General features: G+C 33.9%; 73 protein-coding genes, 1 tRNA gene and 1 riboswitch (1 of these 75 only partly in view). Of the genes, 5 read left to right on the forward strand and 69 right to left on the reverse strand.

Annotated features, from left to right (window positions below; genetic code table 11):
* Positions 1–205: 205 nt before the first annotated feature.
* Positions 206–4,660 carry a diguanylate cyclase gene (locus Q3V94_RS01445; RefSeq protein ID WP_303524746.1) on the reverse strand — a complete coding sequence of 1,485 codons (4,455 nt, stop codon included), beginning with the start codon at positions 4,658–4,660 and terminating at the stop codon, positions 206–208.
* A gap of 199 nt (positions 4,661–4,859) precedes the next feature.
* On the opposite strand from Q3V94_RS01445, the gene Q3V94_RS01450 reads away from it, so the two are divergent.
* The 5 genes from Q3V94_RS01450 to amrS all read left to right on the forward strand — a co-directional run bounded on the left by Q3V94_RS01450 (position 4,860) and on the right by amrS (position 9,880).
* A complete protein-coding gene (locus tag Q3V94_RS01450; RefSeq protein ID WP_008908539.1) occupies positions 4,860–5,087 on the forward strand; it encodes a hypothetical protein in 228 nt (75 codons plus the stop codon).
* Between the two features lie 2 nt (positions 5,088–5,089).
* Positions 5,090–6,661 carry a Na/Pi cotransporter family protein gene (locus tag Q3V94_RS01455; protein ID WP_008908540.1) on the forward strand — a complete coding sequence of 524 codons (1,572 nt, stop codon included), beginning with the start codon at positions 5,090–5,092 and terminating at the stop codon, positions 6,659–6,661.
* A 96-nt stretch (positions 6,662–6,757) separates the two neighbouring features.
* Positions 6,758–7,441 carry an N-acetylmuramoyl-L-alanine amidase CwlD gene (cwlD, locus tag Q3V94_RS01460; protein WP_303524751.1) on the forward strand — a complete coding sequence of 228 codons (684 nt, stop codon included), beginning with the start codon at positions 6,758–6,760 and terminating at the stop codon, positions 7,439–7,441.
* A gap of 49 nt (positions 7,442–7,490) precedes the next feature.
* Positions 7,491–8,888, forward strand: coding sequence for an AmmeMemoRadiSam system protein A (amrA, locus tag Q3V94_RS01465; RefSeq protein WP_303524752.1), 1,398 nt, complete (start codon positions 7,491–7,493; stop codon positions 8,886–8,888).
* A 5-nt stretch (positions 8,889–8,893) separates the two neighbouring features.
* Positions 8,894–9,880 (forward strand): AmmeMemoRadiSam system radical SAM enzyme, encoded by a 987-nt coding sequence (amrS, locus tag Q3V94_RS01470; RefSeq protein WP_303524753.1) that lies wholly within the window; start codon positions 8,894–8,896, stop codon positions 9,878–9,880.
* Positions 9,881–9,895: 15 nt separating this feature from the next.
* Here amrS and Q3V94_RS01475 read toward each other — a convergent pair whose 3' ends face one another.
* From Q3V94_RS01475 to cysS, 68 genes are all read right to left on the reverse strand, one after another.
* Positions 9,896–12,559, reverse strand: coding sequence for an EAL domain-containing protein (locus Q3V94_RS01475; RefSeq protein ID WP_303524754.1), 2,664 nt, complete (start codon positions 12,557–12,559; stop codon positions 9,896–9,898).
* Between the two features lie 226 nt (positions 12,560–12,785).
* Entirely contained in the window at positions 12,786–13,178 is a 393-nt protein-coding gene (rpsI, locus tag Q3V94_RS01480; protein WP_008908545.1) for a 30S ribosomal protein S9, read from the reverse strand.
* A 24-nt stretch (positions 13,179–13,202) separates the two neighbouring features.
* Positions 13,203–13,637 (reverse strand): 50S ribosomal protein L13, encoded by a 435-nt coding sequence (gene rplM, locus Q3V94_RS01485; RefSeq protein WP_274767136.1) that lies wholly within the window; start codon positions 13,635–13,637, stop codon positions 13,203–13,205.
* A 110-nt stretch (positions 13,638–13,747) separates the two neighbouring features.
* A complete protein-coding gene (gene truA / locus Q3V94_RS01490; protein ID WP_303524755.1) occupies positions 13,748–14,482 on the reverse strand; it encodes a tRNA pseudouridine(38-40) synthase TruA in 735 nt (244 codons plus the stop codon).
* Complete coding sequence (locus Q3V94_RS01495) at positions 14,479–15,282, reverse strand: energy-coupling factor transporter transmembrane protein EcfT (RefSeq protein ID WP_303524756.1); 804 nt, start codon at positions 15,280–15,282, stop codon at positions 14,479–14,481. The genes truA and Q3V94_RS01495 overlap by 4 nt, the downstream gene beginning before the upstream one ends.
* Positions 15,279–16,139, reverse strand: coding sequence for an energy-coupling factor transporter ATPase (locus Q3V94_RS01500; protein WP_303524758.1), 861 nt, complete (start codon positions 16,137–16,139; stop codon positions 15,279–15,281). The genes Q3V94_RS01495 and Q3V94_RS01500 overlap by 4 nt, the downstream gene beginning before the upstream one ends.
* Positions 16,124–16,966 (reverse strand): energy-coupling factor transporter ATPase, encoded by an 843-nt coding sequence (locus tag Q3V94_RS01505; RefSeq protein WP_303524760.1) that lies wholly within the window; start codon positions 16,964–16,966, stop codon positions 16,124–16,126. Before Q3V94_RS01505 ends, Q3V94_RS01500 begins: the two co-directional genes overlap by 16 nt.
* Before the next feature lie 72 nt (positions 16,967–17,038).
* Positions 17,039–17,383 (reverse strand): 50S ribosomal protein L17, encoded by a 345-nt coding sequence (gene rplQ / locus Q3V94_RS01510; RefSeq protein ID WP_040306110.1) that lies wholly within the window; start codon positions 17,381–17,383, stop codon positions 17,039–17,041.
* A 24-nt stretch (positions 17,384–17,407) separates the two neighbouring features.
* A complete protein-coding gene (locus tag Q3V94_RS01515) occupies positions 17,408–18,355 on the reverse strand; it encodes a DNA-directed RNA polymerase subunit alpha (protein ID WP_008908552.1) in 948 nt (315 codons plus the stop codon).
* 58 nt (positions 18,356–18,413) lie between these two features.
* Complete coding sequence (gene rpsD, locus Q3V94_RS01520) at positions 18,414–19,034, reverse strand: 30S ribosomal protein S4 (RefSeq protein WP_008908553.1); 621 nt, start codon at positions 19,032–19,034, stop codon at positions 18,414–18,416.
* Positions 19,035–19,052: 18 nt separating this feature from the next.
* A complete protein-coding gene (gene rpsK / locus Q3V94_RS01525) occupies positions 19,053–19,451 on the reverse strand; it encodes a 30S ribosomal protein S11 (RefSeq protein ID WP_008908554.1) in 399 nt (132 codons plus the stop codon).
* Positions 19,452–19,468: 17 nt separating this feature from the next.
* Positions 19,469–19,846 carry a 30S ribosomal protein S13 gene (rpsM, locus tag Q3V94_RS01530; RefSeq protein ID WP_008908555.1) on the reverse strand — a complete coding sequence of 126 codons (378 nt, stop codon included), beginning with the start codon at positions 19,844–19,846 and terminating at the stop codon, positions 19,469–19,471.
* Positions 19,847–19,927: 81 nt separating this feature from the next.
* Complete coding sequence (rpmJ, locus tag Q3V94_RS01535) at positions 19,928–20,041, reverse strand: 50S ribosomal protein L36 (protein WP_008908556.1); 114 nt, start codon at positions 20,039–20,041, stop codon at positions 19,928–19,930.
* A gap of 12 nt (positions 20,042–20,053) precedes the next feature.
* Complete coding sequence (infA, locus tag Q3V94_RS01540; RefSeq protein WP_057977873.1) at positions 20,054–20,272, reverse strand: translation initiation factor IF-1; 219 nt, start codon at positions 20,270–20,272, stop codon at positions 20,054–20,056.
* A gap of 17 nt (positions 20,273–20,289) precedes the next feature.
* On the reverse strand, positions 20,290–20,559 hold the full coding sequence (locus tag Q3V94_RS01545) for a KOW domain-containing RNA-binding protein (RefSeq protein WP_008908558.1): 270 nt from the start codon (positions 20,557–20,559) through the stop codon (positions 20,290–20,292).
* A 16-nt stretch (positions 20,560–20,575) separates the two neighbouring features.
* Entirely contained in the window at positions 20,576–21,322 is a 747-nt protein-coding gene (gene map / locus Q3V94_RS01550; RefSeq protein WP_303524764.1) for a type I methionyl aminopeptidase, read from the reverse strand.
* Positions 21,319–21,972: an adenylate kinase gene (locus Q3V94_RS01555; RefSeq protein WP_303524766.1), complete on the reverse strand. Its 654-nt coding sequence runs from the start codon at positions 21,970–21,972 to the stop codon at positions 21,319–21,321. The genes map and Q3V94_RS01555 overlap by 4 nt, the downstream gene beginning before the upstream one ends.
* 24 nt (positions 21,973–21,996) lie before the next feature.
* A complete protein-coding gene (gene secY / locus Q3V94_RS01560; protein ID WP_274767135.1) occupies positions 21,997–23,271 on the reverse strand; it encodes a preprotein translocase subunit SecY in 1,275 nt (424 codons plus the stop codon).
* 1 nt (position 23,272) lies between these two features.
* On the reverse strand, positions 23,273–23,713 hold the full coding sequence (rplO, locus tag Q3V94_RS01565; protein ID WP_008908562.1) for a 50S ribosomal protein L15: 441 nt from the start codon (positions 23,711–23,713) through the stop codon (positions 23,273–23,275).
* Positions 23,714–23,732: 19 nt separating this feature from the next.
* Complete coding sequence (rpmD, locus tag Q3V94_RS01570) at positions 23,733–23,912, reverse strand: 50S ribosomal protein L30 (RefSeq protein ID WP_008908563.1); 180 nt, start codon at positions 23,910–23,912, stop codon at positions 23,733–23,735.
* Positions 23,913–23,924: 12 nt separating this feature from the next.
* The gene (rpsE, locus tag Q3V94_RS01575) at positions 23,925–24,425 is read right to left on the reverse strand and encodes a 30S ribosomal protein S5 (RefSeq protein ID WP_008908564.1); all 501 of its coding nucleotides are present in this window, start codon (positions 24,423–24,425) and stop codon (positions 23,925–23,927) included.
* 19 nt (positions 24,426–24,444) lie between these two features.
* Positions 24,445–24,813, reverse strand: coding sequence for a 50S ribosomal protein L18 (gene rplR / locus Q3V94_RS01580; RefSeq protein ID WP_274767134.1), 369 nt, complete (start codon positions 24,811–24,813; stop codon positions 24,445–24,447).
* Positions 24,814–24,832: 19 nt separating this feature from the next.
* Complete coding sequence (gene rplF / locus Q3V94_RS01585) at positions 24,833–25,375, reverse strand: 50S ribosomal protein L6 (RefSeq protein ID WP_008908566.1); 543 nt, start codon at positions 25,373–25,375, stop codon at positions 24,833–24,835.
* A gap of 24 nt (positions 25,376–25,399) precedes the next feature.
* The gene (gene rpsH / locus Q3V94_RS01590) at positions 25,400–25,798 is read right to left on the reverse strand and encodes a 30S ribosomal protein S8 (RefSeq protein WP_008908567.1); all 399 of its coding nucleotides are present in this window, start codon (positions 25,796–25,798) and stop codon (positions 25,400–25,402) included.
* Positions 25,799–25,826: 28 nt separating this feature from the next.
* Positions 25,827–26,012, reverse strand: coding sequence for a type Z 30S ribosomal protein S14 (locus Q3V94_RS01595; protein WP_008908568.1), 186 nt, complete (start codon positions 26,010–26,012; stop codon positions 25,827–25,829).
* Between the two features lie 16 nt (positions 26,013–26,028).
* Positions 26,029–26,571 carry a 50S ribosomal protein L5 gene (gene rplE / locus Q3V94_RS01600; RefSeq protein WP_008908569.1) on the reverse strand — a complete coding sequence of 181 codons (543 nt, stop codon included), beginning with the start codon at positions 26,569–26,571 and terminating at the stop codon, positions 26,029–26,031.
* A 22-nt stretch (positions 26,572–26,593) separates the two neighbouring features.
* Positions 26,594–26,911, reverse strand: coding sequence for a 50S ribosomal protein L24 (gene rplX / locus Q3V94_RS01605; RefSeq protein ID WP_008908570.1), 318 nt, complete (start codon positions 26,909–26,911; stop codon positions 26,594–26,596).
* Between the two features lie 15 nt (positions 26,912–26,926).
* Positions 26,927–27,295, reverse strand: a complete 369-nt coding sequence (gene rplN / locus Q3V94_RS01610; RefSeq protein WP_008908571.1) for a 50S ribosomal protein L14 — start codon at positions 27,293–27,295, stop codon at positions 26,927–26,929.
* A gap of 24 nt (positions 27,296–27,319) precedes the next feature.
* Complete coding sequence (gene rpsQ / locus Q3V94_RS01615) at positions 27,320–27,574, reverse strand: 30S ribosomal protein S17 (RefSeq protein ID WP_008908572.1); 255 nt, start codon at positions 27,572–27,574, stop codon at positions 27,320–27,322.
* A gap of 18 nt (positions 27,575–27,592) precedes the next feature.
* Positions 27,593–27,805, reverse strand: coding sequence for a 50S ribosomal protein L29 (gene rpmC / locus Q3V94_RS01620; protein ID WP_008908573.1), 213 nt, complete (start codon positions 27,803–27,805; stop codon positions 27,593–27,595).
* Positions 27,795–28,235: a 50S ribosomal protein L16 gene (gene rplP, locus Q3V94_RS01625; protein WP_008908574.1), complete on the reverse strand. Its 441-nt coding sequence runs from the start codon at positions 28,233–28,235 to the stop codon at positions 27,795–27,797. Before rplP ends, rpmC begins: the two co-directional genes overlap by 11 nt.
* 25 nt (positions 28,236–28,260) lie before the next feature.
* Positions 28,261–28,935 carry a 30S ribosomal protein S3 gene (rpsC, locus tag Q3V94_RS01630; RefSeq protein ID WP_008908575.1) on the reverse strand — a complete coding sequence of 225 codons (675 nt, stop codon included), beginning with the start codon at positions 28,933–28,935 and terminating at the stop codon, positions 28,261–28,263.
* Positions 28,936–28,954: 19 nt separating this feature from the next.
* Entirely contained in the window at positions 28,955–29,299 is a 345-nt protein-coding gene (rplV, locus tag Q3V94_RS01635) for a 50S ribosomal protein L22 (protein WP_008908576.1), read from the reverse strand.
* A gap of 18 nt (positions 29,300–29,317) precedes the next feature.
* Positions 29,318–29,602 carry a 30S ribosomal protein S19 gene (rpsS, locus tag Q3V94_RS01640; protein WP_008908577.1) on the reverse strand — a complete coding sequence of 95 codons (285 nt, stop codon included), beginning with the start codon at positions 29,600–29,602 and terminating at the stop codon, positions 29,318–29,320.
* A gap of 74 nt (positions 29,603–29,676) precedes the next feature.
* Complete coding sequence (gene rplB, locus Q3V94_RS01645) at positions 29,677–30,504, reverse strand: 50S ribosomal protein L2 (RefSeq protein ID WP_008908578.1); 828 nt, start codon at positions 30,502–30,504, stop codon at positions 29,677–29,679.
* 63 nt (positions 30,505–30,567) lie between these two features.
* Positions 30,568–30,867, reverse strand: coding sequence for a 50S ribosomal protein L23 (gene rplW / locus Q3V94_RS01650; protein ID WP_008908579.1), 300 nt, complete (start codon positions 30,865–30,867; stop codon positions 30,568–30,570).
* The gene (gene rplD / locus Q3V94_RS01655; RefSeq protein ID WP_008908580.1) at positions 30,867–31,487 is read right to left on the reverse strand and encodes a 50S ribosomal protein L4; all 621 of its coding nucleotides are present in this window, start codon (positions 31,485–31,487) and stop codon (positions 30,867–30,869) included. Before rplD ends, rplW begins: the two co-directional genes overlap by 1 nt.
* A 23-nt stretch (positions 31,488–31,510) precedes the next feature.
* On the reverse strand, positions 31,511–32,152 hold the full coding sequence (gene rplC / locus Q3V94_RS01660; RefSeq protein ID WP_303524771.1) for a 50S ribosomal protein L3: 642 nt from the start codon (positions 32,150–32,152) through the stop codon (positions 31,511–31,513).
* A gap of 48 nt (positions 32,153–32,200) precedes the next feature.
* Positions 32,201–32,509 carry a 30S ribosomal protein S10 gene (gene rpsJ, locus Q3V94_RS01665; RefSeq protein ID WP_008908582.1) on the reverse strand — a complete coding sequence of 103 codons (309 nt, stop codon included), beginning with the start codon at positions 32,507–32,509 and terminating at the stop codon, positions 32,201–32,203.
* Positions 32,510–32,852: 343 nt separating this feature from the next.
* Positions 32,853–34,055 (reverse strand): elongation factor Tu, encoded by a 1,203-nt coding sequence (gene tuf, locus Q3V94_RS01670; protein WP_274767125.1) that lies wholly within the window; start codon positions 34,053–34,055, stop codon positions 32,853–32,855.
* 83 nt (positions 34,056–34,138) lie between these two features.
* A tRNA-Thr gene (locus Q3V94_RS01675) sits at positions 34,139–34,214 on the reverse strand.
* 82 nt (positions 34,215–34,296) lie between these two features.
* Entirely contained in the window at positions 34,297–34,941 is a 645-nt protein-coding gene (sigH, locus tag Q3V94_RS01680) for an RNA polymerase sporulation sigma factor SigH (protein WP_008909778.1), read from the reverse strand.
* Between the two features lie 71 nt (positions 34,942–35,012).
* A complete protein-coding gene (locus Q3V94_RS01685; protein ID WP_008909779.1) occupies positions 35,013–35,531 on the reverse strand; it encodes an NYN domain-containing protein in 519 nt (172 codons plus the stop codon).
* On the reverse strand, positions 35,524–36,327 hold the full coding sequence (rlmB, locus tag Q3V94_RS01690) for a 23S rRNA (guanosine(2251)-2'-O)-methyltransferase RlmB (protein ID WP_303524773.1): 804 nt from the start codon (positions 36,325–36,327) through the stop codon (positions 35,524–35,526). The genes Q3V94_RS01685 and rlmB overlap by 8 nt, the downstream gene beginning before the upstream one ends.
* A 27-nt stretch (positions 36,328–36,354) precedes the next feature.
* A complete protein-coding gene (locus tag Q3V94_RS01695; protein WP_008909781.1) occupies positions 36,355–36,813 on the reverse strand; it encodes a methylated-DNA--[protein]-cysteine S-methyltransferase in 459 nt (152 codons plus the stop codon).
* A gap of 10 nt (positions 36,814–36,823) precedes the next feature.
* Positions 36,824–37,594, reverse strand: a complete 771-nt coding sequence (thyX, locus tag Q3V94_RS01700) for an FAD-dependent thymidylate synthase (protein WP_303524775.1) — start codon at positions 37,592–37,594, stop codon at positions 36,824–36,826.
* Positions 37,595–37,604: 10 nt separating this feature from the next.
* Positions 37,605–38,024: a Mini-ribonuclease 3 gene (locus tag Q3V94_RS01705; protein ID WP_008909783.1), complete on the reverse strand. Its 420-nt coding sequence runs from the start codon at positions 38,022–38,024 to the stop codon at positions 37,605–37,607.
* A 385-nt stretch (positions 38,025–38,409) separates the two neighbouring features.
* The gene (locus Q3V94_RS01710) at positions 38,410–39,525 is read right to left on the reverse strand and encodes a DUF1648 domain-containing protein (protein WP_303524777.1); all 1,116 of its coding nucleotides are present in this window, start codon (positions 39,523–39,525) and stop codon (positions 38,410–38,412) included.
* Positions 39,518–39,901: a GntR family transcriptional regulator gene (locus Q3V94_RS01715; RefSeq protein WP_008909785.1), complete on the reverse strand. Its 384-nt coding sequence runs from the start codon at positions 39,899–39,901 to the stop codon at positions 39,518–39,520. Before Q3V94_RS01715 ends, Q3V94_RS01710 begins: the two co-directional genes overlap by 8 nt.
* A 12-nt stretch (positions 39,902–39,913) precedes the next feature.
* Positions 39,914–40,705: a YhfC family intramembrane metalloprotease gene (locus Q3V94_RS01720; RefSeq protein WP_303524779.1), complete on the reverse strand. Its 792-nt coding sequence runs from the start codon at positions 40,703–40,705 to the stop codon at positions 39,914–39,916.
* A gap of 87 nt (positions 40,706–40,792) precedes the next feature.
* Positions 40,793–41,113, reverse strand: a complete 321-nt coding sequence (locus tag Q3V94_RS01725; RefSeq protein ID WP_008909787.1) for a putative heavy metal-binding protein — start codon at positions 41,111–41,113, stop codon at positions 40,793–40,795.
* A gap of 42 nt (positions 41,114–41,155) precedes the next feature.
* Entirely contained in the window at positions 41,156–41,836 is a 681-nt protein-coding gene (locus Q3V94_RS01730) for a HesA/MoeB/ThiF family protein (RefSeq protein WP_303524780.1), read from the reverse strand.
* A gap of 14 nt (positions 41,837–41,850) precedes the next feature.
* The gene (locus tag Q3V94_RS01735; protein ID WP_274767109.1) at positions 41,851–42,072 is read right to left on the reverse strand and encodes a MoaD/ThiS family protein; all 222 of its coding nucleotides are present in this window, start codon (positions 42,070–42,072) and stop codon (positions 41,851–41,853) included.
* A 12-nt stretch (positions 42,073–42,084) separates the two neighbouring features.
* Complete coding sequence (locus Q3V94_RS01740) at positions 42,085–43,122, reverse strand: tungsten cofactor oxidoreductase radical SAM maturase (RefSeq protein ID WP_303524783.1); 1,038 nt, start codon at positions 43,120–43,122, stop codon at positions 42,085–42,087.
* Positions 43,123–43,187: 65 nt separating this feature from the next.
* A complete protein-coding gene (locus tag Q3V94_RS01745; protein WP_303524803.1) occupies positions 43,188–44,990 on the reverse strand; it encodes an aldehyde ferredoxin oxidoreductase family protein in 1,803 nt (600 codons plus the stop codon).
* Positions 44,991–45,187: 197 nt separating this feature from the next.
* Positions 45,188–45,631, reverse strand: coding sequence for an MOSC domain-containing protein (locus tag Q3V94_RS01750; RefSeq protein WP_303524784.1), 444 nt, complete (start codon positions 45,629–45,631; stop codon positions 45,188–45,190).
* A 2-nt stretch (positions 45,632–45,633) separates the two neighbouring features.
* Positions 45,634–46,110: a cyclic pyranopterin monophosphate synthase MoaC gene (gene moaC, locus Q3V94_RS01755; RefSeq protein ID WP_008907770.1), complete on the reverse strand. Its 477-nt coding sequence runs from the start codon at positions 46,108–46,110 to the stop codon at positions 45,634–45,636.
* Between the two features lie 3 nt (positions 46,111–46,113).
* Complete coding sequence (gene moaA, locus Q3V94_RS01760; RefSeq protein ID WP_303524786.1) at positions 46,114–47,067, reverse strand: GTP 3',8-cyclase MoaA; 954 nt, start codon at positions 47,065–47,067, stop codon at positions 46,114–46,116.
* 10 nt (positions 47,068–47,077) lie between these two features.
* A complete protein-coding gene (locus tag Q3V94_RS01765; protein WP_303524788.1) occupies positions 47,078–48,982 on the reverse strand; it encodes a molybdopterin biosynthesis protein in 1,905 nt (634 codons plus the stop codon).
* Between the two features lie 9 nt (positions 48,983–48,991).
* Positions 48,992–50,215 carry a gephyrin-like molybdotransferase Glp gene (gene glp / locus Q3V94_RS01770; RefSeq protein WP_303524789.1) on the reverse strand — a complete coding sequence of 408 codons (1,224 nt, stop codon included), beginning with the start codon at positions 50,213–50,215 and terminating at the stop codon, positions 48,992–48,994.
* Between the two features lies 1 nt (position 50,216).
* A complete protein-coding gene (locus Q3V94_RS01775) occupies positions 50,217–50,714 on the reverse strand; it encodes a molybdenum cofactor biosynthesis protein B (RefSeq protein ID WP_008907774.1) in 498 nt (165 codons plus the stop codon).
* Entirely contained in the window at positions 50,707–51,414 is a 708-nt protein-coding gene (locus Q3V94_RS01780) for an ATP-binding cassette domain-containing protein (protein ID WP_303524792.1), read from the reverse strand. The genes Q3V94_RS01775 and Q3V94_RS01780 overlap by 8 nt, the downstream gene beginning before the upstream one ends.
* Complete coding sequence (locus Q3V94_RS01785; protein ID WP_008907776.1) at positions 51,398–52,048, reverse strand: ABC transporter permease; 651 nt, start codon at positions 52,046–52,048, stop codon at positions 51,398–51,400. Before Q3V94_RS01785 ends, Q3V94_RS01780 begins: the two co-directional genes overlap by 17 nt.
* 4 nt (positions 52,049–52,052) lie before the next feature.
* On the reverse strand, positions 52,053–52,862 hold the full coding sequence (locus Q3V94_RS01790; protein WP_303524794.1) for a substrate-binding domain-containing protein: 810 nt from the start codon (positions 52,860–52,862) through the stop codon (positions 52,053–52,055).
* 35 nt (positions 52,863–52,897) lie between these two features.
* Positions 52,898–53,014, reverse strand: a riboswitch (molybdenum cofactor riboswitch).
* A gap of 129 nt (positions 53,015–53,143) precedes the next feature.
* Positions 53,144–53,524, reverse strand: coding sequence for a YkvA family protein (locus tag Q3V94_RS01795; protein WP_303524796.1), 381 nt, complete (start codon positions 53,522–53,524; stop codon positions 53,144–53,146).
* Between the two features lie 28 nt (positions 53,525–53,552).
* Positions 53,553–54,473 (reverse strand): pseudouridine-5'-phosphate glycosidase, encoded by a 921-nt coding sequence (locus tag Q3V94_RS01800; RefSeq protein ID WP_303524804.1) that lies wholly within the window; start codon positions 54,471–54,473, stop codon positions 53,553–53,555.
* The gene (locus Q3V94_RS01805) at positions 54,467–55,558 is read right to left on the reverse strand and encodes a PfkB family carbohydrate kinase (protein WP_303524797.1); all 1,092 of its coding nucleotides are present in this window, start codon (positions 55,556–55,558) and stop codon (positions 54,467–54,469) included. The genes Q3V94_RS01800 and Q3V94_RS01805 overlap by 7 nt, the downstream gene beginning before the upstream one ends.
* Before the next feature lie 175 nt (positions 55,559–55,733).
* A protein-coding gene (gene cysS / locus Q3V94_RS01810; protein WP_303524805.1) for a cysteine--tRNA ligase crosses the window boundary here: on the reverse strand, positions 55,734–56,028 show its 3' end. The gene runs 1,103 nt beyond the window's last position; 295 of the gene's 1,398 nt are visible here — the last part of the coding sequence; its start codon lies off the right edge, out of view; it ends in the stop codon at positions 55,734–55,736.

Raw genomic sequence — 56,028 nt, forward strand, 5'->3', positions numbered from 1 at the left:
TTTTGTAATCCACCCCCAGATATCTTGCAATTTGAGACTTTTTCAAGCCATTTCCCTTTAGGTTTTTGATTTCAGAAAACAATCTCCATCCCTTCTTTTTACCATTTATGATTCCCACAATATCTCCCCCTGTTATCTTAAACTAATTAAATTTTAACAGGAGAAGATAGTTGCTGTATATATTACTGGTAAATTTTCGGGATTTTTAACTTCCGAAATCTCTCCATTTTATTTTACCACTTACACCGTATTTATCATTTATCTTTTTAAAGTTATCTATATCTATCATTACAACTGAAAAAAATCCACTATTCAATTCTGCATTTTCTATATTTTCATCTAATAGATCGTCTAACATCTTTCTTGTATAGGCAGATGTTAACTTGTCTATTATAGCCGTATTAATAATATTAATATTTTCAATATACCCTATTAGTAAGTTTACTAAAGGCTTACATTCTTCTATAGCCTCCTCCGAAAAATTATTAATAATCTTATCAGTTTCTAAAATTACATATCCATAGTTTCTTTTTATGTCATATGTAGAAATTCTAAACTTATCTTTTCTTTTATTTTTTATTAAAGGGATACAAATCCAGTTAACAACATTGCCGTATTCATCTGATTTTTTTACAATAATGGATTTTTCTAATCTTTTAGCTTTATCGATAATTAAACTATAATTATTGATGTCAACTTTTTCTTTGCTTACAAGTATTTCCGGATTTTTAGAATCAGTAATTAATAGATAATTTGTTGCTAGGGTAATATAGGACATATATTTCATTATTAATAAAATATCACTGTTTGAATCTAGTGTAATTTTATTTAATAAATCATTAATATTGCTAATATTTAAGTTTAATTCCTCTTTAAAACTAGATTTTATTTTTTGTATTGTATTTCCTTTTAAATTATTAATTTGGGAACTAATTAAATGGTCTGCATATTCAGTTAATTTGTTAAGTTCTAAACTCTCCTCTTCATTTATATCGATTTCTAAAATTTTGCTCATTTTAGTTAATGTATTATGGAAATTTGAAATCGATATAAATTTAATTTTATATTCCTCTGGCAAATCCTTCAAAAGACTTAGCATTAAGGTAAGTGAAGCTGCATAGAAATTAACTGCCTTGTAAACATTATTATTATAGTAATAATCTCCTAAAATTCTGTTTGCCATCATGCTTAATTCTATCAATTTATTTTCTTTTAATTTTGGTAGTATTTCTTCTAATGCAAGAATTTTATTTTTATTTAGTAAAATATCTAGATACTCTATTCTAAGTTTCAAACCAACTGGTAACTCATTAAGTTCAAAATCGTTAATCAAATCAAATATTTTTTTCGCAAAGTTAATTTTATTTAGCTTGACAAATTTAAAAGCTAAATGATAGTAGATATATATTTTTTCGACGCTGTTTTTATATTTTTTTATTATATTAGATAACGAATCCATAACATCGTCTAGTCTTTCTAAGTCTTTTGAAATATTTAAAATTAATAGAAAAGCCTCTGCATCCCATTTAATTTTTATATCATTGTTTTGATGTATCCTTAATACTTCCTTTAAATATTCATGTGCTTTATCAATGTCCCCAAATTTATAAAATAGTTGTGCACTAAAATAATAATATAAGCCATCATAAATATTCTGATTAGTATTATTTTTAAGCTCATCCTTAGCCTTTAAATGATAGAAATAAGCCTTAGAATAATTTCCCAGTCTTAAATAAATACCTATTAAAAAGCAATAAATATAAAAAGTATATGCTTTATATCCCAATTCATCAATAATATCCAAGGCAGTGCTGAAGCATTCTAAGGCTTCTGTTGTATTAAATTTTATATAATTTATCTCTCCAATATTAATAAGTGAAAGGGCTTTTAGAAAGGCAACCCCCTCTTTCTCTGCTAAGTTTTTCATTTCTTCAAGATAATTCAAGGCATTGTCATAATCCTGATAAAAATCTGAATATATAATACTTAAATTGTTTAATACCCGTATCATTTCTTGTTTGCTTTCATTTAACTCGAAATAATATAGAGCCTTTTTATAATAATCAATGGCCATTTCCGGCTCAGATGATAAATAGCAACAATCCCCTAAAAGTTTAATAAATTTTCCCTTTATTTCAGGGCAATTATCATCACACATTTCAAGAGCTTGCTTACATATGTTTCTAACATCCTCTAACTTATCATTATTTCTATAATAAACTGCCGTGTTAAATTGATATTCAAGATAGCCTCTTTTATAATCATGAATCTGTAATAAATTTTTTATTTCCTCTAAAGATTTTATGATTTTGTTTTTATCATTTTTATTTATATATATTTCCACCAACTTATTCATTGAATCTATAGCACTATTATAGTCCTTTAAATTTAAGGCCCAAAGCTTTGCTTGTTTGAAAAGTTCAATTGCCTTCTTTACATTTCCAACTTCTAAGTAAATATATCCGAGACTCATTAATATATCTACTTTTCTATAATCTGCTTCCCTTTCCTTAAAATATTTTAATGCCCTTTCATAATACGAAATAGCATCACTTTTATTATTTAGCCTTTTCATCAATATAGCATTATAGATACAATATTCGATTATTTTTTCTACTTCATTTGCCCTTTCATAGTGATATAATATTTCTTCTTTGAGACTATATGGATTCAAATAAATTCTATTGCTCTTTTCTAAAAATTTTCCTGCCTTAAGATGCAAATCTACCTTTACCTTCTCATCAATTCTATTGTAAATTAAACGTTTAAGCATTTGATTTTGTAAATCGTAAAGAATTCCTTCATCGCTTATTTTGCTTATAATAATTCCTTTATTCTCTAAACTCCTTAGAATATTACCCAATTTATTTTTATCTTTATTTAAAAATTCACCTAGAACATCTGTAGTAACTCCATTTTGAAATATCGAAAGAACCTCAAGGACGATTATATCTTCTTCATCTAGTTCATTAATTTGATTAAAAATAGCTTGTTCTACTGAATTAGGTAGTATCATCCTGTCATAATCATCATCAAATTTACTGCTCCAAATTCCTGTTGAACTATTAATAAATAAATCTCCCCTTAGATAAAGATCCTTAATTATTTCAACAATAAATAGTGGATTACCATAAGTTATTTCAAATATTTTGTTTGAAAACAATCTTGGAGTATACCCCATAGATAAAAGATTTTTTATCATCTCCGAAGCATACTCTTTCGACAATCCCTTTAATTTTATTTCTATGGTATTTTGTTCTTTTCTTATGTCGTTTATTAATGCCCTTATATCATTACTAATTAATCCATCGCTTTTAAAAGAAATTATAAACATTGCTTGTTCTGCAATTTTAGAGGTTAAAATATCCTTTGCCATTAAATATGAAAATTTATCAAGGGAATTAAAATCATCGATTATAATAACAATTCTTTCATCTTTATATTTGTTTTTTATGTATCTATATATCGTGTTTATCATTCTAATTCTATTTTTTTCATTATATAACTCTTCACTTATTATACTATTTTTAAACTCTTCAAAGGTATTTAACAATTCCTCCCTATATTCATCCTGTAAATTTTCACTACCCTCTGAAAATATTTTTCTTGCAATTTCCAGGAAAACTTTTCTGCTGTTAGATTCAGCTTCATTATAATAGCTAAAACAGTTGATATTTTTTAATCTAAATAAAAACTCTAATTCCTTTAATAATCTTGTTTTTCCAATTCCTGTTTCACCAGATATTAAAACACATCCTTTATTTTTTCTAAAAGAATCGAATATCTTTTTGATTTCTTTATCTCTTCCTGAAAGCTTTATATTAAAATTAATTTTCTCCAAATCTTCCACTTCAAATGGAATATAATTCTTATTCAAGAGACTATTTAAATCATTTATAACCTTTGTTATACTGTCATATCTTTCTGCAGGATCTTCTTTTATCATCTTTTTAATAATATCATTAATTCCTAAATATTCTTTTGGCAAAACATCCTTTAACTTAGAAAATCCATCATCTATCTTAACAAATTTTATACCTCCCAGTAAAATTACCAAAAATAATACCCCTAATGAATATATATCAGACTTTACTGTATGTTCTTCACCCTCTATAACTTCAGGTGCCTTGAAAATTATTTGACTTCTATTAGTTTTTACAAATTCACCTATTCTTGCTGTTACTATGTCATTCAATTTAACAGTAAGCTTATTTTCTACCTTAACAAAATTAATATTAGATAAATTAATGGAATTATAGAGACACCCCTTAAGATGCAGAAAGTTTATTGTTTTTGCAATTTCTATAAAAAGATTCAATTTTTCATCAATGTCTAATCCTTCTAATACATTTAAAGGCTGGACATCTTCAACAAACTCAGTAGTATAGAAATATTGATAATTTTTATCCAATCTACCGTTTTTATTTTCTATAATATCAAAACTATATAATCTTTTTAAGTTACTGTGAACAATTGAAGTTAACATAATAAAATTATTTGCTAAGAAATCATAAAATTCCCAATCAACATAATCAAAATTAATAATATTTAAGTCTAAAACTCCTTGAGATCTTTTGATATCAATAGCTTGATAGGAAGCTAGTCCATCATTTTGATAAATCTTCTTTATAAGTCTATATCTGTTATTTATTATTCTCATCGCCTCATCCCAACCCTTTTTTCCATTGATAAGTAAGTAATATTATAATTTAACAAAAAATTAAAACAATAGTTTTTGTGATGTAAATCACAAAATTTACCTTTATTTATAATGAAATTTATCTTATTTAAATTATAATATTTTTCTACAGGATAATTTATGATATAATATTAAACAAAATAACATGACGAGGTGGAGTATGCGTAGATTTGGATATCCTTATTTCGGCAAAAGATACTTATATGATATAAAAAATAAAACTCTTCATGACCTTTTAAATGAAAAGGAAGAATGTCATATCGATTTAATACATGAAGATGATATTGACATGTATAGTTCATTAAATGAAGCTGCATTACTTATGGATCATCCTTTTTATTATGAGTGCCCTTTCTGCATGAAAAAGGCTGAAAGCAAAGAGGGATAATTATGGAAGATGGATTTGGAATAATTGCTTTTTTTGCTGCGCTATCATTGTTATCATATTCAATTTATTGGATTAATTCGGTCTTTGAAAAAATAATTGAAAATTATCTGGAAAATTCTAAAAAAGGATTTAAAAAAAGGGTGTATACTGATATTTTATTTGGGACATTTTATACCTTCCTTACTCTAGGATTAAATTACTCTATTAACATAACTTCTAGCCTTTTAAACGTAGAAGCATTATCAGTATTAAATAGCTTTATAATCTTTTTAGGTTCCCTTTTAGGAACAATTATAATAGTTTATGTATTTAGCTTTAGATTGATGTTTCATTTATGGGCTTACTTGATAGTCTTAGGAACAGGTATTTTCTTCCTTACTAAAACGAAAAAATTCAAGGACATCGGAAGAACAATAGTATCCTATGGATTTGTTTTTCTTTCCTCCCATTTTATTTATTCTACTTTAATTAAGAGCGAAGCAATGTTTTTTTTGAGTAAAAATATTATTATTTTATCTTTAGTAGTTTTTATTTTAACTATAATTTTTCAAAACAATATTTTTATATTCCCAATGATTTTTGCAATTTTATCATCTAACAATTTAAGCAAATATTATATAGTAGACCTATTGCTTCTTTCCAACATAGCATTGATATTAAAAGCAATAATTAATAATTACAGGAAAAATTCAATAGCTAAAAAGTCCTTGTCAATATTACTAATATATAATGGACTTATATTTATAATTTTTTTAATTTTACAGAAATTAATACATAAACAACTAAATTTAAATTTTTATCAAATATATGCGTTGTATGTAGGAATAATTGTGACTTTAACTCTTTTAATGGTTTTAATAATTAATCCTTACAAAAAATTTGATTTGATTAAGAATAATTATATAAGCAAAAAAAAGTTTTTGCTCCTACATGAAATTAACCTTCATAATCCTTCAATTGCAGTTATACAGATAATAAAAGAAATAATAAATATGGGTTACGATGCATTAAATAACGTAAGGAGAAGTTTAGATTTAATATTAAATTACGATCCAATGATTTCCCAAAATCTACTTATAATAGAAAATGACATAAATCATTATGAAAAGGAAATTACAGAATCCCTTGTAAAGCTATCTAATACAGAAATAAACGAACATCAGTCTAAAATTATTGCTGCCCTTTATCACATTATAAATGATATAGAAAGAATCGGCGACCATGCCGAAAACCTATACGAACTTGCTGAGCATAAGTATAAAAATTCCCTAATTTTTTCAGATGAGGCCATCGTTGAAATAAAATTTATGTATCAATATGTAATAGAGGCTGTTGACTTAGCTTTATCTTCCCTTAAAGATGGTGACCTTCAAAAGGCTATGAAAACAATTGAGCTTGAAAGTAAAATAGATAAACTAGACAAGCAGCTAAGAAATGGTCACATAGATAGATTAAATACTGGTATATGTTATCCTGAAAGCGGCGCAATATTTTTAGATATCATTTCTAATCTTGAAAGAATCGGTGATCATGCAAACAATATTGCTCAGTTAGTCATTGAAATTAATCAGTAAGGCTGTCTAATTTGGACAGCCTTATTTTATATAGAAGAATATTAAATATGATATCTACATAATATATTATTGATTTGAATTTAGGCAGGTGAAAGCATGAAAAAAGCAATCGCTTCAATTATTATATTAACTCTGTGTTTTACTTCGATAGTTTATGTTCAAGTAAAACTTAATAAAGAAGTATTAAATATGGCAAAGGATATAGTAATTGTTGTAGATGCCGGACATGGAGGTATAGACGGTGGTGCTATTGGTAAGAATGGAACGATTGAAAAAAACATAAATCTTGAAATTGCTAAAAAATTAAAGGGCTATATTGAAAGTCATGGTGATACATGCATTATGATAAGGGAAGTTGATGAGGGGTTATATTCCTACGAAACAAGAAAAGGCAGAAAAGCCGAAGATCTTAAGAATAGGAAACAGATAATTAAGGAAAACAAAGCCGACATATTTATAAGCATCCATTTAAACTACTTCCCTGATTCAAGATATTATGGTGCACAAACCTTTTACCCATCTAATGATTTTGAAAGCGAAAAATTAGCAAAGTCTATCCAAGCGCAGTTAATAAAAGTGTTAGATAGAAATAATAATCGTGTCGCTAAACCCAGCGATACCTATTATATTTTAAAGGATAACGGTATCCCATCTGTAATAGTTGAATGCGGCTTTTTATCAAATCCTGAGGAAGAATATCTATTAAATCAGGATGAATATCAAAATAAAATTGCCTGGGCTATCTATTGCGGCGTTTTAGATTATTTTGAAAAAAGGTAGCTTATGGTAAAATATTATTAAAACTTATTTTACTAAAGAGGTGTTTGTTATGCCTATAGTAGGACAATTTCTTATGCCTCACCCTCCCATAATAATCCCTGAAGTTGGTAGGGGAGAAGAAAAAATTGCAAAGAAAACAATCGATGCCTGCACAAAAATTGCAAAGGAAATTGCAAGTATTAAGCCTGATACAATTATTATCATAACTCCCCATGGACCTGTTTTTAGTGATGCTGTTGCTATTTGTAATTCCTCATTTATTGATGGTAGTTTAAAAAATTTTAATGCACCATCTTTATCTTTTAAATTTAAAATAAATAAAGAATTAGCAAATAAAATCATTGAATTGGCGGATGAAGCTGAAATTCCAATTGCGCCATTAGGTGAAAATTCTCATGTTGAATATAATATTAGATTAAGCTTAGATCATGGTGCCATCGTTCCTCTTTATTTTATAACAAAAGAATATAAAGATTTTTCCATTATTCACATAACCTATGGCATGATAAATCCAATGAAGTTATATGAATTGGGGATTAAAATAGCCGATGCTTTCAAAAATTCAAAGGAAAGAGCTGTTGTAATTGCCAGTGGAGACCTTTCCCATAAGGCAAGCAGTAAAAGCCCCTATGGATTTGATGAATATGGTCCAAAATTTGATAGCCAATTATTAGATTATCTAAAGGAAGGCAAAGCTGTTGAAATATTTAAAATGGATAAATCCTTAATCAAACGGGCTGCAGAATGTGGGTTAAGATCCCTTTACATCCTTCTTGGAACTTTAGATGAATATAATTTTACATCTGAAATATTATCATATGAAGCTCCTTTCGGAATAGGCTATGCAAATGTAAAATTTATAATAGATAAAAAAGTAGAAAGTAAATTAGAAACTATAAATCTTGCGGTAAAGAATAGTTTAAAAGAAAAAAGAGCAAATGAAAACCCATATGTAAAACTAGCAAGGGAAAGCTTAGAATATTATATAAAAAATAAAAAATATCTTAAAATTCCAAATTACGTTACAGATGAGATGTTAAATGAAAAGAGAGGTGTATTTGTTTCTATATATAAAAACGGAGAACTTAGAGGTTGCATAGGGACAATATATCCATTAACAAACTCCATTGCAGAGGAAATCATAAGAAATTCCCTCGAATCAGGAACTAATGATCCAAGATTTTATCCAGTTGAAGAGGATGAACTTGACGAACTTGAATATTCGGTTGATGTGTTAATGCCGCCCGAGCCTGCTACAAAAGATGATCTTGATCCTAAATGCTATGGCGTTATCGTAAGAAGGGGCACAAGGGCTGGACTTTTGCTTCCTAATTTAGAAGGAGTAGATACAGTTGAAAAGCAGTTGCAAATAGCTTTAAAAAAAGCAGGGATATCACCAGATGAAAATTATTCCATAGAACGCTTTGAAGTTAAAAGATACAGGTGATGTAAATGAAGGAAGCTCAATTTTATAATAAAATAGAAGATCTAGTTTATTGCAATCTATGTCCCCATGGTTGTAAACTCAGCGAAGGTCAAACCGGACTTTGTAGAGTGCGAAAGGTAATAGACGGGAAGCTTTACTCCTTAAATTATGGGAAAATTTCTGCCATAAACCTTGATCCTATCGAAAAAAAACCCCTTTATCACTATAAACCCGGAAGTTTAATTTTATCCGTAGGTTCTGTTGGATGTAATTTTTCCTGTGGATTCTGTCAAAACTATACAATATCCCAAACTGCTGAAACTTTTTTTACAACTTTTATATCGCCTGAGGAATTAATTAGTATTGCTTTAAAATATAAAGAAAAAGGAAACATCGGTATAGCCTTCACATACAATGAACCTTTAATTTTTTATGAATATATATACGATACAATTACATTACTTAAAGATGAATTGGACATAATTTTAGTTTCAAATGGATATGTTAATGAAGCTCCATTAAAGGATATTATTAAACATGTTAAAGCTATAAACTTTGACTTAAAAGCCTACAATGAAGATTTCTATAAAAGAATATGTCACGGGAGCTTAGAACCTGTTTTAAATTCAATAAAAATTGCCTACAATTATACTCATGTTGAAATAACAACCCTAATAATTCCTGGGTTTAATGATTCAGAAGAAGAAATCGATAAGCTCTCCCTATGGATTTCAAAGCTTAGCCCTAATATTCCCCTTCACTTAACTCGATACTTTCCTAATTATAAATTCCAAATTGAAGCTACTCCAATTGAAACACTTGTAAGGCTTCAAAGAATTGCTAAAAAACATCTAAATTTTGTTTATCTAGGAAACGTATTATTACCTTCTAATACTGTATGTCCTAATTGCAATAAAATTCTAATTAAAAGGAATGGCTTTGAAGTTCAATCCTTTATGACGTCAAACCAATGTCCTTTTTGCTCCTTTGAAATTGAATACATAAAAATATAACCTGCAAAATGCAGGTTATATTTTTATCTTATTTAAACTATTAAAATTTCTTATAAACTCCTCTAGATCAATTGGTTTACTAAAGAAATAGCCTTGGAATTCATTACATCCTAAATTTCTTAATAATTTAAGCTGTTCCTTATTTTCAACTCCTTCTGCAACAGTTTTAACCCCTAAAGACTTTGCCATAGAAGTTATAGCTAATATAACACCATTAAAACCATCTTGGCCAGCTTTGGAAATAAATGACCTATCAATCTTTATATAGTCAATTGGAAGTTGACTTAAATAATTGATGGAAGAATATCCCGTGCCAAAGTCATCTAAAGCAATCTTTATCCCTAGCTTTTTTAATTCTTTAAATATATGTGTTGAAATGTTAAAGTCCTTGATCAATACGTTTTCTGTAATTTCAAATATCCAATTTTCTAAAATATTTTTTTCATCAAGTAAATATTTTATATTATTTAAGAAATCCTTATTCTCCAATTGCTTTGCAGAAATATTAATGCATAAATCTATATATATATCTTTTTCTATAAGCTTTTGTCTAATTCTGTAGGCCTCCTTCATAATCCAGTTACCTACATCAACTATCATTCCATTTTTCTCTGCTACTTTAATAAATTCATCTGGTGGATATACAATTCTATTATTTCTAATCCATCTTAATAACAATTCACCTTTATTTATAACAAATTCCCCATTATTACTTTCCCTAAATATAGGCTGAATATATAAACAAAGCTCATTGTTTACCAATGCTCTTCTTAATCCAGTTTCTATTTCTCTAAATTTTATATTTTTTTCCTCAATCTCTTGTGAGAAAAACAAAAATCCTCCCTTTTCTTTTTCTTTTACTTCATATAAAGTAGCATCTGCCTTTCTAAGAAGCCCTTCAAACGTTATGTCATCCTTAGGATACATTACTATTCCTATGCTTGCACTAGTTTTTATATCAAAATTATTTATGAATAAAGGTTTAGAAATTTCATTTATAATTTTGTTTGCATAATCCCTAACTTTATATTCATTATCTATATTAAAAGTTAAAACAATAAATTCATCCTCTCCCAATCTAAAAACAATATCGCCTTTATCAATACAAGAGTTTATTCTATCTGCTACGTTTATCAATACTTTATCTCCAATATCATGTCCCAATGTATCATTTATAACTTTAAACCCATCAAGATCAATAAATAAAAGTGCAAATGATTTACAAATCGTTTCATCAATTATTTCTTTTAATTTTTTCATAAAAAAGTTCCTATTAGGTAGGTTAGTTAATAGATCATAATAAGCAAGTTTTTCAAGCTCTTCTTCTTTTTCTTTTAACTGTGAAATATCAGATAGTATAAGTATATAAACTTTATCTCCATTAAATTGTAAAAAAGTAGCTGATAACCAGACAGGAAGGCTAACATCATTTTTATTATAGATCCTTGCTTCTCCCCTCCAATATCCCTTTTGTTGAACAATATCAAATATATTATGAAAATTTATATTATCAAATTTAAAATTTAAAATATCTATTTTGTTTTGAATTAGATCTTCTTCCTTAAACCCAAACATATTTTTAATAGCTTTATTTACTTTTAAAATTCTTTTATCAAAGTCTAAAATAATAACCCCCTCTAAAGTTTCAGATAATATTTTGTCAGATAATAATATTTCTTTATTTTTAATTTCCAATTCTTTTGTTCTTTCCTTTACCCTTATTTCAAGCCTTCTATTTATATCTTCTAAATTATTCTGTTTTGATATGATTTCAGATTTTAATATATCAATGCTTTTAGCTAAATCTGATATTTCATCCTTTCGTCCATAAAGATCAATATTAAGTTTATTTTCCATTTTGTAGGTAAAGTCTTTAATGTTGTTCATTATCTGTTCTAATGGATTATTTATTAATTTGCTAAATTTAAAATCCAATATAAAAACTATCAATATACCAAAAAGTAAAATAGTAAGTGCAATAACAATTCCCATATATTCTATTTTGTTTTCCATATCTTTTGGAACATAAATTTTAAATAAGAATAATAAATTTCCAGTTAGATCTTTTATCGGATAGTAGGCTACATAGGTATCCTTATTTTCTATTGTTAAAATAACTTCTTTTTGGTTTATTTTCACCTTATTTTTTGACTTTATTTGCCTCTCTATTTTGTCTAGCTCGTTTTTATTTAAATCCAATAAATTTATAAACTCATACTTACATTGTGTGTTTAATTTTATTTCATCCAACCTTTTACCAAAAATTATAATCCCTTTCCTAACTCCTGTTCCATCACTTTTATGGATTCCTTCTCCTGCAAAACAATAAATATCTTTATCAAATTCTAAAAAACCTACAAAATTACTTTTGTGTAAACCTGTTGAAATAAATTTATCTAATAATCTTTCATCAAAATAATCCTTTATTTCTTCATTTTTTCTTGTAATTCCATAAATCAAATTTCCATTATTATCGAGTATCGCAGCTAACGACACACCAATATTTTTTAGAGAAAGATAATTTAAATTTTCCTCTATATAATCCTTATGCTTATAAATAACAAAATCATAAGACTCGTCCCAAATAGCATAATCCCTTGTAGTTACATGCAATGACTCCAGTTCTTTTTCTAAAAGGGCTATTTCCCTTTGAATTTCATTACTAATTATGCTTTCCATAAACATTTTAAATTTTGGTCTTATATAAAAACTCTGAAAGAATATTATTAATAAAAAATATGCCAAAATATTTAATACTATTGTTTTCAATATTTTATATTTTAATCTCACAATATCACTTCCAACTGGATAGTTTAGGTTACTATATATTATGATTAAATGTCGATTTTCGACACATTCAGTTGAAAATGATAAAAAATAAAACCCTCCAAATGGAGGGTTTGTATTATCTCTTTGAGAATTGTGGTGCTCTTCTTGCCTTCTTTAAGCCGTATTTCTTTCTTTCTACCATTCTTGGGTCTCTTGTTAAGAAACCAGCCTTCTTTAATACAGGCTTTAAATCTGCGTCAGCTTGAACTAACGCTCTTGCAATACCATGTCTTATAGCACCTGCTTGGCCTGTAAATCCACCGCCATGAACGTTAACAAGAACATCGTATTTATTTAATGTTCCTGTTAAAACGAGTGGTTGCTTAACGATAACCTTTAAAGTTTCTAATCCAAAATAATCATCTAATGATCTTTTATTTATGATTATATTTCCTTCACCAGGAACTAATCTAACCCTTGCAACAGATGTCTTTCTTCTACCTGTTCCATAGTATTGAACTCTTTCCATCAGCGTATCCTCCCTTCAGGCTCATTAATACTTAAGTTCAAGAACTTCTGGCTTTTGTGCTTCGTGGTTGTGAGCTGCGCCTCTATAAACCTTTAACTTCTTGAACATTTGTCTTCCTAATCTTCCCTTTGGAAGCATTCTTCTAACCGCTTCTTCTATAGCAAGCTCTGGTTTTGTTTCAAGAAGCTTTCTGTAGGATATTTCCTTTAGTCCACCTGGATATAATGAGTGATGTCTGTAGAACTTTTGATCAAGTTTCTTTCCTGTTAAAGCAACCTTTTCAGCGTTTATAACTATAACATAGTCACCGCAATCAACGTTTGGAGTATAAATTGGCTTATGCTTTCCTCTTAAAATTGTAGCAATTTGGCTTGCAAGTCTTCCAAGAGTCTTATCTGTAGCATCAACTACATACCATTTTCTTTGAACTTCTTCCTTCTTTGCCATGTAAGTTTTCATCGTTTTCCCTCCCTAACTTTAATCCTAATTTATCTAAAAGGATCCGGGGCTAGTGGTCCTTTTTTGCGCATAATCACACTATTTTATTTTAATACAACTATCCTGGCGTGTCAATAGTATACTTTTTCTAAACATAAACCTTGTGCCGGTGCTGTAGGGCCAGCCTTTTTTCTATCTCTGCTATCAAGTATAAAAGGAATATCGTCAGGCTTAATTCTACCTTTCCCAACTTCTATTAAAGTTCCAGCAATAATCCTTACCATATTATATAAAAATCCGTTGGCTTCTATAAACATTTTTATAATATCTTCATCTTTAATCAATTCAAGCCTTTTAATAGTCCTTACATTTCCCTTGACTGAACTACCTGTGCTTTTGAAGGCGCTAAAATCATGTTCGCCTAAAAAATATTTAGATGCCCTAATCATGTCTTCAATATTAAGTTCATAAGGGATATGGGCTGAATAGTTCTTAAGTAAGGCCGATGGTATTTTTCTATTTAATATTGTATAGCTATATTTTTTACCTTTACTATTATATCTTGAATGAAAATCTAATGGAACTTCCTGTGAAGATAAAATAACGATATCATCAGGAAGAAAACTATTTATGGCATAACAGATTTTTTCAGGAGGGACTGTGGAACTTGTCAAAAAGTTAGCAACTTGTCCTTTTGCATGAACTCCTGCATCAGTTCTGCTTGAACCAATTATTTCTATTTTTTCTCCTGTTACTTTTTCTATTGCCTTTTCAATGGTCTCCTGAATTGATACTCCATTTTTCTGCCTTTGCCAACCACAATATCTCGTTCCATCATACTCTATAACTATCTTTATATTTTTCATCTCCATCGCCTACTTATTATACAAATTATAGAAAAAGCTATAAAAGCTGCAATTGCAATATAATCCCTTTTATTAGTCTTTAATTGTTTCATTCTTGTTCTATTTTCTCCGCCTCTATAACACCTTGCCTCCATTGCAAGAGCAAGTTCATCAGCCCTTCTAAAGGCACTTATAAATAAAGGCACTAAAACTGGAATTAAGTTTTTTGCCTTTTTAATTATACCGCCGGAATCAAAATCCGCCCCTCTTGCCATTTGAGCCTTCATAATTTTGTCTGTTTCGTCAAGAAGGGTTGGAATAAACCTTAAGGCTATCGTCATCATCATTGCAAGTTCATGGGCTGGAACTCCTATTTTTTTAAATGGATTAAGAAGTCTTTCTATCCCATCCGTCAATGAAATAGGTGATGTTGTAAGTGTTAAAACAGATGTTCCTATGATTAACAAAATCAATCTCATGGACATAAATAGTGCAAGATCTATCCCCTTGTCTGTAAAGGGTATTAAATTAAATAGCTTAAATATGACCTTTCCCGGAGTTAATGTCGCGTTTAGAACCGCAGTAAATATTATAAGCCAAATAACACCTTTTATACCATTGAATAAATATTTGATTGGTATTTTAGCTAGCATTACTACTAGTAAAGTAAAAGCTATAACCACTAAATATCCATAAAAATTGTTTATTAAAAAAATTAAAATGATATATAGAAAGGCTAATAGTATTTTCACCCTTGGATCAAGCTTATGAATGAAAGAATCCCCAGGAAGATATTGTCCGATAGTAATATCCTTAATCATATTTTTCTCTCCTTAAAAAGTCTTAATATCTCCCTTTTTGCTTCCTCTAAAGTTATAATATCTTCATTTATGTTAAAGCCCTTCTCTTTAAGTTTCTTTGCAAGATATTTAACTTGAGGAACAGATAAACCTATTCTTTCTAACATATCAATTTGATTAAAAACTTCCCTAGGGGAACCCTCTATTACTATTTTACCTTTGTCAAGAACTATTAATCTATCCGCAAGCTGAGCCACCTCATCCATACTATGGGTGACCATAATAATAGTCATTTTATATTCTTTGTGCATTCTTTTTATTTGTTTTAGGACCTCGTCCCTACCCTTTGGATCCAATCCTGCCGTAGGCTCATCAAGGATTAGGACCTTAGGCTCCATCGCCAAAACACCTGCTATTGCAACACGCCTTTTCTGACCCCCGCTTAATTCAAAGGGGGATCTGTCTTTATAAGTTTCATAGTCAAGTCCGACAAAATCCATTGCCCTTTTTACCCTTTTTTCTATTTCCTCATTGGTTAAACCCAAATTAGTCGGTCCAAAGGCAATGTCTTTGTAAACAGTCTCCTCAAACAGCTGATGTTCAGGATACTGAAATACTATTCCAACCTTTTGTCTTATGCTTTTTAAGCTTATCCCCTTATCAGTTATAGAAATATCATCTATATAAACCTTGCCAAAGGTAGGCTTTAAAAGTCCATTTAATTGCTGTATTAATGTTGATTTACCTGAACCTGTATGTCCTATTAAACCAACAAATTCCCCATCCTTAATCTCTAAATTTATATTGTCTAATGCCTTTTTTTCAAAGGGAGTATTAGGCATATAGACATATGTTAAATTTTCTACTTTAACTGGCATAAGGCATCCACCATCTCTTCAATAGTTAAAATATCTTCATTAATGTCTAACCCTTCTTTTCTTAAATCATGTGCTAGTTGCATCATCTGAGGCACATCAAGCCCAAGCTTTTTTAACAATGTTACCTTCTTAAAGACCTCCCGGGGTATCCCTTCAAGAACAACCTTGCCATCCGATATTACTACAACTCGATCAGCCTCAACTGCTTCCTCCATGAAATGAGTTATTAATACAATCGTAATTCCTTCTTCCTTATTTAATCTTTTTATCGTTTGAAGGACTTCCTTTCTTCCTGAAGGGTCAAGCATTGCAGTAGGTTCATCTAAAACTATACAGGATGGCTTCATTGCAAGGACTCCTGCTATAGCAACCCTTTGCTTTTGTCCTCCAGAAAGTAGGTGAGGTCCATGTTTTGCATAATCAATCATTTCAACAGCCTTTAGTGCATCATCAACTCTTTTTCTAATTTCTTCCGACGGAACCCCAAGGTTTTCAGGGCCAAATGCAACATCTTCTTCTACTATTGTTGCTACGATTTGATTATCAGGGTTTTGAAATACCATCCCAACTTTACTTCTTATATCCCATAAATGTTCGTTATCCCTAGTATCTATTCCTTCCACAATTACCCTTCCGTTATCAGGAAGTAAAATTGCATTAAAATGCTTAGCAAGGGTTGATTTCCCAGAACCGTTGTGTCCTATAATTGCTACAAATTCTCCTTTTTTTATCTCTAAATTTATACCCTCTAATGCAACAGTTTTAACTTCGTCATTAATATCTTTTTTATAAAAATAGTGCACATTTTCAACCTTTATCATTTCCATAAAATGCACCTTCTTTTAAAAATTAAGAAAAAGGGATTAAGTATTAAAATACTTAACTTAATCCCCTTAATATTACACGAGTTCTATTATAACCATTGGTGCAGAGTCGCCTCTTCTTGGTCCAAGTTTTAAAATTCTAGTGTATCCACCATTTCTTCCTTCATATTTCTTTGCTATTTCATCAAAAAGCTTTTTAACAACTTCTTCTTCTCTTATATATGCAAGAACTTGTCTTCTTGAATGTAAATCTCCTCTTTTTGCAAGAGTAATCATCTTTTCAGCAATGCTTCTTATTTCCTTAGCTTTAGCTTCTGTTGTGATTATTTTGCCGTCCTCTGACTTAAAGAAGCTTGTAACTAAGTTTCTTAGCATAGCTACTCTTTGATCAGTAGGACGACCTAATTTACGGTGCCCCATATACTTTGCCACTTTCTATCCCTCCTACTCCTCTGACTTCTTTAAGCTGAAACCAAGAGATTCTAATTTTTGTTGAACTTCTTCTAAAGATTTCTTTCCTAAATTTCTTACTCTCATTAGATCTTCTTCTGTCTTCTGAACAAGATCTCCTACTGTATTTATTCCTGCCCTCTTTAAGCAGTTAAATGCCCTTTGGGAAAGATCAAGTTCTTCAATTGTCATTTCCAATACTTTATCCTTCTTTTCGTCCTCTTTATCTATAAGGACTTCAACCTTATCAACTTGATCTGTAAGTGAAAGTAATATTCTAAAATGCTCTATTAAAAGCTTTGCTGAAAGGCTTATTGCATCATCTGGAGTCAATGTTCCATTTGTCCAAAGCTCTAATGTTAGTTTATCATAATCTGTTCTTTGCCCAACACGTGTATTTTCTACTACATAGTTAACCCTCTTAATTGGCGTATAAATTGAGTCTACTGGTATAACTCCAATAGTATGGGCTTGTTCTTTATTTCTTTCAGCTGGAACATATCCTCTTCCTTGATTTATTGTCATCTCTATATAAAGCCTTCCGCCTTCACTAACTGTAGCAATGTGATGATCCTTGTTTATAATTTCAACTGAACCATCACATTTTATATCTTTCCCTGTAACAACACATGGGCCAATTACATCTATAACAGCCGTTTTAGGAAATTCTCCTTCTGCCTTAATAGCTAGTCCTTTAACATTTAAAATGATTTCAACTACATCTTCCTTAACATTTGGAACAGTTGAAAATTCATGTAATACTCCATCTATCTTAATTGAAGTTACTGCTGCGCCTGGCAATGAAGAAAGAAGAACTCTTCTCATTGCATTGCCAAGCGTAGTTCCATAACCTCTTTCAAGTGGTTCTATAACATACTTAGCGTAATTATTGACATCGTCACGCTCAATGCACTCAACTTTTGGTTTTTCAATATCAAACATTAACGAACCCTCCTTTTGATAACTTTAAACACCGAGGGCAACTGATTCTAATTAATCATTACTTGCTGTAAAGCTCAACTATTAATGTTTCATTTACAGGAATATCGATATCTTCTCTTTGTGGTAATGCTGTTACTTGGCCTTCCATTTTTTCTTTGTCAACAGTTAGCCATTTTGGTGTTGTTGTTGCAACTTCCTGTAAAGACTTGAACTTTTCTAAATTCTTGCTACCTTCTTTTACTGCTATTACGTCATTTACTCTAACTTGATATGAAGGAATTGTTACCTTCTTGCCATTTACTGTAAAATGGCCATGTCTTACAAGCTGTCTTGCTTCTGCTCTTGAACCAGCAAAACCAAGTCTAAACACAACATTGTCAAGTCTCATTTCAAGAAGTCTTAAAAGGTTTTCACCGGCAATACCCTTTTGTCTTTCAGCTTCTTCATAGTATTTTCTAAATTGTGACTCTAAAACTCCATAAATTCTCTTTGCCTTTTGCTTTTCTCTTAATTGTAAACCATAGTTAGTTAGCTTTTTCTTATTATGACCATGCTGACCAGGAGCATATGGTCTTCTAACTATAGCACATTTATCTGAATAGCATCTATCTCCTTTAAGATATAGCTTAACTCCTTCTCTTCTGCATAGTTTGCAGGATGGTCCTGTATATCTAGCCATTTATTACACCTCCTATAATCAGACTCTTCTTCTCTTTGGTGGTCTACATCCGTTATGTGGAATTGGAGTTACGTCCTTTATAAGGCTAACTTCTAAACCTGCAGCTTGAAGTGCTCTTATAGCAGCTTCTCTACCTGCACCAGGTCCTTTAACATATACTTCAACAGTCTTCATGCCATGTTCAATAGCAGTTTTTGCAGCTGTTTCAGCTGCCATTTGTGCTGCAAATGGAGTGCTCTTTCTTGAGCCTCTGAATCCAAGTGCACCAGCACTTGACCACGCAATTGCATTACCATTAACATCTGTTATTGTAACTATTGTATTATTGAAAGTTGATTTGATGTGAGCTGCGCCACGATCAACATGCTTACGTTCTCTTCTCTTTCTAACTTTCTTACCTTTAGCCTGTGCTGCCATTCATCGTCCCTCCTTTATTATTTTCCTGCCTTTTTCTTTCCACCAATTGTTCTTCTTGGTCCCTTTCTTGTTCTAGCATTTGTTCTTGTTCTTTGACCTCTAACTGGTAATCCTCTTCTATGTCTTAATCCTCTATAGCAACCAATTTCCATTAATCTCTTGATATTTAAAGCTATTTCTCTTCTTAAATCACCTTCGACAGTGAAGTTCTTATCGATGTATTCTCTGAGCTTTGCTACTTCTTCTTCTGTAAGGTCCTTAACTCTTGTATCTGGATTGATACCAGTTTCTTGCAATATCTTGTTTGCACTTGGTCTTCCAATACCATAAATGTAAGTTAGGGCTATCTCAATACGTTTTTCTCTTGGCAAGTCAACACCTGCAATTCTAGCCATTGTATTTTTACACCTCCTGTAAACTGATTAAAACTTTATATATATATCACCGAGCCTTCGGTGCAGCCGCGTTCAAAGTCATTAACCTTGTTTTTGCTTATGCTTTGGATTTTCACATATAACCATTATTCTTCCATGTCTTTTAATTACTTTGCATTTTTCGCAAATTGGTTTTACTGATGGTCTAACCTTCATGGCTATCCCTCCTTACTTTCCTCTCCAAATTATTCTACCACGATTTAAATCGTATGGTGATACTTCAACTGTAACTTTGTCTCCAGGAAGAATTTTAATAAAATTCATCCTAAGCTTTCCAGATATATGAGCTAAAATAACATGCCCATTTTCTAATTCTACCTTAAACATCGCATTTGGTAAAGCTTCAATTACAGTCCCCTGTAATTCGATAACATCGTCCTTCGACATAAGGTGGACACACCTCCTTATAATAACCCCATTGACTGCAGCGCTTTTCTTAAATCTGAATCCTTTATTTTCTTATTTAATTGAAAGGCCTCCTGAATATCCTTAGCAATCCAGTCGTGAAAAACTAAATGCTTAATTTTTTTCTTCTTAGGCCTTTCAATTTTTCTTAAGTCTCCATCTGCAATAAGGACATAATTTTCATCCACAATTCCTACCACGATGAAATATCGTCCCTTATCCCTACCTGCCCTGGAGTGAACTATTTGTCCAAGGGCAATACCTTCCATAAAATCCACCTCTATTTTATATTATTGTCAATATTTCAGGTCCATTTTCAAGTATTGCAATTGTATTTTCATAATGTGCCGATAATTTTTTATCTGCAGTTACCACTGTCCACCCATCATCTAATTCAATTACTGCAAAAGTTCCCATATTCACCATAGGCTCTATAGCTAAAACCATACCTACTGCCAATTTTGGTCCTCTTCCAGCTTTGCCATAATTGGGCACTGGTGGTTCCTCATGCAGTTCTTTTCCAATGCCGTGGCCAACATAATCTCTAACAACAGAATAGCCATTTGATTCAACAAATGTCTGAATAGCATTGGATATATCTCCAATTCTATTTCCAGCCCTGGCATATTTAATGCCTTCATAAAAACTCTTCTCTGTTATATCAATTAGCCTTTTAGCTTCCTCTGAGATATGACCAACGGCAAAGGTCCTTGCTGCATCACTGTGGAAACCCTCATAAAAAACTCCGCAGTCAATGCTTATAATGTCGCCCTCTTTTAAAATTCTATCACTGGGTATCCCGTGAACTACTTCTTCATTTATTGAAGTGCAAAGGCTTCCGGGATACCCGTAATATCCTTTAAAAGAAGGTTTTGCACCATGACTAATAATAAATTCTTCTGCGAATTTATCAAGTTCCTTTGTCGTTATGCCTGGTCTAATTTGCTTTTCTAATAAGTTTAATAGTTCAGCAACAATTCTACCAGACCTTCTTATTTTATCAACTTCACTTTTTGATTTTAAATAAATCATTTAGGTTCTCTCCCTAATGCTATGCATATATCTTCAAAAACCTTTGCTATGTCCTGATATCCATCAATATTTCGAAGCAAACCTTTCTTACCATAATATTCCACTATAGGTTCAGTTTGTCTTCGATATACTTCTAATCTCTCATTAACCGTTTCAATTGAATCGTCATCCCTTTGAATAAGCTTTGAAGAACAATAGTCGCAGATGCCTTCCACCTTTGGTGGATTAGTCTCAACATTGAAACTTGCACCACAGTTTAGGCAAACTCTTCTACCTGAAAGTCTTCTTTTTAAAACATCTGTTGGAACAATTATGTTTATTGCAGCGTCAAGTTTTAAACCTCGACTCTTTAGAAATTCTTCTAAGGCATCTGCCTGTCTTACAGTTCTTGGAAAACCATCAAGCAAAAAACCATTCATACAATCTTGCTGATTTAATCTTTCTAGGCATATCTCTATAGTTATATCGTCTGGAACCAATTGCCCATTATCGATATATTCCTTCGCCTTTAAACCTATATGGGTTTTCTCTGCAATATTCTTTCTAAAGATATCCCCCGTTGATATATGAGGTATATTGAAGGCCTTGACTATGTTTTTTGCTTGAGTCCCCTTACCAGCACCAGGAGGGCCAAGCAAAATCAATCTCATTTATATACATACCTCCAAACCAAATTATTTAAGGAATCCTTCATAATGTCTCATTGATAGTTGAGCTGTTAGTTGCTTATTTAATTCAAGTGCAACACCTACAACTATCAATAAAGCTGTTCCACCAAACTGAATATTACCAAGATGTGTTACATGTTGTAATACAATTGGTAAAACTGCAACTAATGACGCAAAGAAACCACCAATTACAGTCATTCTATTTATAATTCTTGTTAAATACTCTTCAGTTGGCTTTCCAGGTCTTAATCCTGGGATAAAACCACCACTCTTTTGTAGGTTTTGTGCAACTTCATCTGGCTTAAATGTAACCGATGTATAGAACCAAGTAAAGAATATAATTAAGAAAATATATACAATTGGATAAACCCATCCCTTTGGACTTAAAAAGCCTGAATTAAATAGAGTATAAACCGGATGAGTTGGCTCTAAAGTCAATTGAGTAATTATTTGTGGAAATTGCAATACTGATATTGCAAAAATTATCGCTATTACTCCAGCTGAATTTAAGTTGATTGGAATATGTGTGCTCTGTCCTCCGTATGTCCTCATTCCAACTTTTCTTTGAGCATACTGCACAGGAATTCTTCTTTCTCCAAGGTCCATTGCAACGACTCCAGCTATAACAAGAACTGCAAAGGCTAAGAATAATATTACTTCGATATAATTTGCAGTTCCTCCCTTTATAGCAACTCCTATAGAATAACCCATAGTTGGTATTCTAGCAAGAATTCCCGCAAAGATTATCATGGATGAGCCGTTTCCTATACCGTATTCAGTAATCTTTTCTCCAAGCCACATAACAAATGTGGTTCCTGCGGTTAAAGTTATCATTATTAACAATATCTGTCCCCATGAATTATCTAATAAAGCTCCATTGTTTCTTAAATATAGTGCAATACTAAAGGATTGAATTAGAGCAAAAACAACAGTTCCGTATCTTGTATATTCTGCAATCTTCTTTCTTCCCTCTTCACCTTGCTTTGAAAGTTCTTCAAGCCTTGGAATAGCTATTACAAGAAGGCTGAAGATAATTGAAGAGTTAATATATGGAACAATACCCATTGCAAATATACTAAATTCCTTAAAAGCACCGCCTGAAATTATATCTAAGAATCCAAAGAGTAACCCTTGGTCTACAAGTTGCTTTAATTGATCAAGGTTAATTCCAGGCACGGGAATAAAAACTCCCGCCCTGTATACCATGAGGACAAATATAGTAAAGAGAATTCTTCTCCTTAAATCCGGAATACTGAACGCATTACGTAAGGTTTTTAACATATTAAATCACCTCTATCTTGCCTCCGGCAGCTTCTATCTTTTTAACAGCTGATTCGCTGAACTTATGAGCCTTTACTGTTAAAGCCTTCTCTAAATTACCATTGCCAAGAACTTTAACTCCGTCCATAAGCTTTCTTATTATTTTCTTTTCTAATAGAAGTTCTGGAGTAACAACTGTTCCTGCTTCGAATTTATTTAAATCTTCAACATTAACTTCTGCATATTCCTTTGCAAATATATTTGTAAAGCCTCTCTTTGGAAGTCTTCTTTGAAGTGGCATTTGACCGCCTTCAAATCCTGGTCTTACTCCGCCACCTGATCTAGAAGTTTGGCCCTTTTGGCCTCTACCTGCAGTCTTACCTTGACCAGTTGCAGTTCCTCTACCCTTTCTTTTTGGCTCCTTTCTTGTTCCGGGAGCTGGTCTTAACTCATGTAGCTTCATTTAAAGCACCTCCCTCGTATTATACTTCTTCTACCTTTAGCATGTATTTAACCTTATTTACCATACCTCTTATTTGAGGAGTATCTTCATGCTCAACAGTTCTACCTATCTTTGTTAAGCCGAGGGCTCTTACTGTAGCTCTGTGATCGGGCTTTTTGCCGATTGTGCTTCTTACAAGTGTAATTCTTAGCTTACCCACGGTCTTCCCCTCCTAACCTAAAATCTCTTCTACTGTCTTGCCTCTGAGCCTTGCTATTTCTTCTGGAGTCTTAAGTTTCATTAAAGCATCCATAGTTGCATTAACCATATTTCTTGCATTATTTGAACCAAGTGACTTTGCTCTAACGTCCTTTATACCTGCAAGTTCAAGAACCGCACGAACAGGACCACCAGCTATAATACCTGTTCCTTCTGGAGCTGGCATTAATAATACTTTTCCTGCTCCAAACTCACCAATCATTTCATGTGGAATAGTAGTTTCGTATCTTGCAACCTTTATAAGATGCTTCTTTGCATCTTCTATTGCCTTTCTTATTGCATCTGGAACTTCAGCAGCTTTACCTGTTCCGACTCCTACATATCCATCTTCGTTTCCAACAACTACAAGAGCGCTAAATCTGAAGTTTCTACCACCCTTAACAACTTTAGCAACTCTATTTATATAAACAACTTTTTCCTTAAGCCCTTTAATCTTGCTTGGATCTATTCTCATCTATTTCCCTCCTTCTCCATTAGAAGTCAAGGCCTGCTTCTCTAGCGCCTTCAGCAAGTTCTTTTACTCTTCCATGATAAATATATCCGCCTCTATCGAAAACAACCTTTGTAATACCCTTTTCTAATGCTCTCTTTGCTATAAGCTTTCCAACTTCCCTTGCAGCTTCTTTGTTGCTACCTGCTGCAATCTTATCTCTTAATTCCTTATCCAAAGTTGAAGCTGCAACCAAAGTTACTCCAAGCTCATCGTTTATAATTTGTGCATACATATGCTTTTCGCTTCTATATACATTTAATCTTGGGCGTTCAGCTGTTCCAAAAACCTTTTTACGAACTCTTAAATGTCTTCTCATTCTTTGTTCGTTTCTGGATGGCTTACTAAACATCAAAGCTCACTCCTTTCTATTACTTCTTACCAGTCTTTCCTTCCTTACGTCTGATTACTTCGTCGATATACTTAATTCCCTTTCCTTTGTATGGTTCTGGTTCTCTAACGCTTCTGATTCTTGCTGCAACCTGACCAACAAGTTCCTTGTCGATTCCCTTTACAACTATTTGGTTTGCAGCAGGAACATCAAATTCTATTCCTTCAACAGCATCTATTTCAACAGGATGTGAATATCCAACTGTTAAAACAAGTTTCTTTCCTTGCTTTGCTGCTCTGTAACCAACACCAACAAGTTCAAGTGTCTTTTGATATCCTTCTGTAACACCAACAACCATATTCTTTATAAGAGCTCTTGTTAAACCGTGAAGTGCTCTTATTTCCTTTTCATCGTTTGGTCTTGTTACTACAATCTTACCATCTTCAACAGCGATATTTATTTTTTTGCTCATTTGCTTTGTAAGTGTGCCCTTTGGCCCTTTAACTGTTACTAAATTGTCGTCGCTAACTGTAACAGTAACGCCTTGAGGTATAACTACAGGAAGTCTACCTACTCTTGACATGACTGCACCTCCTATTCTTCAAAATTACCAAATGTAGCAGATAACTTCTCCACCTATTCCTTCTTTTCTTGCTTGTTTGTCTGTCATAATTCCTTTTGATGTTGAAAGAATTGCTATTCCGAGTCCTCCAAGAACCTTTGGAACATTATCCTTTTGAGCGTAAACTCTTAATCCTGGCTTTGAAATTCTTCTTATACCTGAAATTACTCTTTCCTTATTTGGACCATATTTCATTGTAAGCTTAAGCATTGGAACAGAACCGTCTTGATACTCTTCCATTGCCGCTAGATATCCTTCTTCAACCATTATCTCTGCAATCCTCTTCTTTATCTTTGAGGCAGGAACTTCAACATATTCGTGTCTTACTATATTTGCATTTCTGATACGAGTTAGCATATCAGCAATTGGGTCAGTCATAACCATAATTTCTGGCCTCCTTTCAACTTATATATTACCAACTTGCCTTCTTGCAACCTGGAATTTCACCTTTATAAGCTAGTTCTCTAAAGCATATTCTGCAAACGCCGAACTTTCTAAGAACTGCGTGTGGTCTTCCACATATTCTACATCTTGTATATGCTCTTGTTGAGAACTTTGGTTTTCTTTGCCACTTTGCAATCATTGCCTTACGTGCCACGGAACTCCCTCCTTTTTTATTGAGCGAATGGCATTCCTAATAATCTTAATAACTCTCTAGCTTCTTCATCTGTCTTTGCTGTAGTTACAAAGATTATGTCCATTCCTCTTACCTTTTCTACCTTATCATATTCAATTTCTGGGAATATTAATTGTTCCTTTATACCAAGTGCATAATTTCCTCTTCCATCGAATGCCTTATTTGAAACTCCCTTGAAGTCTCTAACTCTTGGAAGTGCAACGTTAATTAACTTATCAACAAACTCATACATTCTTGTTCCTCTTAATGTAACTTTACATCCAATTGGCATTCCTTCTCTGATCTTGAAGTTTGATACTGACTTTTTAGCTCTTGTAACAACTGCCTTTTGTCCTGCAATTGTTGTTAAATCATTTACAGCTGCTTCTAAAAGCTTTGGATTATCCTTTGCATCGCCAACTCCCATATTTATAACGACTTTTTCAAGTCTTGGAACTTCCATTATGCTTTTGTATCCAAACTTTTCACGTAAAGCTGGAACAACTTCCTTTTCATACTTTTCCTTTAGTCTTGGAACCATTTAGTTAACCTCCTTTCAAGGTTTAGAATGTCTCGTTGCAGTGTTTGCAAACTCTAACCTTTGATCCATCTTCTAAGAATTTATGTGCAATTCTTGTTGGCTTATTGCACTTTGTGCAGTAAAGCATAACATTTGACGCATGTATTGGTGCTTCTTGCTTTATTATTCCACCTTGTCTATTTGCCATGTTTGGTCTTACATGCTTTGAAACTATATTAACTCCCTTAACGATTACTCTATTCTTTTCTGGGAATACCTTTAAAACTTCACCTTTTTTTCCTTTATCCTTACCAGAGATTACTAGAACTGTATCTCCTCTTTTAACATGAACCTTAGGCATTTAGGCCACCTCCCTTTATAATACCTCTGGTGCAAGTGAAAGAATCTTTGTAAATTCTTTTTCTCTTAATTCTCTTGCTACAGGTCCGAAAATTCTTGTTCCTCTTGGAGTCTTATCTTCCTTGATGATAACTGCAGCGTTTTCATCGAATCTTATATAAGTTCCATCTGGTCTTCTTACACCTTTAACTGATCTTACTATAACTGCCTTAACTACGTCTCCTTTTTTAACAACACCTCCGGGTGTTGCACTCTTAACGCTAGCTACTATTATGTCTCCTATATTTGCATATCTTCTATTTGAACCGCCAAGAACTCTGATACACATAAGTTCTTTAGCACCAGTGTTGTCAGCAACCTTTAATCTTGTTTGTGGTTGTATCATAAATTAAACCTCCTTTCAGAGAAATTATTTTGCTCTCTCGATTATTTCAACAAGTCTCCATCTCTTTTCCTTGCTAAGAGGTCTTGTTTCCATGATCTTTACGATATCACCGATCTTAGCTTCATTGTTTTCATCATGAGCCTTAAACTTAGTAGTTCTCTTTACTGTTTTGCCGTAGAGTGGGTGACGAACAAGCTTTTCTACAGCAACAACTATTGTCTTATCCATTTTATCTGAAACTACTTTTCCTATTCTAACCTTTCTAAGTCCTCTTTCCACAGGCTATACCTCCCTTCATTATCTGCCCATAGCCTTAAGTTCTTTCTCTCTCATTATTGTCTTAAGTTGTGCAATTGATTTCTTAACTTCCCTAATTCTCATTGGGTTTTCAAGTTGACCAGTAGCATGTTGAAATCTCAAATTAAAAAGTTCTGCCTTTAGCTCTATTATTCTCTTTTGAATTTCTTCAGCTGTTGCTTCTCTCATTGCCTTTAATTCATTAGCCTTCATTTACTTCACCACCCATCTCAAAGTCACTTTTTGTTACAAACTTTGATTTAACAGGAAGTTTATGTGATGCAAGTCTCATCGCTTCTCTTGCTACTTCTTCATTAACTCCGCTTAACTCAAACATGATTCTTCCTGGCTTAACAACTGCTACCCAGTATTCTGGTGAACCTTTACCTGAACCCATACGTGTTTCAGCAGGTTTCTTTGTAACTGGCTTATCTGGGAATATCTTTATCCAGAGCTTTCCGCCTCTTTTTATATATCTATTGATTGCAATTCTTGCTGCTTCTATTTGGTTGCTTGTTACCCAGCCTGGTTCAGTTGCAACCAAACCGTAATCGCCGTAAGCAAGAGTGTTACCTCTTGTTGCCTTACCCTTCATTCTTCCACGTTGAACCTTACGATGCTTAACTCTTTTTGGCATTAACATGTCCAATTCCTCCTTCCCAATTCCATTATTCGTTAGCAGCCTCTGTTGTCTCAGTTACCTGTGGTCTTCTCTTTCCAAGAACTTCTCCCTTATATATCCAAACTTTAACACCTATCTTGCCATAAGTTGTATGAGCTTCAGCAAATCCGTAATCTATATCAGCTCTTAATGTTTGAAGTGGAATAGTTCCTTCATGGTATCCTTCTGTTCTTGCCATTTCAGCACCGCCAAGTCTTCCTGAAACTGCAGTCTTGATACCCTTTATTCCAAATCTCATAGCTCTTGATATAGCTTGCTTCATTGCCTTTCTAAAGGAAACTCTCTTTTCGATTTGTGCTGCTATGTTTTCAGCAACAAGCTGTGCATCTATTTCTGGATTCTTAATTTCAACTATGTTTATAAGGATGTTCTTTCCTGTCATCTTTTCAATTTGTGCCTTTAATTCTTCAACACCTTGGCCACCTTTACCAATAACTATACCTGGCTTTGCAGTGTGAATGTTGATTCTTACTTTATTAGCAGTTCTTTCAATCACTACTCTTGAAATGCCTGCTTGATAGTATTTATTCTTTATAAACTTTCTTATTTTGTTGTCTTCAATTAGAAGATCAGCAAAATGCTTATCATCGGCATACCATTTAGCATCCCAATCCTTAATTATACCTACTCTTAATCCATGTGGATTTACTTTTTGACCCACGCGATGACCCTCCTTCCGGTTATGCTCTTTCCTTTAATACCACTGTTATGTGGCTTGTTCTTTTCTTTATTTCAAATGCTCTACCTTGTGCATGTGGTTGATATCTCTTTAGTGTTGGTCCTTGATTTGCATAAATTTCTGCGATATAAAGCTTTGATACATCCATGTTGTGATTGTTTTCAGCATTTGCAATAGCTGATTTTAAAACCTTCTCAACTATTGGAGCTGCTGCTCTTGGAGTAAGCTTTAAGATTGATAAAGCTTCACCAACGTTCTTACCTCTTATAAGATCTATAACAACTTGAACTTTTCTTGGTGATATTCTAACATATCTTGCATGGGCTTTAGCTACTTTTGCCTCCATCGAAGCACCCTCCCTTCATTACTTCTTAACCTTTGATGACTTTTCTGTATCGTCATGTCCTTTAAATGTTCTTGTTGGTGCAAATTCACCTAACTTATGTCCAATCATATCTTCTGTTATATAAACAGGAACATGCTTTCTTCCGTCATAAACTGCAATTGTATGTCCTATCATTTGTGGAAGTATAGTTGATCTTCTTGACCAAGTCTTTATAACCTTCTTTTCACCTGCTTTATTCATTTCAACAATTTTCTTTAACAAATGATCATCACAGAAAGGTCCCTTTTTTAATGATCTACCCAACTTTGTTTCCTCCCTTCTAGGTTATTTAGGAAGCAGAGCATATAAGGCACGCCTTATATTTCTGCTCCCTTAAATTACTTTCTTTTCTTAACGATGAATTTATCTGAGTATTTCTTATTCTTTCTTGTCTTGTATCCAAGAGTTGGTTTACCCCATGGTGTAAGTGGTCCTGGATGACCGATTGGAGCCTTACCTTCACCACCACCGTGTGGATGGTCAACTGGGTTCATTGCAGAACCTCTTACAGTTGGTCTTATACCCATATGTCTCTTTCTTCCTGCTTTACCAATTCTAACAAGTTCATGACTTAAGTTACCAACGATACCAACTGTAGCCCTACAATCAAGTCTTATAAGTCTTATTTCTCCGGATGGTAGTCTTACATGAGCGTAATCTCCTTCTTTTGCAAGAAGCTGTGCTGTTCCACCAGCTGCTCTAACAAGCTGACCACCTTTTCCAGGATATAATTCAATATTATGAATGAAAGTACCAACTGGTATATTTCTTAATGGTAGTGCATTACCTACTTTAATATCAACATTTTCACCAGACATTACAATGTCTCCAACCTTTAATTCGTTTGGAGCGATGATGTATCTCTTTTCTCCATCTGCATAAGCTAAAAGTGCGATGAAGGCTGATCTATTTGGATCGTATTCTATTGCAGTAACTTTAGCTGGTATGTTATCCTTATTTCTCTTGAAATCGATAATTCTGTATTTTATTTTATATCCGCCACCTCTGTGACGAACAGTAATTCTACCTTGGTTATTTCTTCCTGAATTCTTCTTTAAAGTTATAACCAATGACTTCTCAGGTTCCTTTTTAGTTATCTCTGAATAGTCAAGAACTGACATATTTCTTCTACCTGGAGAAGTTGGTTTATATACTTTGATTCCCATTTCTTTCCCTCCTTCGTCTCGCTTATCTGGCCCATAGCCAATAACGCTTTATTTTATATCTTATTAGGCACCAAATCCTTCAAAGAATTCAATTCCTTTGCTGTCTGCTGTAAGCTTAACAATTGCCTTCTTGTAATCTGGTCTCTTTCCAAAATTAAATCCTACTCTCTTTTTCTTTCCTTGGTAGTTAATTGTCTTAACTGATTCAACCTTAACACCAAAAATTTGTTCAATAGCATCCTTTATCATTGACTTATTTGCATCAGGATGCACGAGGAAAGTGTATTGTCTTAAAGCCATTTGATTCATTGATTTTTCAGTTATTATTGGTCTTATGATAATATCATAATTTGTAAGCTTCATTATGCATACACCTCCTCAATCAATCTTGCAGCATCCTGAGTAACTATAAACTTGTCATACTTTAATATATCATAAACGTTTAAGTTGTTAACAGGAATAACATGTGCATTTTCAATGTTTCTAACTGACTTGTAGATAACTTCATCTGATTCCTTAACAACTATTAATGTCTTGTTGGCATTAAACTTCTTTAACATTTCAGCTATTGTCTTAGTTTTTGGAGCATCTAATGTTAATTTATCAAGAACAATAATTTGATTTTCAGCAACCTTTGAAGAAAGCGCTGACTTTAATGCAACCCTCTTAAGCTTCTTTGGTAATGTATAGCTGTAATCTCTTGGCTTTGGTGCAAATACAATACCACCGTGTCTCCATTGTGGTGATCTGATAGAACCATGTCTTGCTCTACCTGTTCCCTTTTGTCTCCATGGCTTCTTTCCACCACCAGAAACTTCTGCTCTTGTTAATGCTGATTGAGTTCCTTGTCTTCTATTTGCAAGGATATTTACAACTACCTGATGCATTGCCTCTTTGTTTATTGGAGCGCCAAAAACTGCATCAGAAAGCTCAATTTCACCAACTTTTTCAGCATTCATATTAAATAAATCTACCTTAGGCATCCTACATCCTCCTTTCCTCTGTGTTATGCCTTCTTAACTGCCTTAACAGAATCTCTAATTATTACAAGACCCTTCTTTGGACCTGGAACAGCACCCTTTACAAGGATTACATTCTTTTCTGGGTCAACCTTTACAACTTCAAGATTTAATATTGTTGACTTTTCTGCTCCCATATGTCCTGGCATCTTCTTACCCTTGAAGGTTCTTGATGGGAATGATGAAGCACCCATTGAACCAACCCTTCTATGATACTTTGAACCGTGGGACATTGGTCCTCTGTTTGCATTCCATCTCTTTATAACGCCTTGGAATCCTTTTCCCTTTGAAGTTCCAGTTACGTCAACCTTTTCTCCCTCATCAAATATATCAACCTTGATTTCGCTTCCTACTTCATAAGCACTAACATCTTCAAGTCTTAATTCTTTTAAGAATCTCTTTGGAGCTATATTTGCCTTAGCAAAGTGTCCTTTTTCTGGCTTATTTACAAGCTTTTCTCTTATATCTTCAAAACCAACTTGAATAGCATTGTATCCATCTGTTTCAACTGTCTTCTTTTGAACTACAACACATGGACCTGCCTGAATTACTGTTACTGGAACGACCTTACCATCTTCTGTGAATATTTGTGTCATTCCTAATTTTCTTCCTAATATTGCTTTTTTCATCTTGGCACCTCCTTAAATATTAGCGGAATGCTTAAAGCATTCATAATATTAGAGCTTAATTTCAATATCAACACCAGCTGGTAAATCCAATCTCATAAGAGCATCAACAGTTTTTTGAGTTGGGTTCAATATGTCGATAAGTCTCTTGTGAGTTCTTATTTCGAACTGTTCTCTTGAGTCCTTATACTTATGAACCGCTCTTAATATTGTGATAACATCCTTTTCAGTTGGAAGTGGAACTGGTCCTGATACTGAAGCTCCAGTTTTCTTTGCTGTTTCTACTATCTTTTGAGCTGATGAATCTAGTAGATTATGATCGAAAGCCTTAAGCTTAATTCTGATTTTTTGTTTTGCCATTTTCTTACCCTCCTTTTCATCGCACGCTTTGTTTTTTCACGCACGACAACGGTAGCTTAACACACACATCCGGGTGTATCATTGTTTTGTCTACACTTAACTACCTTTGTCGCCCGATTCTTTGATCAGACATACTCAGCAAGAATTCCCCGAAGTCCGGCAACCTCTTGCTTCATCGCATATTTTCGTATTACAACTCTTATATTTTACAATATTATTTTAAAATTGACAAGACCTTTATAGATATTTTTTATTTAAAAAATCCATAAAAATTAGGGGTAGCCCCTAAAAATTTTTATAAAGATATATTATGAGGTTATCCAAGCGGATAACCTCATATAAATTATTCAAAAATCTTAGCAACAACACCAGCGCCTACTGTTCTTCCACCTTCTCTGATGGCGAATCTTAATCCTTCTTCCATCGCGATTGGTGTTATAAGTTCAACTTCCATGTTGATGTGGTCGCCTGGCATGCACATTTCTACTCCTTCTGGTAACTTGATTGTTCCTGTTACGTCTGTTGTTCTGAAGTAGAATTGTGGTCTGTATCCATTGAAGAATGGAGTATGTCTTCCTCCTTCTTCCTTCTTTAATACGTATACTTGACCTTCAAACTTCTTGTGTGGGTTTACTGAACCTGGCTTCGCAAGAACTTGACCTCTTTCTATTTCGTCTCTGTTTACTCCTCTTAATAGTGCTCCTATGTTGTCTCCTGCTTCTGCCATGTCAAGAACCTTTCTGAACATTTCTACTCCTGTTACTACTGTCTTCTTCTTTTCATCTGTTAATCCTACGATTTCTACTTCGTCTCCTACCTTCAATACTCCTCTTTCTACTCTTCCTGTTGCAACTGTTCCTCTTCCTGTGATTGTAAATACGTCTTCTACTGGCATTAAGAATGGCTTATCCTTATCTCTTTGTGGTGTTGGAATGTAGCTGTCTACTGTATCCATTAGCTTAAGTATCTTTCCGCACCATTCGCAGTCTCTGCTTCCGCATCCGCATTCAAGTGCCTTTAATGCTGATCCTACTACGATTGGTGTGTCGTCTCCTGGGAATTCATATTGATTTAATAGGTCTCTAATTTCCATTTCAACAAGGTCGATAAGTTCTGGGTCGTCTACCATGTCTGCCTTGTTTAGGAATACTACAATGTATGGAACGCCTACCTGTCTTGCAAGTAGTATGTGTTCTCTTGTCTGTGGCATTGGACCGTCTGCTGCACTTACAACTAAGATCGCTCCGTCCATTTGCGCTGCACCTGTAATCATGTTCTTTACGTAGTCAGCGTGACCTGGACAGTCAACGTGTGCATAGTGTCTTGTTTCTGTTTCGTATTCAACGTGTGCTGTGTTGATTGTTATTCCTCTTTCCTTTTCTTCTGGTGCCTTATCTATTTCGTCGTATCTTGTTGCTTGTGCTCTTCCATACTTTGATAATACAAATGTTATCGCTGCTGTTAATGTTGTCTTACCATGGTCAACGTGTCCTATTGTCCCTATGTTTACGTGTGGCTTGGTTCTCTCAAAATGCGCCTTTGCCATTTTTCAATCCTCCTTTTCCTATGTTGTAACTTTTTTAACGGCTATTAACCGTTGAAAACTTATCCTGGTGTATCATAATACCCTGGAGCCCATGATCGGGATTGAACCGACGACCTCCACCTTACCAAGGTGACGCTCTGCCTACTGAGCTACATGGGCAAAAAAGGGTAATTAAAATACTACCGATTATTTATTTTACACCGAAGAAAAAAAGATGTCAATATATTAATTTATCTTAATTTTATTCCTTTTCTGTTAATAATTTTTCAAGTTTTCTTTTTACCCTTTGCAGTGCATTATCGATGGATTTTGCATGTCTATCTAAATCACATGCTATTTCTTGATATGATTTTCCCTTTAAATAGCATTTTAATACTTCTATTTCAAGATCACTTAAGGATTCCCTCATCTTCTTCTCAATCTTTTTTCTTTCTTCCTTGCTTATTATAACTTCTTCAGGGTCTGATATATGTAAGCTCGATAAAACATCTATTAAAGTCCTTTCAGATTCTTCATCAAAAACCGGCTTATTTAGAGACAAATAGCAGTTTAAGGGAACATGCTTTTGCCTTGTAGCAGCTTTAATTGCTGTAATGATTTGCCTTGTAACACAAAGCTCTGCAAAAGCTCTAAAGGAGGATAACTTGTCGTTTTTATAATCCCTAATGGCCTTAAATAGGCCTATCATACCTTCTTGAAATATATCCTCTTTATCTGCTCCAATTAAAAAATAGGACTTTGTTTTAGCCTTTACGTAATTTATGTACTTGTTTATTAAATATTCTTCGGCACTTTTATTGCCTTCCTGAGCCATAGCAACTATTTCTTCATCCAACATGTTCTCAAAATCAAAAGCTCTTACTGTTGCCCCCCTTGACGTTTGCAATGGTATCCCCCCAGACCTTTCTTTTGCGTTAAGTAAATTATATGCCACAAAATAAGGAAAGTCAAGAAAAATCAAAGGTTTCGACGCATTTTTTCAAGTTTCTCTAAAATATCTTTATCTATAAAATCCTCTAATGTCGATTTTTGTTCTTTAAACGGAAGTTTTGCCCTTTCTTTTATAGTGGTCTTTATATTTTGAATTTCAAGCAAAAACTCCTTTGGGGTTATTCTTATTCCACCCATCTGCAGCGTTATTCGTTGTTCTAGATAATCGGATGTTACAACAGCAACCGCTCCCATCTTTACAAGCTGTGGGACAGTTCTTTCTATAAAACAATCGGCAGTTTCTCCTTCTTTAGTATAAACAACATTTATTTTCCCAACCCTTTCATGCTTTTCAACACTTCCTGGAACAAGATGGGCATCAAAAACAACATAAATGCTGCATCCTTTAAATGCAGCATACTCCTGTAACATTTCAACAAGTTTATCCCTTGCATCTTCAAGGTTTTCATCCTTAAGTTTTTTTAAAAAATCCCACTGATTTATAACATTATACCCGTCTATTAAAATATGCCTTATCCTACTCACCTTTTATGCCCCTTTGTTTCCTAACTTCATACATTATAACCCCTGCTGCCACCGAAGCATTTAAGGAGCTTATTTCACCAAACATCGGTATTTTAACAACAAAATCACAGTTTTCCTTTACAAGCCTTGAAACTCCCCTTCCTTCGCTTCCAATTACAACAGCAAGTGGTCCCCTTAAATCTTTATTATAGCAAATCTCCCCATCCATATCCAGCGCTGCAACCCAAATCCCACTTTCCTTAAGTTCCTTTATAACCTGATTTAAGTTTGTAACCTTTGCTATTTTAGTATATTCGATAGCTCCGGCTGAAGCCTTTGCAACCGTTGCAGTAACAAGAGCACTTCTTCTTTTGGGGATTATAACGCCATGAGCCCCAAATATGTTTGCTGATCTTATGATTGATCCTAGATTGTGTGGATCCTCAATTTCATCAAGGATTATAATAAAAGGATCTTCTCCCTTTTCCCTTGCAAGATTTAGAATATCTTCCAAATCATAATATTTATACTCGCCAACTACTGCTATGACACCTTGATGGGCCTTTGTGGTTGACATGTCATCAAGCCTTTTCCTTTCAACCTCATTAACAACAATGCCCCTTTCCCTTGCAAGGGAGATTATCATCTTTATAGATCCTTCGAGGTCTCCCTTAGATACATAAAGCTTTTCTATAGTTCTTCCTGATTTTATGGCTTCAATTACAGGATTTCTGCCTTCAATAATATTTTCTCTTTCTACTGTCTCCCTTTCGCTTTCTATTCTTTTTCCTTTATTTTTCTTATCAAACTTTTTCATATAAACTCACCTCTAATTTATTATACCCTAAAGGAACTTTTTTTCATGTTCTATTAGCCATTTTTTTCTCCAAAGTCCACCTGCATATCCCGTAAGTTTACCGTCTGATCCGATTACCCTGTGGCAGGGAACTATTATTCCGACGGGATTTTTGCTGTTGGCAAGGCCTACAGCTCTAAAGGCCTTAGGGCTTCCAACCCTTTGTGCCTGCTCCTTATAGGAAATAGTTTCACCATAGGGTATTTTCCTTAGCTCTTCCCAAGCTTTTCTTTGAAACTCCGTCCCCTCAAGATAAACCTTTACTGAAAATTCTCTTCTCTTTCCATTGAAATATTCATGGAGTTCTTTAATGCACTGCGTTAAAATCTCTGGAATATGTTCAACTTCTTCTTCCTTTTCAACAAAGTCAAGGGAAATTATATAATCATCCCTTGACTTTATCTCTATAATTCCAATTGGAGATTTATAATAAGCTTTGTAAATCATCATCCCACCCCTAAAGGTTTAAATATCTTTCCCTAACTTCCATCATCTTACCGCAGCTCATGCTTCCCTCATGGCATTTATCGTAAACGCAGCTCGGCCCTGCAAATTTAAAAATTGTCGGTGCAACCTCCTTAACCTTTTTCAACATCTCATCAGCAAGATTATGTATTTCCCATTGGGCCCTGTTGCAGCATCTATGTCTGAAAAAGTTTAAAAGGCTTCTCGCATTCATTGTAACCACTAGCTTAGTTTCACAGGCATTAGGGAAGACATATCTTGCATCCTCAATCGCCATTTTTTCAGAAAGCCTTTTAGCCTCCTTCTCATTTTTGCCTTCCGATATTAACTTTTCATAATGCTTCTTTGAAAGGATATCGACAAGCTCATTATATACCCTTTGATCCTCCTCCATCGCCTTTATAAAAAGCTCTTTTGCCCTTTCATCCTCTTCAATCGATGGAGGAACTATGTATTCAAACTGATCAAGCTTAACATACCTTTGGCTTTGCTGCGAATAGCTTGCTATTCTGTGCCTTACAAGCTGATGGGTAAGGGAGCGGGATACCCCTTCTATTGCAAAGGTAAAGCTAACATGCTCAACAGGTGATTCGTGCCCTAAATCTAAAAGCATGTTTAAAAACTTTTCAATGTTTTCCTTATCTAAATTTTCTCCTATTTCGCTAATTCCAACCCTGCTATAGCAAAGCTTTGCAGCAGATGCCACTATCTTTTCAGCCTCTGGAGTATATGCGATAAGTTCAACCTTTAAATTTGCCCCCATCTTAACCACCTCATATTAAATTGATATTTTCAAAAATTATTTTAAAAAGCTCATCTATGCGTTCACTTCTTTTGTTAAGATACAAATACCCAAACAAAGCTTCAAGGGCAGTTGCCCTTCTATAATCCATCACATTGGCATTTTTAGGAACATGATAGCTCTTTGCATTTCTTCCCCTTCGAACTATTTCTATTTCCTCCTCAGTAAGATAATTAAGGAGTATTTCTAAAAGCTTTGACTGGTTTGCTGCCTTTACAAATTTAACAGATTCAACATGGATATCATGGGGCCTTTTAACCCCTTGGGAGATTAAATAAGTTCTGACATACATCTCATAAACTGCATCCCCAACATAAGCCCATATCAAAGGATTTAAAAGATTAACATTTTTTTCTTTATCTATAAGCTCCGATAATAAGGAAAAATCCATTCTCTCAACCTTCCTAAATAAATTTTACCCTTATTATATCATTCACAAAAAATTAAGGCAAATAAAAATGCTTCCTTTATAAAGGAAGCCACAGATTGTAGACAAACTCTCATTAGTGTTTAGACTTTGCAAGAGCCCCGTGAATGGATTTCAAAAAGGCATCTCTCATAAGCTCTAGCAATTCTTGCTTTTCTACTTTTCAAAAGTCCGTAATTCTGCACACGGACGTGCAGAGCCGAGTGGCCGACACGGATGTCGGCTCACGAGGGTAGGACTTTTGAAAACAAAGAAAAGCTTAGAATTGCTTAGCGAAATGAGCGAATGCCAGGGAAATCCTTCACGGGGCTTATCAAAAAACAACTTTTTCAACAGTCTGATGCTTCCTTTATAAAGGAAGCCAAAGAATAAAAATTGCAGAAGAAAGTAAAGTTAAAATGATTATGATTGCTACTGCCTTACCTACCGGATGAGCATAATTGAAATCCCAACCTATTCCAATTCTTTTTTCAACAAAGAGGGATGGATCATCGGGGTTATAGTAAAACAGCCCCATCTTCCAAAACTCATCATCATCCCTTTCAATTATTTTATCATCAAGATTATTTTTTAGTGGGTGTTTTATGAGGTTATAAATTTTTATAGCAAAAAGGACTATTACTAAAAAAGTTAATAGTGTTAAGGCTACTATAAGGCTAGTCATTAAATTAAGATTTAAAATAAGGAGCATATTAAGGTTTGTCAAAACAAATATAAACTGCTGGACAATAGCTAAAATTATTATAAGCTTTGCTGATATAATCTTTATTAGCTCATTGGTTTCCTGTGACTTTTCGGGATTTATCGGGCTTATGGAAAGCTTTCCCTTTAGAATTAATCTATAAATTAAATATAAAAGGGCAAATAATCCTACTTGAACTAAGAATATGGGGATAAAATGTGAAAAAGACTTATCTCCCCATCTATTAACTTGACCGTTTATGTCATAATGCAAGGGAAGCTTATCCGGAAGATAAGGAAACCTTAAAATCGTAATAACTATATTAAACACAATCAAAATTGCAGGAATAACAAACCAAAGCTTAGATGGATAATTTTTAATATCCTCTCTTCTTTTTAAACTTACAGTTACAACCTGTGTTTTACCCTCAAACCAATTGCTTTTCTTTTTTATTGATAAAACCTTCTTATAAATTTTATAATAATTCAAAAACATAGCAGCAGGTATCAAGTAGGTATAAAGTAAAACAGATTTTATTATAGCATTCATGCCGGCAAAGAAAAATATCAAGATTAATGCGATGGTTGGGATTAGCATTGATATTGCATAGTTTCGTTTATACTCCCTTTCCAATTCCTTAAATTCCTTAAGTTCCTTAAACCCATAGGGAATTCTAACACCAAAAAATATTCCTTCCCGTGTAAATTTAGGAAAATATAATGCAAAGAAATTTAAAAGAAGAATATCTGGAATCATTATAAGCAAAAATACTGTCTTACTCATTTTTACTTCCCCCAAACTCATCTAAAATACCCTCAACCAGTTTTAAAAACGTTTCCTTGTCAATCCCCTTAACAAATGCCTCTGCAATAATCGGTCTTAGCTCCTCCTTTAAATTTTCCATAAAAGTCTCATTAAAGCCCTCTACAGATATTACTGCACCGTATTTTTTGTTTATAGTTATAAATCCCAAATCCTTTAAAAGGTTATAGGCTTTATTTATGGTATGCATGTTTACACCAATATCCTCAGCAAGCTGCCTTATCGGGGGTAAGCTATCCCCTTCCTTTAGCTCCCCCCGTGCTATTCCTTCTATTATTGCATTTTTGATTTGAAGGTATATAGGAACATCCGATGTCAAATCTATTTTAACAAACATCCTCCCACTTCCTTATAATTCAACTTCATTAGTTACTTTATCCATATCCTTCATCCTTATTATAAAATACAGTGAAGCAAGTGCAATTAAAAATGTTATTCCCTCTAAAATAAACACATTAACGCCATTCATTGCCATATAGGCAATAGGAGTATCTATTAGCATATGAAGCAGTATGGCGATTAACAGATAAAGTAAATTTTTATTCCTAACAGCAAGGAGGACTATGAGGGATAGTGCTATTTGAATGGTTATGGCAAAAGCCCTTTCAAGTCCTGCAAGAAGAAAATTATAGACTGGAGTTGAAACAAGCATCTTAACAATTTCACTTATCATATCATTTGAAATCTTCCCGGCAAAAACTTGGTTTATTAATCCCTTATTTAACAAAAGGGCAAAGATGATATAATTTATATAATTAAGCCCAACTAATAGAACAGCCTCAATGCCACCATGTCCAACTCCAAAGGCAAGACCGTTTCCATAGTTTAGCCTGTCTTTTAATAAAAACCTAAAACCTAAGAACCTTCCAACCTCTTCAAATATCCCTGCTGTAAGGCCTAAAAATATAGCAAGCAGAAGGTGATTTTTTGCCATTGCAACATACCAATCCTGCTTTGAAAAGACCTGCAGCAGAGGAATCCTTAAAACCATTTGAAAAATGAAAAACACAAGGCCACCCACTAAAATAGCCTTTACTGTTCCCCCAAACTTTTTACAAAAAACAATTCCAAGAACAATAGGCAGTCCAAATGCAATTAAAGCCGTTATAACCATAAAAATAATTTTTGTCATCGACACCATAAAAACCCTCCTATTATATTTGTTATATATATTATATAACATATATAAACATTGTGCAATAAAAAAACCTAAGGATAAACCTTAGGCCTATTCAACAACAACTGCAGTTCCAGATGCAGTTACCATAAGCATACTTCCTGCCTGACCTAAAACCTCATAATCAATGTCTATTCCAACAACTGCATTTGCTCCCATTGCTGCAGCTCTTTCCTTTAGCTCATCAAGGGCTCTTTGCCTTGCATACATCAGCTCTTCTTCATAGGTCCTTGATCTTCCGCCAAGAAAATCAGTAAGCCCTGCCATAAAGTCCTTAACAAAGTTAACACCGCTAATAACTTCACCAAATACAATCCCCTTGTATTCAATTATCCTTCTTCCTTCAACTGTTGGAGTTGTAGTTAAAATCATATTAGTCCCGCCTTTCATTTAAAATTTATTTAAAATATATTTTTAATCAAATCTTACTTTATGATACTCTTGGGTATAAGTATCTATATACAAAACTTCTTTTCTTAATAAATCTCCCCTTCCCAAAAGAACCTTTAGGGCTTCGCTAACTTGAATGGAGGCAACTAAAGCTGGTGTAAAGGAAGGATTTCCTAAATCCTTTTCGATACCCCTTTGGACTTTATTTTTGTATATATAATTCAAGGTTCTATCACCTGGCAATATAGTAGTAACTTGGCCATACCAACCGGCTATTGCTCCATGAATAAGAGGAATATTTAACTTTTCACATATATCCTGTAGCATGAGTCTTGATTGTATATTGTCAAGGGCATCGATAACTAAATTATGTCCTTTAAGAATTTCCTCCGCATTTTTATCATTAAATTCAGCGATTATTGAATCTACAACCACATCTGGATTTACTGTTTCCATTCTCCTTTTTGCCTCAAGGGCTTTATATTGACCTAAATTATTTACATTTGAAAGGATTTGCCTGTTTAGATTAGATTCTTCAAAAGCATCCTTGTCTACAGCTGTAATATGTCCTATCCCTAATCTTCCAAGCATTTCAATAACATATCCGCCTAATCCGCCGCATCCCACAACACAAACTTTAAAACTCCTTAGCCTTTCGTTTTCCTCCTTTGATAGCATATTCATGTTTCTTTCATATCTTCCCATATTTTATCCCTCCATCAACCTCCACCTACAGGAGGAAAAAGAGAAATTGTATCACCATCGTTTAATGGATTATCAATTTTGCCATCCAATCCATTTACTAAATATATTGCTACATCTTCCTCCTTAATGTCAAGTTTATCCAATATATATCTTCCGTTTATTCCTTCAAAATAGTTAAAGATAACTTCCTTTTGTCTTCCTTCTCTAAATGTAGCAAACAATTTTACTTTTATCAAATTATCACCTCCTTATGGACATATAGCAATTTTTCTACTCCAAAGGCAATCTGCACAGGAGGGCTTATTGGTATAGCAGTCATAATCGCTCGTTTTAACTATATCACAACCATCTACAAGATCACAGTCTAAGCAGGATGGGTATCTATTATTAAATACCCTCATTTTAAAATTTTGATAATCTGAGCTTTCATATATATCTTCAATTCTTCTTTCATAAATACTACCAAATGAGTATTTTGAAACCTTCTTTTCTTTTTCAAAAATGTATTCGTTTATTGAATGTGAAAACCTATAACAAGGATATACTCCACCATCTGCTCCAATCACAATAGCATTTTCTTCAATGAAGGGGCAGTATCTTTCGGTTTTAAGTTCCACATTAGGAAGCATTAAATTTAATCCCCTTCTAAAGGAATAAATTCTAAGTCTTTCAAATAATGTTTTCATTTCGTTGTTTTCATACTTTGTGTATAATATCTTATCCTTATAATCATCAGTTTGAGGGATAACATTTGAAATAATTATTTGAAAGGCATTCAATTCATTTGCCAAATCAAGAACCTTAAATATATCATCTATATTGTCTTTAGTAGCAACAAACTGAATTACAATATAAGGTTTTTCTTTTTTTCTTTTCATTTTCAAATTATTAATATCTTTAATATTGTTAACAACTCTATTTAAATTAAATCCCCTAATATCCTCATATTTGTCCTCAAAACCGTCTATTGAAATCACTAATTTATCAACATAGTCCACAATAAGTTCCTTTAGCTTTTCATTTAATATTGTTCCATTCGTCGTTATAGTTAAATTAAAATTTGAAAATAAATTAATAGCGTCATATATAAGATGGGAAAAGGTAGGCTCGCCAATTCCTCCAAGGATAACCTCCTTTAAGTTTTTATCCCTAACCTCATCATAAATCCTTCTTAATATTTCAATATCCATATCACGAGGAATTTCACTCCAGGAGCGCCTATAGCACATTTTACAGTTTAGATTACACTTATCGGTAAGTTCTATATAAAGCTTTTCAAATCCCACAAAATCACCCCAAAGCAAATACTTAATCACCCTAAAAGGATTTACCTTTTAGGGTGATTTATTAATTATTTAATTCCAAGCTTTTCTAATGTTTCTTCCTTTGGATATCCCTTTTCGTCCCATCCTCGAACTTCATAGTATTTTGGTAAAAGCTCTGATAATCTATGAACATGACCTTTTGATGGTCCTTCTGGGATTGGGTCTTCTAATAATCTCTTTGGAAGTTTGTCTTCACTTGGATCGATTCCAGCCTTTAGGTTGAATACTCTTTCTAGAGTCCAAATTCTTGAACCTGCCTCAAGTATTGTTTCTGCAGTAAAATCAGTTCCAGATACAACATTCATAAGCTCTGCATAATCAGGTGCTCCAAGGGCAAAGGATGTAAATAGGCAAAGTCCTAATGAGTCAATAACTGCTGTAAGGTCTTGGAATACCTTAACCCATTCTGCCTTTCCTTCAAGGGAGAATCTATCTATCTTTTGTGGTGCACCAAGGATTTCCGGTGAAATCATATATCCTCTAACGTGGCAACCACCTCTATTTGAAGTTGCATATTCAAGACCATGGCCTTGAACTCCTCTTGGGTCGTATGCTGGAAGTTCCTGCTTTTTAACCGACATTGAAAGTTCAGGCACTCCATAAGCTTCACATAATCTATATGAACCTTCAGCCATCTTATCCCCAAAGCCTTCCCTTGCACCAATCTTCTTAGTCCAGCCAACTATTGCCTCTGCATCGCCAAATTTTAACGAATAACCATCATCCTTAATTTCTTCATCCTTTACATATCCCTTTTCATAAAGTTCCATAGCGGCAGCAATCGTTGTTCCTGTTGAAATAGTGTCAAGCCCATATTCGTTACACCAAAAGTTAGCTTCTGCAACAGCATTTATATCATAAACATCACAGTCAGCACCAAATGCCCATAAAGTTTCGTATTCTGGTCCTCCAACTTCTTTTCCGTCCTTTAACCTTACCCATCTACCGCAGGCAATTGGGCATCTATAGCATGGATTCTTTCTAACAAGTATATCCCTTGTCATTGTCTCGCCACTTATATAATCTGCATTTTCAGTATATGCCCTTTGGAAGTTAGCAACCGGGAATATACCATGCTCGTTTATGATATTAACAAGAACTGCTGTTCCATAGGTTGGAAGTCCCTGACCTGTAACTCCATTTTCTCTTAGCATCTTTATCTTTGATGCAACAACATCCTTAACCTTTTCTTCATCATAAAGTTTAACTGCCTTTGTTCCCCTTACAACTATAGCCTTAAGATTCTTGGATCCCATTACTGCACCAACGCCTGAACGTCCTGCGGCTCTGTCATAATCGTTTATAACCGCTGCTATTCTTGAGAGCTTTTCACCAGCAGGTCCTATGCATAAAACTCTAACCTTTTCGCCATGTTCTTTTTTAAGTTCGTCGGTAGTTTCGGAAACAAGTTTTCCCCAAAGGTGTCCTGCTTCTTTAATTTCTATCTTGTCGTCCTCTATAGCAATATAGACAGGTTTTTCTGCCTTTCCTTCAAGTATTATCATATCATATCCTGCTGCCTTTAATTCTGCACCAAAATATCCCCCTGAATTTGAGCAGGCAATTGCACCTGTCAATGGCGATTTAGTAATTACCATATATCTTCCGCCGGTTGGAACTGGGGTTCCTGAAAGAGGTCCTGTAGCAACAATTAACTTGTTTTCTGGGCTAAAGGGCTCAACATTAGGATCAACTTCGTCAAAGAAAATTTTGCTTCCTAGCCCTCTTCCTCCTATGTATTTTTTAGCAAGGTCTAGATTTAAATCTTCCACCTTGTAAGTCCCACTCGTAAGGTCAACTCTTAATATTTTTCCAGCATAACCAAACACCAAAATACCCCCCTTGTTTGTTTTCAATACAATATATTACCAATCAATAAAAATTATTATAACTTTTGGTAATATATTGCATTTAACTTTATTATAATACAAAATACTTTATTATAACAGATTTTTTCCGAAAATTCTTAAAAATAAATTTTTAACATTTAAAGGATGCCAAATAGCATCCTTTAAAAACTTAAATCTTAAGTGCCAGCCACTATTTCTATTTCGTCGCCAGGTCTTACGAATCCTCCCTTTATAACCTTTGCAAATATACCTTCCCTTGGCATTATGCAGTCTCCTGTAATTTTTCTTATTTCACAGGCTTCATGGCATTTTTTCCCTATCTGGGATATTTCGAGGATAACTTCCTCACCAACCTTAAGCCTTGTCCCAACAGGAAGGGTATATAGCTCTATTCCTTCCGTTGTAATATTTTCGGCAAATTTTCCTGCAACCAAATCCCAAATTCCCATTCTTTTCATTTTATCTATGCTCTCCTGTGCTAAAAGGCTAACTTGCCTATGCCAATTCCCTGCATGGGCATCCCCTTCAAGGCCATGGTTTTCTCTAAAATATCCAACCTCAATTGGCTTTTTTATGGTTCCCTTTCTCTCACTTATATTGACAGAAACAACCTTTGCCATTATTAAACCTCCCTTTCATAAATTCCTGATTTTCCTCCGCTTTTTCTAACAAGCATAACATCGCTTATAACCATATCCCTATCTATTGCCTTACACATATCGTATATAGTCAATGCAGCAACCGATACAGCCGTCAGAGCCTCCATTTCAACTCCTGTTTGTCCAATTGTCTTAACGGTAGCTTTTATGTCGATCTTGGAGTTGTCAAAGTCAAGTTTAAAACTAATATCACAACCTGTTGTCATTATAGGATGGCACATTGGAATCAAATGCGAAGTATTTTTAGCCGCCATTATGCCTGCAACCTGCGCAACTGCTAAAACATCACCCTTTTTAATGGTTCCCTCATGGACCCTTTTTAAAGTTTCCTCCTTCATATAAATGCTTCCTATTGCAACGGCCTCCCTTTTAGTAGCCTCCTTTTCACTGACATCCACCATCCTTGCCCTTCCTTCTTCATTTATATGAGTAAGATCCATAAATTATCCCCCTATCTGAAACATCATCTTTTGACTTTTGCTTAATTCCTTTTCAAGGTTGTGTTCTAAAGGTTTATTTAAAATAGCATGTTCAAGAATTAATTTTAATTTATATTTATCCTCTAAAAATGCCTTTAAATCCATCTCCTCTTTGGAATGAAGGCATGGTTTTATGGTTCCTGTTGCCGTTAAACGTATTCTATTGCAGCTTGAGCAAAATTTACAGGTCATAGGCGCTATAAATCCTAAGCTACCCTTTGCACCCTTTCTTTTAAATACCATTGCCGTGCTATTAGGTCCTGTTTCAACAGGAGTAAGATTTTCAATTCCAGCTATAATCTCCTGTGAAGATATATATCCATCCTTAAACTTTGCACCCTCACCAATTGGCATTATTTCAATAAACCTAATATGCAGTGGGTATTCGTCGGACAATTTTACAAAATCCATTATTTCATCATCGTTTATTCCTTTTATAACTACAGTATTTATCTTTATGGGGTTAAACCCAACTTCTATACTTTTTTCAATTGCCCTAAACACATCATCTATATTTCCAATTCGGGTTATCATTTTAAATTTATCCTTTTTTAAGGTATCAAGGCTTATATTTACCCTTTTAAGCCCTGCTTTTTTTAAGGTATCTGCCATTTCGTAGAGCCTTGTCCCATTTGTAGTTAAGGCAATATCGTCAATCCCTTCAATTTTAGAGGTTTCATAAATCAAGCTCTCTATTCCCTTTCTTACAAGGGGTTCTCCGCCAGTGAATCTTATCTTTTTAATTCCAAGCTCTGCCGCAATTTTTATAATTTTAATATAATCCTCGTTTCGCAAAACTTCGTCATGGTCTTTTTTTATTATTCCTTCCTCAGGCATACAGTAAATGCATCTTAGATTGCACCTATCTGTAACCGATATCCTTAAATAATTGATTGTTCTCCCAAATTTATCCTTCATATAAATTCCCCTATTCAATAATGATCTTACCTAAATCGCTATAGTCGTAACCTCCAAGTCTATCAAGTTCTTTTTTGAATTCCTCCGAACTAATAACCTCTATAAATTTTTTCACACCATCAAGCTCAAGATATTCAACAGGAATTGCAATATCATATTCCTCATTTGCAACTGGAATAAAATCAAGGTCCATAATCTGTGCTGCTGAGAAAACTCCAAGTCCGCAGTCGGCATTGTTTTTGGCTACCTGTGCTGCAACTGAAATATGGGTATAATCCTCCCTTTCATATCCCTTTATATCCCTTGGGCTTATTCCCAATTTTTTAAGTTCAAAATCAAATAAAATCCTTGTCCCAGAGCCTTTTTGTCTGTTTACAAACCTTGCACCCTTTTTAGCAATATCTTCTATTGAGTGAATATTTAAGGGGTTACCCCTTTTAACCATAAGACCTTGAATTCTCTTTACAAATTTAATAATTGCAATTTTTCTATTTGGGATATATTTTCTTATATACGTCCTATTGTATTCACCTGTTTCCATATCAAGGAGATGAACTGTTGCAAAATGGGTTTCCTTGTCCTTAAGAGCCAAAATCCCCCCCATACTTCCCACATGGGCAGACGCTAAGTTATATCGTCCCTTCTTTGCTAAAAGGTCTGCAGCAATATCAAGTATGATGTCATGGCTTCCAATGCAAAGGATAGTATTTTTAATCTCATCCTCTGCCTTTAAAAGATTTATATTAACAACGCTTCCCTTTTCATATCCTTCAAGCTCCTCCGGAACCTCTAAAACTCCATCAGCCCTAACAAGGCTCATGGTAGCCCCAGCTCCCCTTTCTATTGGGGTTGCTATATATTTTCCTTCTATATAGCCTAATTTAACCCTTACAAATTCAAGATATTTAGATGAAGACATAACCCTTTTTGATAGTTGTGCCTCTATATATTTTTTATCCTTGATATCATATCCCTGAACAAAATTAACAAGCTTTTTAACTATGTTTTCCATTATAAAAAATGCTGAGACTGGAAAACCAGGTATTCCAACGATTGGCTTATTTAATACTCTTCCCAATATAACAGGTTTACCCGGCTTTATTGCAACACCATGAATATACACTTCACCTAATGTTTCGATAACCTTTTTAGAATAGTCCTCCCTTCCAGCTGAAGAACCTGCATTTAAAAGGACAACGTCATACTCCTCAGCTGCCTTTTTAACAGTTTCCAAAAGCTTTTCAAAATCATCTTTAACTATGTTAAACCTTGTAGGAATTCCTCCGTATTCTTCAACTAAAGCAGCAAAAACCCTTGAGTTAAACTCAATTATATCGCCAATCTTAAGATGGGCCCCAGGCTCTACAATTTCCGTTCCAGTTGGAATTATAGCAACCCTTGGCCTTTTATATACTTCAACATCAAACACCCCTCCTGCAATTAAAGCACCAATATCAACAGGTCTTATCCTATGGCTTTGGGGAAGAATTAATTGACCCTCTACTATATCCTCCCCCATCTGCCTTATATTTTGCCAAGGGATAGCTGGCTTAATTATCTCAACTTCATCTTCTGAAACCTTAATAGTATCTTCAACCATTATAACCGCATCGTATTCATCCGGGATTGGATCTCCAGTATCAACTACGATGTAATCTTTACCTTCTTTTAATCTTAATGGGTTTCTGTCTGTTGCCGTAAATGTATTTTTAGCAACGACAGCTATTCCATCTACTGCAGAGCTGTTATAAAAGGGAGATGAAATTTTTGCAAAGACAGGTTTTGCAGTTATTCTTCCCTTTGCTTCATGTGTTTTTACAACCTCTGTTCCTAATCTAAAATCCTTTATCCTTTCAAAATACATATCAATTGCCTTTTCAAGGCTTATATTAGAAAGATAAATATTCCTTTCCATGGCAACCTCCTAAAACTTAAATACTTTAACCCTTTGCCCTTGGTAAACTCCTTCTAATTCCTTTTCTATATAGATATATCCAAAGGATTTTGAAAAACAGGATATCAGCCCGGATTTATAATATGTAGGATATGCTATAAGCTCTCCATTTTCCTCCTTTATTCTTACAGGCAAAAACTCCGCCCTTCCCTGGGCTTTATGATAGTTAACTGCCATTTTGCATTCTATCCAAAAGTCCTCCCTTTCGAATCCTCTAAGTTTATCAAAATAATGGGCAACGAAGTTTTTAAATATCACAGCACAGGCTAAAGGATGCCCTGGTAACCCATAGACAAACTTTTCCCCTATTTTACCTATAATGGTTGGTTTACCTGGTTTTATGGCAATACCATGGATGAAAATATTAGAGTTTTCAAAGGATTTAATAACCTTTACGGTTTCATCCTTATTTCCTACGGAGCTTCCGCCGGACATTATAACAACGTCGCACTCCTTTATTGCCCTATCTAAGGTTTCCCTGAGTTTTTCATAATCATCCTTAACTATTCCATAAAGGGTAGGTTCTACCCCCTCCTCCTCACAAAGGGAATATAATAGATAACTATTTATGTCCCTAACCTGTCCTAAGTTTATTTTTTCTTTTGGATCAACCACCTCATCGCCGGTTGATATTATACCAACTTTAATCTTTTTATATACTTCTATTTCAAGTATGCCAAGGCTTGATAAAACGCCAATCTCATAGGGCCTTACCTTTGTCCCCTTTTTTAATATAAGCTCTCCCTTTTTTACATCCTCTCCTATTTCAACTATGTTCTGTAATGGTGCTGTAGGTTTATTTACAAGTATTGTTTCATGGTCTAATTTTTCAGTGTATTCTATCATAACAACAGTATCAGCACCCTTAGGTAGCATTCCACCGGTTGGGACATACATACACTCTCCTGCATTTATTTCACATGGGGGAGTTTGTCCAATTTTAACCTCCCCAACAAGCTTTAATATAGCAGGGAGGCTCTCACTTGCACCAAAGACATCCTCCGATTGAGCCGCATATCCATCAACGGTTGACCTTACAAAGTCAGGAACATTTTCATTTGAATATATATCCATAGCTAAAATTTTTCCAAGGGAGTCAAGAATATTTATTTTTTCCGTTTCGATTTTATATGTTGAATTTTTTTCTATTATTTCCTTTGCTTCCTTTATTGAAACAAGCTTTAAGAGCTCCATGTTAATCATCCTTTCTTGCACATTCTGATGCCTCTCCCTTGAGTATCTCAATGCCATGCTTTAGGGCAGGCAAAACTACATTTAAGTTTTCTACCGCACCCTTTGGACTTCCTGGAAGATTTATTATCAATGTTCCTTTTCTTATACCTGCAACTGCACGTGAAAGCATTGCCTTTGGAGTTATCTCCAAAGATTTTGCCCTCATGGCTTCAGGAATACCTGGAACTATTTTTTCAATTACCGCCAATGTTGCCTCAGGTGTTACGTCCCTTCTTGAAAATCCTGTCCCTCCGTTTGTTAATACAAGATCCACCTTTAAATCATCGCAAAATCTTATAAGCTCACATTTTATATCCTCAATTTCATCTGGAACTATTTTTGTCTCAACAACTTCATATAAATTCGGATCTAATACTTCTTTAATTGCAACCGATGTAGTGTCCACCCTCTCCCCCCTTGAACCTTTGTCGCTTACAGTTAAAATTGCAACTTTAATCATTTACTTCACCCCTTTTTAAAATCTTTTTAACCAGTGGATTTTTAGGATTATTAAAAAACTCCTCATTTGTATTCATTTCAATTATTTTTCCCTTATCCATAAAAATTACTATGTCTGCTATTCTTTCGGCTTGAAAAATGTCATGGGTTACAATTAATATAGTTGTCCCAAATTCTTTATTTATGTCCTTTAAAAGTTTTTCCGTCATAAGGGTGCCTTCAATGTCCATGTTAGCAGTCGGTTCATCAAGCAATAAAAGTGGCCTTTCTAATATTACAGCCCTTAATAGGGCAACCTTTGCAGCCTCTCCCCCAGAAAGTTTTTTGGCATTTTTATCTAGAAAATTTAAATTGTAATATGAATTATATTTTTTTAACCTTTCCTCTATAATTTTTGTATCTAATCTTTGATATCTAAGACCTAATATTATGTTTTCCTTTACAGGCATATTGAATATGTAAGGCCTTTGCTGCATTATGGAAATTTTGTTTCTAACCTTTTCAAAATCCTCTTCGCCATCGTAATAAATAATCCCTTTATCATATCCTTTAAAATTGGCTATGCACTCCAAAAGGGTAGTTTTCCCACTTCCATTAAGTCCAAGAAGGGCAACTATTTTCCCTCCCTCTATAAAAAGTTCATCAATACTTAATGCCACCTTTTCGTATTCCTTTACAAGACCTTTAATTAATATATTCATTTGTTTCTCTTCCCTTCAATGAATGAAGTATTATGTTTATTAAAAAGGAAATAGCTAAAAGAATAAGACCTATGATTAGAGCATCCTTAAAATTGCCTTTGCTTGTTTCAAGAGCTATAAAGGTTGTCATAACCCTTGTATATCCTTTTATGTTTCCGCCCACCATCATAACAGCGCCAACTTCCGATATCGCCCTTGAAAATCCTGATGTTACTGATGTAAATATTTCTCCTTTGCATTCATTAATTATGAGGAATAGAAAATCCCCATAATCTCCCCCTAACATATAACAGTTTTTTTGAATTGTCGGAGCTATTTTTTCAATCTGCCTTACAGTTAAAACAAATATAATAGGCAATATAAGCAGCATCTGAGCAATTATCATGGCAGTTGGTGTAAAAAGAAGATTTAGTTCTCCTAACGGTCCCCTTTTGGATAATATTATGAAAACTATAAGCCCCATAACAACCGGTGGCATTGCCATAAGACTATCAGCTATTCTATATATTGCCCTTTTTAGCTTAAAATCCTTAATCGAAAAGGGAACAGCTAATAAAATTGCTATAATCGAAGCTATTGCTGTAGATGTTAAGGATACATAAAGGGAAGTTAAAATAATCTCTAATATTTCCATCTAATCACCTTTTCCCGTTGAATTTGAATAAAGGCTCCCCGTATTTTTCAATGCCATAGTTGTTTATAAGCTCTTTAGCCTTATCTGATAAAATCCATACTTCAAATTCCTCTGCAAGCTCTTTTTTGTGACTTATTTTATTAGGGTTTAAAAGCACTATGCTGTATTGATTTTTTAACATTGGATGCCCTTCGCAAACTATTTGAAGGCTTAAATTCTTCTTCATCGTTATATATGTAGCCCTATCAGAAAGGGTATACCCTCCCTTTTCATCTGCTATATTTAAAACTTGTCCCATACCTAGTCCTGAAACTATGTAGCTTTTCCATTTAGGATTTATATTTATTTCCCTCCAAAGTTTTTTCTCCCTTTGATGGGTTCCGGATTCGTCCCCTCTTGATACAAAAACTGAATTAGACTTATATATAAGCTCAAAGGCTTTTAGGGGATTATTTGATGCGTTTTCTTTTACCTTTGCAGGATCATCTTTAGGTCCTACTATTACAAAGTCGTTATACATAATTTCATCCCTTTTAAGTCCATATCCTTCTTTTATGAATTCCTCTTCCTTTTCCTTTGAATGGACAAATAATATATCAGCATCTCCACGTTTTGCAATCTCAAGAGCCTCTCCTGTGCCTCTTGCAATCACCTTTACTTTAATGCCAGTATCCTTTTCAAATTTTGGGATTAAATATTCTAAAAGACCTGAATCCTGAAGGCTTGTGGTAGTTGCCAAAGTTATTTCCTTCTTTTGAGCTGATGAACAAGACATTAGAAAAATAGATAATAAAAGGACAATCCATCTTCTCATACAAAAAACTCCTTTCGTTTTTGTCCGAAAGGAGAATACTATCCTAATATTCTCCTTTCCAAAGGGGAGGCAGAGCCGTTTCCAACTCTACCCTATCGGTCTTAAGGCCATAGCCTTGCCTTAGGCCTTAAGACTCGGAGAATTCTTTTTATAAACTAAATTCTTAAACTTAATTATAATATATTCTACAAATAACAAAAAAATCCTTCTTTTTATTCCTTTACCCAATATTTGCTGCCATCATTTGTTCTATCTAGAAAAGTTCTTAATACAAGAGCTTTTTATCTAATGATATTCATAAATTTAAGTATCAAATAAACAATATAAGCCCAAAGAAGTGCAATTATAATTCCTGCTATGATGCCCTTTTTCTTTGCATCCTTCATATCGGCTTCTTTTTCCTTGCACTCCTCCCAAACTTCCTTTGGAATAAGTTTTATAGCAAGGGCAATCCCTGATGGAATTAATACTAAATCATCTAAATAGCCAAGGACAGGAATAAAGTCAGGTATCAGGTCAACAGGGCTCAAGGCATAGGCAATAACAATGCCTGCCCAGAGCTTTGCAATAATTGGTGTTTTAGGATGCTTATATGCAAGGTAAAGGATATATAAGTTTTTACTTAAATCCTCCGCCTTTCTTTTTAGCTCTTCTAAATTCATACGTCCACCGCCTTAAATTTTAGATAAATTAGCCCATCCTGCTTAGCTCAACTGCAATTTCAGAAGCAAGCTTTGCGTTATTATAAACCAATTGAATATTGGAGTCAAGGCTTTTTCCTCCTGTTATTTCCTTAACCTTTGCAAGTAAAAACGGAGTGGTTTCCTTCCCCTTTATTCCCTTTTCCTTTGCCTCTAAAAGGGCATCCTCGATTGCTTTATTTATAACATCATAGTCCATTTCATATTCCTCTGGAATCGGGTTTGCTACAACAACTCCACCCTTTAATCCAAGCTGCCACTTCACAAATATTGCCTTTGCGATTTCCTCTGGAGTGTCTAGTCTATAATCTAGTTTAAATCCGCTCCTTCTTGTATAAAAGGCTGGAAGCTCATCGGTTTTATAACCTACAACAGGAACTCCAAAGGTTTCAAGGTATTCCAATGTAAGACCTAAATCTAAAATTGACTTTGCTCCTGCGCACACAACCGCAACATTTGTATTGGCAAGCTCCTGCAGATCCGCTGAAATATCAAAAGTCTCCTGGGCTTCCCTATGAACTCCTCCAATTCCCCCAGTTGCAAAAACCCTTATCCCCGCAAGGGCAGCAATGATCATAGTTGAAGCAACGGTTGTTGCACCGTCCATCTTTTTTGCAACTATAAAGGGGATATCGCGTCTTGAAACCTTTACTATTTCCCTTCCTTTTTTCCCAAGATACTCTATCTCATCAGGAGTTAATCCTGCCTTTAACTTACCGTTTATTATAGCAATAGTTGCCGGAGTTGCTCCATTTTCCCTGACGATCCTTTCTACGTTCAAAGCTGTTTCTACGTTTTCTGGATATGGCATACCGTGGGAAATTATAGTCGATTCAAGGGCAACAACGGGCTTTCCAAGTTTTAGTGCCTTTTCTACTTCTTTGCTAAGTTCTAAGTAATTTATCATAATCCCATCTCCTTTATAGTAGATTGAATAGAATCTATATTTATATTTGGATTTATTGTATCCTCTGATTTTAGTGCAATAATTGATGCAGCCATTGCAAGTTTTGCTGAAAGGTCTATATCATATCCATTAATAAAGCCAAAAACAAGGCCTGCAACAAAGGCATCCCCAGCTCCGTTTGAATTTACTGCTTCAATCTTTGGTGCCTTTAATAAATTATATATTCTTCCATCGCTATAAAATACTCCATCTTCTCCTAATGATATAAATATCCTTTTAACACCCCTTTGTAAAAAATAATCGCTGCATATTTTTAAATCCTTTTCATCGTTTATTTTTATCCCAGTTAAGGCCTCTGCCTCGTATTTATTTGGTTTTATGCAATAAAAATTGCCTATAAAATCCTTAACCTTAAGGGCTTTTGTAGTTGATACTGTATCCAAAAAAATTGGAACTTCAAATTCCTCAGAAATATATTTTAATACATCCTCAGGAAGATTTGTATCTACAACTATACATTTTGAATTTTTAATTAAACCTTTGTTTTCTTTAATATAGTCAACTTTAAATTCATCATATATATCCATGCAGGATAAGGCAAGTGCCATATCCCCTTTTTCATCTTGAATCGATATATAGGTTGAGGTTTGCTTATCTTCTAAAAAGTAAACGGAGCTTACGTCTATCCCAATCTTTTTTGCGTGGTCATATATTTTTCTGCCATATATGTCCTCACCCAAAAGGGTTAAAAGCTTTGTCTTTACACCCATCCTTGCTAAGTTTTCTGCAATATTTCTTCCAACCCCTCCAAAGGAAATTTTTAAATTTCCAGGATTGGAGTCCTTAAGTTTTAATTTTGATTTTGGATAACCTAACATATCAACATTTGCAGCACCTACAACAAATACATAATCTTCATTTTGCGGTAAAACATAACCTTTTCCTAAAATTAATCCCTTCTTCATAAGATTAGTAATATGAACCGCAACAGATGACCTTGTTATACCTAACCTTTTTGCAATTTCATCCTGGGATATAAGTGGGTTTTCCCTTACAATATTTAATATCTCCCTTTCCCTGTTCGTCATAACATCACCTTAACTTATGCTTATTTCATAATCATTTGCTTATATTATACATAAAAATTTTAAAATTTAAAACAAAAAACTTAAACTTAGGTGCCTGGCACCTAAGTTTAAGTTTTTTATCTTTTACTAGTTGGTTTTTTAGTTGGGAGTTGATAATTTTGATGAACCGTCCCTATTACATTCTCTTCCATCTTACTCCCTGTGGAGTATCTTCAAGTATTATTCCCATTTCCTTTAGCTGATCCCTTATTTTGTCTGCAAGGGCGTAGTTCTTTTCCTTTCTTGCCTTTTGTCTTTCTTCTATAAGCCTTTCAATTTCCTCATCAAGGCTTCCCTTTGTTGATTTTTCAAGTATTCCAAGTGGTGAACCAAGCTCCCTTATAAGGTCGAGGGCTTTTTGTGCAAGCTTCTTTGGTGAACCCTCTTTAATGTTTGTGTTAACTTCCCTTACAAGGTCAAATATAACTGAA

The organism is Caloramator sp. CAR-1, from assembly GCF_030546345.1.
GTDB classification, from domain to species: domain Bacteria; phylum Bacillota; class Clostridia; order Clostridiales; family Caloramatoraceae; genus Caloramator; species Caloramator australicus.

Excerpts from the sequence above, each read along its gene's own strand:
- Q3V94_RS01445 (WP_303524746.1), bottom strand. The coding sequence starts at position 4,660 with ATGAGAATAATAAATAACAGATATAGACTTATAAAGAAGATTTATCAA.
- Q3V94_RS01450 (WP_008908539.1), top strand. The coding sequence starts at position 4,860 with ATGCGTAGATTTGGATATCCTTATTTCGGCAAAAGATACTTATATGAT.
- Q3V94_RS01455 (WP_008908540.1), top strand. The coding sequence starts at position 5,090 with ATGGAAGATGGATTTGGAATAATTGCTTTTTTTGCTGCGCTATCATTG.
- cwlD (WP_303524751.1), top strand. The coding sequence starts at position 6,758 with ATGAAAAAAGCAATCGCTTCAATTATTATATTAACTCTGTGTTTTACT.
- amrA (WP_303524752.1), top strand. The coding sequence starts at position 7,491 with ATGCCTATAGTAGGACAATTTCTTATGCCTCACCCTCCCATAATAATC.
- amrS (WP_303524753.1), top strand. The coding sequence starts at position 8,894 with ATGAAGGAAGCTCAATTTTATAATAAAATAGAAGATCTAGTTTATTGC.
- Q3V94_RS01475 (WP_303524754.1), bottom strand. The coding sequence starts at position 12,559 with ATGGAAAGCATAATTAGTAATGAAATTCAAAGGGAAATAGCCCTTTTA.
- rpsI (WP_008908545.1), bottom strand. The coding sequence starts at position 13,178 with ATGGAAAGAGTTCAATACTATGGAACAGGTAGAAGAAAGACATCTGTT.
- rplM (WP_274767136.1), bottom strand. The coding sequence starts at position 13,637 with ATGAAAACTTACATGGCAAAGAAGGAAGAAGTTCAAAGAAAATGGTAT.
- truA (WP_303524755.1), bottom strand. The coding sequence starts at position 14,482 with ATGAAAAATATAAAGATAGTTATAGAGTATGATGGAACGAGATATTGT.
- Q3V94_RS01495 (WP_303524756.1), bottom strand. The coding sequence starts at position 15,282 with ATGATTAAGGATATTACTATCGGACAATATCTTCCTGGGGATTCTTTC.
- Q3V94_RS01500 (WP_303524758.1), bottom strand. The coding sequence starts at position 16,139 with ATGCCAGTTAAAGTAGAAAATTTAACATATGTCTATATGCCTAATACT.
- Q3V94_RS01505 (WP_303524760.1), bottom strand. The coding sequence starts at position 16,966 with ATGGAAATGATAAAGGTTGAAAATGTGCACTATTTTTATAAAAAAGAT.
- rplQ (WP_040306110.1), bottom strand. The coding sequence starts at position 17,383 with ATGGGGCACCGTAAATTAGGTCGTCCTACTGATCAAAGAGTAGCTATG.
- Q3V94_RS01515 (WP_008908552.1), bottom strand. The coding sequence starts at position 18,355 with ATGTTTGATATTGAAAAACCAAAAGTTGAGTGCATTGAGCGTGACGAT.
- rpsD (WP_008908553.1), bottom strand. The coding sequence starts at position 19,034 with ATGGCTAGATATACAGGACCATCCTGCAAACTATGCAGAAGAGAAGGA.
- rpsK (WP_008908554.1), bottom strand. The coding sequence starts at position 19,451 with ATGGCAGCACAGGCTAAAGGTAAGAAAGTTAGAAAGAGAAGAGAACGT.
- rpsM (WP_008908555.1), bottom strand. The coding sequence starts at position 19,846 with ATGGCTAGAATTGCAGGTGTTGACTTGCCAAGAGAAAAACGTATTGAG.
- rpmJ (WP_008908556.1), bottom strand. The coding sequence starts at position 20,041 with ATGAAGGTTAGACCATCAGTAAAACCAATTTGCGAAAAATGCAAAGTA.
- infA (WP_057977873.1), bottom strand. The coding sequence starts at position 20,272 with ATGTCGAAGGACGATGTTATCGAATTACAGGGGACTGTAATTGAAGCT.
- Q3V94_RS01545 (WP_008908558.1), bottom strand. The coding sequence starts at position 20,559 with ATGGAAGGTATTGCCCTTGGACAAATAGTTCACTCCAGGGCAGGTAGG.
- map (WP_303524764.1), bottom strand. The coding sequence starts at position 21,322 with ATGATTTATTTAAAATCAAAAAGTGAAGTTGATAAAATAAGAAGGTCT.
- Q3V94_RS01555 (WP_303524766.1), bottom strand. The coding sequence starts at position 21,972 with ATGAGATTGATTTTGCTTGGCCCTCCTGGTGCTGGTAAGGGGACTCAA.
- secY (WP_274767135.1), bottom strand. The coding sequence starts at position 23,271 with ATGTTAAAAACCTTACGTAATGCGTTCAGTATTCCGGATTTAAGGAGA.
- rplO (WP_008908562.1), bottom strand. The coding sequence starts at position 23,713 with ATGAAGCTACATGAGTTAAGACCAGCTCCCGGAACAAGAAAGGAGCCA.
- rpsE (WP_008908564.1), bottom strand. The coding sequence starts at position 24,425 with ATGAGAATAGATCCAAGCAAGATTAAAGGGCTTAAGGAAAAAGTTGTT.
- rplR (WP_274767134.1), bottom strand. The coding sequence starts at position 24,813 with ATGTTTAGTAAGCCATCCAGAAACGAACAAAGAATGAGAAGACATTTA.
- rplF (WP_008908566.1), bottom strand. The coding sequence starts at position 25,375 with ATGTCAAGAGTAGGTAGACTTCCTGTAGTTATACCTCAAGGCGTTACT.
- rpsH (WP_008908567.1), bottom strand. The coding sequence starts at position 25,798 with ATGGTTATGACTGACCCAATTGCTGATATGCTAACTCGTATCAGAAAT.
- rplE (WP_008908569.1), bottom strand. The coding sequence starts at position 26,571 with ATGGTTCCAAGACTAAAGGAAAAGTATGAAAAGGAAGTTGTTCCAGCT.
- rplX (WP_008908570.1), bottom strand. The coding sequence starts at position 26,911 with ATGCCTAAGGTTCATGTTAAAAGAGGAGATACAGTTCTAGTAATCTCT.
- rplN (WP_008908571.1), bottom strand. The coding sequence starts at position 27,295 with ATGATACAACCACAAACAAGATTAAAGGTTGCTGACAACACTGGTGCT.
- rpmC (WP_008908573.1), bottom strand. The coding sequence starts at position 27,805 with ATGAAGGCTAATGAATTAAAGGCAATGAGAGAAGCAACAGCTGAAGAA.
- rplP (WP_008908574.1), bottom strand. The coding sequence starts at position 28,235 with ATGTTAATGCCAAAAAGAGTTAAGCATCGTAAGGTTCAACGTGGAAGA.
- rplV (WP_008908576.1), bottom strand. The coding sequence starts at position 29,299 with ATGGAGGCAAAAGTAGCTAAAGCCCATGCAAGATATGTTAGAATATCA.
- rplB (WP_008908578.1), bottom strand. The coding sequence starts at position 30,504 with ATGGGAATCAAAGTATATAAACCAACTTCTCCAGGTAGAAGAAATATG.
- rplW (WP_008908579.1), bottom strand. The coding sequence starts at position 30,867 with ATGAAGCTTACAAATTATGATATTATCATAAGACCAATAATAACTGAA.
- rplD (WP_008908580.1), bottom strand. The coding sequence starts at position 31,487 with ATGCCTAAGGTAGATTTATTTAATATGAATGCTGAAAAAGTTGGTGAA.
- rplC (WP_303524771.1), bottom strand. The coding sequence starts at position 32,152 with ATGAAAAAAGCAATATTAGGAAGAAAATTAGGAATGACACAAATATTC.
- rpsJ (WP_008908582.1), bottom strand. The coding sequence starts at position 32,509 with ATGGCAAAACAAAAAATCAGAATTAAGCTTAAGGCTTTCGATCATAAT.
- tuf (WP_274767125.1), bottom strand. The coding sequence starts at position 34,055 with ATGGCAAAGGCGCATTTTGAGAGAACCAAGCCACACGTAAACATAGGG.
- rlmB (WP_303524773.1), bottom strand. The coding sequence starts at position 36,327 with ATGAAAAAGTTTGATAAGAAAAATAAAGGAAAAAGAATAGAAAGCGAA.
- Q3V94_RS01695 (WP_008909781.1), bottom strand. The coding sequence starts at position 36,813 with ATGATTTACAAAGCTTATTATAAATCTCCAATTGGAATTATAGAGATA.
- thyX (WP_303524775.1), bottom strand. The coding sequence starts at position 37,594 with ATGGGGGCAAATTTAAAGGTTGAACTTATCGCATATACTCCAGAGGCT.
- Q3V94_RS01705 (WP_008909783.1), bottom strand. The coding sequence starts at position 38,024 with ATGGATTTTTCCTTATTATCGGAGCTTATAGATAAAGAAAAAAATGTT.
- Q3V94_RS01710 (WP_303524777.1), bottom strand. The coding sequence starts at position 39,525 with ATGAGTAAGACAGTATTTTTGCTTATAATGATTCCAGATATTCTTCTT.
- Q3V94_RS01715 (WP_008909785.1), bottom strand. The coding sequence starts at position 39,901 with ATGTTTGTTAAAATAGATTTGACATCGGATGTTCCTATATACCTTCAA.
- Q3V94_RS01720 (WP_303524779.1), bottom strand. The coding sequence starts at position 40,705 with ATGGTGTCGATGACAAAAATTATTTTTATGGTTATAACGGCTTTAATT.
- Q3V94_RS01725 (WP_008909787.1), bottom strand. The coding sequence starts at position 41,113 with ATGATTTTAACTACAACTCCAACAGTTGAAGGAAGAAGGATAATTGAA.
- Q3V94_RS01730 (WP_303524780.1), bottom strand. The coding sequence starts at position 41,836 with ATGGGAAGATATGAAAGAAACATGAATATGCTATCAAAGGAGGAAAAC.
- Q3V94_RS01750 (WP_303524784.1), bottom strand. The coding sequence starts at position 45,631 with ATGGCAAAGGTTGTTTCTGTCAATATAAGTGAGAGAAAGGGAACCATA.
- moaC (WP_008907770.1), bottom strand. The coding sequence starts at position 46,110 with ATGGATCTTACTCATATAAATGAAGAAGGAAGGGCAAGGATGGTGGAT.
- moaA (WP_303524786.1), bottom strand. The coding sequence starts at position 47,067 with ATGAAGGATAAATTTGGGAGAACAATCAATTATTTAAGGATATCGGTT.
- Q3V94_RS01765 (WP_303524788.1), bottom strand. The coding sequence starts at position 48,982 with ATGGAAAGGAATATTTATCTTTCTAATATAAGCCTTGAAAAGGCAATT.
- glp (WP_303524789.1), bottom strand. The coding sequence starts at position 50,215 with ATGGAGCTCTTAAAGCTTGTTTCAATAAAGGAAGCAAAGGAAATAATA.
- Q3V94_RS01775 (WP_008907774.1), bottom strand. The coding sequence starts at position 50,714 with ATGATTAAAGTTGCAATTTTAACTGTAAGCGACAAAGGTTCAAGGGGG.
- Q3V94_RS01780 (WP_303524792.1), bottom strand. The coding sequence starts at position 51,414 with ATGAATATATTAATTAAAGGTCTTGTAAAGGAATACGAAAAGGTGGCA.
- Q3V94_RS01785 (WP_008907776.1), bottom strand. The coding sequence starts at position 52,048 with ATGGAAATATTAGAGATTATTTTAACTTCCCTTTATGTATCCTTAACA.
- Q3V94_RS01790 (WP_303524794.1), bottom strand. The coding sequence starts at position 52,862 with ATGAGAAGATGGATTGTCCTTTTATTATCTATTTTTCTAATGTCTTGT.
- Q3V94_RS01795 (WP_303524796.1), bottom strand. The coding sequence starts at position 53,524 with ATGAATTTAGAAGAGCTAAAAAGAAAGGCGGAGGATTTAAGTAAAAAC.
- Q3V94_RS01805 (WP_303524797.1), bottom strand. The coding sequence starts at position 55,558 with ATGACGAACAGGGAAAGGGAGATATTAAATATTGTAAGGGAAAACCCA.